The following is a 57,378-nucleotide window of genomic DNA, read 5'->3' as shown; positions in this document are numbered from 1 at the left end:
GTGGTGGTCGAGCCGCCAGCACCCGCGCTGTCGGTGGTCACGCAGGGCACTGCCGACACCCAACGCCAGGACATCGCGATCATCGGCCTGGCCGGGCGCTACCCCGGCGCACGCGATGCCCAGGCGCTGTGGCAGCACCTGGCGGCCGGCGATGACCTGATCAGCGAAGTGACCTCGCGCTGGGAGCAACCGGGCGGCGACGACCAGCTGTATGCGCGCTGGGGCGGCCTGGTGGATGATTTCGACTGCTTCGACCCGCTGTTCTTCGGCATCTCGCCGCGCGACGCCGAGCGCATGGACCCGCAGGAGCGTCTGTTTCTGCAAACCGCCTGGCATGCCGTGGAAGACGCCGGCTACACCCCGCAGAGCCTGTGCGGGCCGCGCCAGCCGGGCGTGGAGCGACGACGCGTGGGGGTGGTCGCGGGGGTGATGTACGGCGAGTACCAGTTCTATGGTGCGTCGAGCTGGCCCGCGCGGCCGGCGACCCTGACCAACTCCTCGTATGCCTCGATCGCCAACCGCGTGTCGTTCTGCCTGGACCTGGAAGGCCCCTCGTTCGCCGTCGACAGCATGTGTTCGTCGTCGCTCACCAGCCTGCACCTGGCCTGCGACCTGATTCGCAGCGGCAGTTGCGAGCTGGCCCTGGCCGGCGGGGTGAACCTGTCGCTGCACCCGTACAAGTACCGCATGCTGTGCGAGCTGAACTTCGCCTCCACCCAGGGCCAGTGCCGCAGCTTCGGTGCCGGCGGCGACGGCTATGTGCCGGGTGAAGGCGTGGGCGTGGTGCTGCTCAAGCCCCTGGCCCAGGCCCTGCGCGACGGCGACCACGTGTACGGGGTGATCCGTGGCAGCGAGCTCAACCATGGCGGGCGCACCTCGGGCTATACCGTGCCCAACGCCGAATCGCAGGCCCAGGTGATCGGCCGCGCCCTGCAGCGCTCGGGCCTGCCCGCCGCCAGGCTGGGCTATATCGAGGCCCACGGCACCGGCACCAGCCTGGGCGACCCGATCGAGATCCGTGGCCTGGGCAAGGCCCTGGCCGCCCAGGTACCCAGCGAGTGGCGCTGCCCCATCGGCTCGATCAAGGCCAATATCGGCCACCTGGAATCGGCCGCCGGCATGGCCGCGTTGACCAAGGTGCTGCTGCAGTTCAAGCACCGGCAACTGGCGCCGTCCATCCATGCCCAGCCGCTGAACCCGAACATCGATTTCAGCAACACGCCCTTCGTGGTGCAGCAGCGCCTGGCCGACTGGCCGGACCCTGCAGATGGCCTGCCACGGGTGGCCGCCATCAGTTCGTTCGGGGCCGGCGGCGCCAATGCCCATGTGCTGATCGAGGACGCCCCGCTGCAAGCGCCACCCGCGCCCACCGGCCCCCAGGCCTTTGTATTCAGCGCGCACAGCGCCGGGCAACTGCGCAGCTACCTGCAGCGCTTTGTCGACTGCCTGGAGCATGAACACGCCCTGGCACCGCAGCACCCCGAGCACTACCTGGGCCTGCGCTGCTTCACCACGCGGGATGTCGCCAGCACCCTGCTGCACGGGCGCCAGGCGTTCGAGCAAGCACGGTTGGCCGTGGTGGCCGACGACTTCGATGCGCTGCGCCGGCAGTTGAGCGAATGGTTGATGAACCCGCCGGGCGACGACGCACGGGTGCTGCTCAGTGGCCCGGCCCCTGCGCCCGAGTGTGCGGCCCTGGCCCGCACCTGGCTCGATGCGCACCTGCCCGCGACACCGCCAGCGGCGACCCAGGCGTGGCGAAAGGTGCCGCTGCCCGGCTATGAATTCTTGCGTCGTCGCTACTGGATCAGTACGCCGCCCACAGTGAGCAGCCCACCGCTGCCGGCGCCACCGCACGCTGCGCCCGCGGTGACGCCACAAGACATTCTCGACCGCCTGGCCCGCCGGGAAATCAGCCAGCAACAGGCCCGCGACCTGCTGCGTTCGATGCTCTGAATTCGCCTGTTTCCACCTTCAAGGGAGTGATGCAATGCAGCAGCCGACTATCGCCATCATCGGCGCCGGGGCCAGTGGCCTGGGCGTGGCAAAGGCCCTCGGCGAAGTGGGCCTGGCCTTCGAGATCATCGAGGCCACCGCGCGTTTCGGCGGCAACTGGCAGCCCGACGGCCCGGCCTCGAAAATGTATGAAGCGGTGCACCTGATCAGCTCCAAGCGCAACACCCAGTTCGCCGACTTCCCGATGCCCGAGCACTACCCGGACTACCCGCGGCACACCCAGGTGTTCGACTACCTGACGCAACTGGCCGAGCATTGCCAGCTGCAGCAGCACACCCGCTTCAACACCCGCGTCACCCACATGCACAAGACCGCCGACGGCTGGCTGCTGAGCTTCGACGACGGGCGCCAGGCCCGCTACGAGGCGGTGGTGGTATGCAACGGCCTGCTCGGCACGCCCAAGGTGCCGCAGTACCCCGGCACCTTCAGCGGGCAGGCCCTGCATGCCAGCGCGTACCGCAGCTCGGCACAGTTTCGCGGCAAGCGCGTGCTGGTGGTGGGTGGCGGCAACTCCGGTTGCGACATTGCCGTGGACGCCGCGCAAACCGCCAGCCTGGCGCTGCACTCGACCCGGCGCGGCTACCACTACATGCCCAAGTTCATCGATGGCCAGCCGACCCAGGAATGGCTGATGGACCAGGCGCCGAAATTTGCCGACGAGGACGAATACTGGGCGCACGTGGAGCGCAGCTTCAAGTTCGCCGGCTACGACGGGCGCGACTATGGCCTGCCCGCACCGGACCACGGCATTCGCGAATGCCACCCCATTCTCAACTCGCAGATTCTCTACTACATCGGCCATGGCGATGTGCAGGCCAAGCCCGACATCAGCCACTTCGACGGCCAGCAGGTGCACTTTTGCGACGCCAGCGTGGCCACCATCGACCTGATCGTATGGGCCACCGGCTACGGCATCGACCTGCCGTTTCTGCCGCTGCAGACCTTCGACTGGCAGCGCGATTTCGACTCGCTGTTTTTGCGCATGCTGCCGGCCGAGCACGACGACCTGGTGTTCGTCGGCTACCTCAACACGCCGTCGGGCATCGGCAACCTGGCCAACATGACCGGGCGCTTCGTGGCCGCCTACCTGCAGGCCCGTGCCCTGCGCAGCCCGGCCTGGCACACCGTGCAGCAGATCAAGCGTCAGCCGCAGCTGCTCGACCTGGGCCAGCAGCGCTTCATGCAGACCCAGCGCCACGCCCACGAAGTGGACCTGTGGAAGTTCATCCGGGCCGTGAACTTTCTGACCGCGCGGCTGCAGCCCTCGCCACCCTTGGCGCGTAGCGCCTGACCATCGACGACACGCCGGGGAACCGACCATGAACCAACCGACCCACCTGCCCCTGACGGGCGACCCGGATGCCGGCGCGCTGAGTGCGCGCCAGGCGCTGCTGCTGCTCGACAGCCTGGATGCCGGCGCCGCGCCGCCGCTGGAGCAGCGCCTGCTGGAGGACCTGCGCGATCTGCTGCTGGGCGTGCTGAAGATCGACCCGGCGGACTTTTCGCCCACGCGTGCATTGATGGACTACGGCCTGGACTCCATCGCCTCCACCGAAATCGGCACGCTGTTCACCCAGCGCTTCGGCATCAGCGTGCCACCGACGGTGTTCTTCGAATTCCAGAACCTGCAGAGCTTCTGCGGCTACCTGCTGGCCAACCATCACGGGCAGTTGCTCGAGCATTACGGCGACAGTGCGCCCTTGCCCGCCCCCGAACCGGTTGTGGCTGCGGCGCCACCGATGGCGCAGGTGGTTGCGCCCGTGGCTGCCGGCGCAGTGGCCACACCCGCTACGCAAGGCCCCTTGAGCATCGAGGCGCTGTGGCAACGCTATGAGCACCTCGCCCCCGCTGCCCCGGCGGTGGTCCAGGGCACGCGAGCGAGCAACGAGCACGAGCCCAGCCAGGCCCTGCTCGACGAACAGTTCAGCCTGTGCCAGCAGGCCACGCGGGTGCAGATCCACCGACCCGGCGCGCCGCGCCTGGAATGCGCGACCTATGGCAGCGGCACGCCGGTGCTGATGCTGGGCGGGCTGGTGATGCAGTACGACGTGATGTGGCGCCTGCAACTGCAGGCGCTGGGGCGCGGGCACCGGTTGATCATGCTGCACCTGCCCGGCTGCGGCGAGGCCGAGCTGCCGCCTGCGTTCGACATTGCGCACCTGGTGGCCGATATCGTGGTGCTGCTGGATCAGCTGGGTATCGACCAGCCGCTGCCGGTGATCGGCTATTCGTTCGGCGGCGTGCTGGCCCAGGCCTTTGCCCTGGCCCAACCGCACCGCTGCGCAGGGCTGTGCATCAGCGTCAGTTCGCCGTTCAGCGAAGGCGCGTCGAACTTCCCGGTACTGATGGGCGAGCTGCAGAAAAGCCCGCGCTTCATGACCCTCAACCGCGGCTGGAACATGGCAGCGCTGCCGGCCTACCAGCAGGTGATCGGCGACTTCGACCTGCGCCCGCAGTTGGGCAACCTGCACTGCCCGTGCAGGATCATCTGCGCCAGCGACGATGCCTATCAGCCGCCGGCCTATTCGGCGCTGATCGCCAACGCCGTGCCGCATGCCGAACTGATCGAGGTGCAGGGCTCCGGGCACCTGCTGGGCTTTACCCATCACCAACGCTACAACCAGTTGCTGCTGGAGTTCCTGCACAACCTGCCAACCCCCGAAGGCCCGGCCCGGCGCCCCGTGCCCCCGGTGTTTCAGCCGGCCACCGCGCACACCCTGCAGACACTGGAAGACTACGTGCGCCAGGGCGAACAGGGCCACTGCGCGATCCTGTCGGCGCCCGCCGCGCAGACCGCCCTGCTGCTCAATCACCTGGCCAAGCGCGGCAAGCGCGAGCCTGCCGATTACCGCAGCTACTTCATGACTTCGCTGGAGGAAGCCCTGGATGCGGCCCTGCGCCTGGCCCGCCACCATGCACGCAACCACACCCCCGACGGCCAGGGCGAACTGCTGCTGATCGACGACAGCGGCTACTGGGCGCGCTACTTCAACCCGCTGCAGCGCGCCGATGCCAGTGCGCTGGTACCCGGCATCCGGGTGGTGGCGAGCCTTGCCCAGGCGCTGGCCTACCAGCGCCAGCATGGGCCCGAGCAACTGGCGGCGGTGGCCTGCATCCAGGCCGCCGACGCCAACGCCGAGGCCTGCGATGCCTGGCTGCGCGAGCTGGCCGGCAGCGGCATTCTCAGCCTGGTGGTGGAGCCTGCCCGGCAGGCCGGGCACTGGCCGTTGCTGGCGTTGTGCGAAAGCCCCGACCTGATCGTGCTGGGCGAGGGCCTGAGCGGGCTCCAGGCGCCGCTGGGCGCCTGCCTGGTACATGAACGGGTGAAGAACCCGTGGCTGATGACGCCCAACGAAAGCTATGTGCGCCATGTGATGAGCAACTTCGGCCTGCCGTTCAAGCTGGCCTTCGAACACCTGATGGCGCAGTTCGCCGCCGGGCTGAGCGTGGATGAGCAACGCGAACTGCGCCGTATCGCCAGCAGCAGCGAAGCGACCTACCAGGCGCACCTGTGCTACGGCAACCGCGGGTACGCGAAGATCGCCCGCATGCACGGCTTCGATGGGCGCTTCCACGAGGCTCGCGGGGTGCGCTCACGGCTGATGCACGATGGCGAACCCTCGCGGGAAATCATCGACTGCTTCGTCAACGTGGGCACCTGCCCGCGCGGCCTCAACCCGCTGGATGTGATCGAGCAGGTCGCGCGCCAGCACGACACCCGGCGCGACTACTCGGGCGAGCTGCAAGGCCTGCTGCAGCACAACACTGGCCTGCCGATGGCGCTGCCGGCCTCCAGCAACGTCACCGCCGTGGAGGCCGCGCTGACCCTCGGCCTGCTGGCGGCCAGGGGCGAGCGTCACAAACTGCTGTGTTTCAGCGGCGGGCTGGGGTTCTCGATGCTCAGCGCCGCGGCCTCGCACACGCTGGGCTTCGATATCTTCCGCGCGCCGTTCGAGCCACTGCATGCGCATACCGTGTTCATCGACCCGCTGGCCGAAGAGGCCGAGGCGCAGTTGCAGGGCCACCTGCTGAGCGGCGAAATCGCCCTGGTGTGGTTCGAGACGATCCAGGTCGATGCCAATGCCTCGCGCCCGGTGCCGCCCCACCTGATCGCGATGATCGAGCGCCATCGCGACGCCGGCGGCTACCTGGTGGGCATCGACGAAACCCAGACCAACCTGATGACCGGGCGCTTTCTGCACAGCCAGGCACAGGTGCCGCAGCCGGATATCGTGGCACTGGGCAGCGCGCTGTGCGACAGCCTGCTGCCGATGGGCGTGGTGCTGTGCAGCGAGGCCGTGACCCACGCTGGCGCCCAGCGACAACCGCAGCGCGTGGCCGACCTGCAGGGGCGCGGCATCAGCCAGCTGAGCGCACACCTGGCGCTGAACTGCCTGCAGGCACTGGAGCGCGAGGGTGCGCTGGCCCATGCGCGAACGCAGGGGGAGTACTTCCACCAGCGCCTGCTGGAGCTGCAACGGGCGTTCCCGCTGATTCGCGCAGTGCGCGCCGAGGGCCTGCTGCTGACGGTGGAGCTGGAGCTGGCCGGCACCCCGGCGTTTGTCGAGCGCAGCTTCGGCTACTTGCTGTGGGGCAGCCTGCTGCGCGACCCCGAAGGCGGGGTGGCGGCAGCCGTGTGCCCGATCCACAACCACTGCCTGCGCTACCTGCCGCCGCTGAACATCGACCGCGACAGCATCGACCTGATGGTCGCCAACCTGCGCCGGGCCCTGGCCCGGGGCGTGGACGGCGTGCTGCAGGACTGCGCCGAACACAACCGGCACCTGGGCGATACGCGCACTGCGCAGTTTCTGTCGAGCCTCACCCACCCTAAAAAAAAAGGACCCAACCTGTGACTGAGCACACTCGCGTCAACTCGCCAAGCCACGCCGCACCGGGTGTAGCCGCCATTCGCCCGCTGACCGGGCCAGGCCCCAGGGTGTGCATCGTCGGCGCCGGGGTCGGCGGCCTGTCGATGGCCCGCGCGCTCAAGCGCAAGCACATTGCCTTCGACTGCTTCGACAAGCGCGACCGCATCGGCGGTATCTGGGCCTTCGACCACACGGGCGAGCACACCTCGGTGTGGCACAGCATGAACATGAACACGCCCAAGGGCCTGTACCAGTTCAGCGACTTCCCCATGCCGTCGCATTACCCGGACTTCCCCTCGCACCGCCAGGTGCATGCGTACCTGGACAGCTTCGTCGAGCACTTCGCGCTGCGCGACAGCATTCACCTGGAGTGCCCGGTGCAGCACACCGAGCGCCTGGCCGACGGCACCTGGCGGGTGACCCTGGGCTCGGGCGAAGTACGCCACTACGACGCGCTGGTGGTCGCCAACGGGCACCACAACACGCCCAACCTGCCGGACTACGCAGCCACTGCCCGGATCGACAGCATCCACTCCAAACACTATCGCTATCGCCACCCCTACCAGAACAAGACCGTGATGGTGGTGGGCGTGGGCAACAGCGGCGCGCAGATTGCCGTGGACGTGAGCCACGATGCACGCATGACCTACCTGTCGCTGCGCCGTGGGGTGTACGTGCTGCCGCACTACCTGTTCGGCATTCGCGTGGACAAGGTGATGGGCCCACTCAACGACTGGTGGGTGAAGAAGCTTCTGCCCTACCCGCTGACCGGGCTGATGTTCACCGGCCTGTACAAGCTGCTGATCGCCAAGCGCAAGCAACTGGGCATGCCCAAGCCCGACCACCTGATGATGTCGAGCCTGCCGACGCTGTCGGAGAACTTCGCCAACCGCGTGGGCGACGGCAAGCTCAAGGTGGTGCCGCAGGTGCAGCGCATCGACGGCAACACCGTGCACTTCGTGGATGGCAGCAGCCTGGAAGTGGACGCGGTGATCTACGCCACGGGCTATCACACCGACTTCCCGTTCTTGCCCCAGAGCCTGTTGCAGATCGAGGAAAACCGCATTCCGCTGTACCAGCGGATCTTTTTGCCCGAGGTGCCGAACCTTGCCTTCATCGGCGTGTTCCAGGCCGTGACCTGGGGCTTTCTGGACATGATGGAGCGCCAGGCCGAGGTGGCCGCCGACTACTTTGCCGGTGCGTACCAGCGCCCCGGTGCCGAGGCCGAGCGCGCGCATATTGCCGCCGAGCGCAAGGTGATCGAGCGCGAGTTCCTGGCCACCCCACGCAACAACTACGAGATGCACGGCCCCACCTACCTGCACTACCTGGCCAAGGAGCTGCGCCAGGGTCGCGAGCGGGCCCAGGCCGGGAATCGCCAGAGCCCGTTGCTGAGCATCGCCCACACCTATGACGCCAGCAGCGCCGCACACCACGTCCAAGAGCGGGAGCCGGTCTCATGCCCGTCGTGACGCCGGTCGCCGTGGTCGGCATGAGCGCGCGCCTGCCGGGGGCGCCAGACCTGCGCGCGTTCTGGCAGCTGTTGCGCGAAGGCCGCGATGCGGTCGGCCAGGTGCCGGCCGAGCGCTGGAACTGGCGCGACCACGACAGCGCGCTGAACCCCGGGGAAGAGACCACCTACTGCCAGCGCGGCGGCTTCATGCCCTGGGTCGACCGCTTCGACGGGCGCTTCTTCGGCATTCTGCCCCGCGAAGCGCAAGGCATGGACCCGCAGCAACGGCTGTTCTTGCAGGCGGCCTGGGCGGCGCTGGAAGATGCCGGCTACGCGCCGGGCCAGCTGGCCAAACGGCGGGTGGGGGTGTTCGTGGGCGTGGGCCATGCCGACTACCCCACGCTGATGCGCCGCGACGGCGTGCCCAGTGATGCCTGGCGCGGCACCGGCATCGCGCTGACAGCCATCGCCAACCGGGTGTCGTACTGCCTGGACCTGCACGGCCCCAGCGAGGCCATCGACACCGCCTGCTCCAGCTCGCTGGTGGCACTGCACCGTGCCCGGCAGGCACTGCAGGACGGTGAATGCGAGCTGGCGATCGTGGGCGGGGTCAACCTGCTGCTGGGGCCGGAGCTGTTCATCGCCTTCGGCAAGGCCGGCATGCTCAGCCATGCCGGACATTGCCAGACCTTCGCCGCCAGTGCCGACGGCTATGTGCGCGGCGAAGGGGTGGCCGCGCTGGTGCTTGCGCCGCTGGCGGCAGCCCAGGCCAACGGCGACTTCATCTACGGCCAGGTGTGCGCCAGCGCGCAGAACCACGGCGGCCGTGCCCACAGCTTTACCGCGCCCAACCCCAAGGCGCAGACCGAGGTGATCACCCGGGCCTGGCAGCAGAGCGGCCATTGCCCCAGCCAGGCGCGGATGATCGAGACCCACGGCACCGGCACGCCGCTGGGTGACCCGATTGAAATCAACGCGCTGAAAAACGCCCTGCCCATGACCGAGGCCGGCACGCCCATCGCACTGGGCGCGCTCAAGAGCCAGATCGGCCACCTGGAAGCCGCGGCCGGGATTGCCTCGGTGATCAAGAGCCTGCTGTGCCTGCAGCATCGCCAGGTGGTGGGCAACCTGCACCATGACGCGCTCAACCCGCAGATCGAGCTGGCGGGCAGCCCGTTCTATCTGCCCGATGCCACGCATTCCATGGGCGAACAAGATGCACCGCTGCTGGCCGGGGTGAGTGCGTTCGGGTTTGGCGGGGTGAATGCGCATGTGGTGCTCAAGGCTGCCGACAGGGGGAGCGAGAGCCCTGGCGTGCCCGATGGCCAGCCGTATCTGGTGCTGCTGTCGGCCAAGGATGAAGACGGCCTGCGCGCCCGTGCGCGGCAGTTGCTGGCGGCCTTTGGCGAGCCCTTGCCCGATGCCGGCGGCGCGCTGCGCCAGGCGCTGGACGAACGTCTGCGCGACCTGCTGGGGCTGATGCCAGGCAACGGTGTGGCCACCCGGCTTGCCGAACTGAAGATGGACGCCGAGGATTTTGTAGGTTGCCTGGAGCAGGCGCTGGACGCCCTGCAACTGGACGTACCCATCGATGCATGGCGCGGTGCGGTAAGCCTTGAAGAGGTGGTCGAGCGGCTGGTGGGCGAAGCGGCGGTGCAGCCTGAAGAGGCGGCACGGCTGGAGAGCTTGAATGCGATGCCGGGCGACCTGTCGGCCAGCCTTGCGGCCATCGCCCGCAGCCTGCAGGAGGGGCGCGATGCGATGGTGCGGCGGCTGGCGGTGGTGGTCGATAGTCGCGAGGCGTTGTTCGAACAGCTGCGGGCGTATCTGGGGTCGTCTGATTGCCCCTCGGATACCCGGTGGCACAGCGCTGATGGGCTGACCGCCAAACCGGCGCCGGAGGCAGGCAGTGGCCGGGCCGACCGTGCACTGCTCGAGCAATGGGCTGCGCATTGGGTGGCCGGCAAAGTGCCGAGCCCGGGCTGGGCCACGCTGTATGGCGACGAACCGCGGCCACACAAGTATCCCTTGCCGGCCTACCCTTGGCGGCTGGAGCGGGTGTGGTACAGCGCAGCCGTCGCAGCACCTGCGCCGGCCACGCCGGCACAGGCGTGGCTCGACTGCTGGGCGCCTGGCGCGGCGCTGCCGGGTTCATGCATGGCGCTGGCCGCCCTGGTGGGCCATGTTGCCCAGCCAAGCAGCGTGCTGCACTGGAACGATGTGTGTTTTGGCCCGCCGGTTGCCCTTGCGGCAAGCGACACGCTGCACTTTACCCGCGCCCCACGGCATTGGCAGGTGAGTGTGAACGGGCAGGTGCTGCTGCAGGTCGAGACCGCGGCTGCGGTTGCTGCCGCGCCGGTATTGCAGGCGTTGCCCGTCACGGCAGAGGGTGTGCAGGCGACACTGCCTCAGGGCCTGGACGGCTACCGGCTGTGGGCTGCGCTGTTGACCCACCTGAGCACGGCGGCGGGCACCAGCCTGCCCTATCGCATTCGCACGCTGGCGCTTGATCCCCAGGCGTTGCGAGACGCGCGGCAGCTGATTGTCGAGCGCCAGGGCATGACCTTCGATGTGGCCCTGTGCACGGCCGATGGCCGCTGCGCACTGCGCCTGGCGGGCATGCAGATGCGCGCCTTCGACCTTGTGCGCCAGCAGGTGAGCGCATGAAGGCGTGGTTGTTCCAGGGCCAGGGCAGCCAGCGCAAGGGCATGGGCGCGGCGTTGTTCGCGCGTTTTCCCGCGCTGGTGGCCGAAGCCGATGCGGTGCTGGGTTACTCGATCGAGCGTCTGTGCCTGGAAGACCCCGAGCAGCAGTTGAACCTCACCACCTTCACCCAGCCGGCCATCTATGTGGTGTCGTGGCTTGGCTACCTGGCGGCACGTGAGGATGGCGTCGTTGCCAGCGTTGCGGCCGGGCACAGCGTGGGTGAGTACGCGGCGCTGACCGCTGCCGGCGCGCTGGACTTCAGCCTGGGCCTGCGCATCGTCATCGAGCGGGCGCGGTTGATGGCCCAGGTGCAGGGCGGCGGGCTGGTGGCGGTGCTAGGCCAGGATCGGCAGCGGGTGCAGGCACTGCTGGACGAACGGCCGGATGCAGGCCTGGCCATCGCCAATATCAACAGCCCCACACAGATCATCGTAGGGGGCACGCTGGCAGCCCTTGAACAGTTGCTGGAGCACTGCACAGCGCAGGGGATTCGGGCCATTGCGCTGAAGGTGAGCGGGCCCTTTCATACCGCGCACATGGCCGCTGTGGAGCAACCGTTTCGGGACTTTCTGCATCGCATGAGCGGAGCGTTTCGCGAACCGGCATTACCGGTGATCGCCAACGTGCACGCGCGCCCGCATACCCGCGACGGGCTGGTGGAGGCACTGTCCACACACCTGACCCACCCGGTGCAATGGCAGCAGGTGGTCGAGCGGATGCTGGCCGAGGGCGTCGAGGATTTTGTCGAGATCGGCCAGCCTGCGATTCTGGGCGGGATGCTCAAGGCTATTCGTGAGCAGCCTGCCATTGAGCGGTCGAATGCCCCTACGCGCCCTGTGCTGGTGATTGCGCCTGACGCCCCCGTACTGCTGAGCGAACTGGCACGCCACGGGGCCATGGGGCTGATCGACAGTCACGGCCTGGACAAGAAACAGTTGAAGGCCCGTGTGCTGCGCCTGAGTGCCGAGCCGCAGGTGTGCGGCCGTTTCGGTATCCGCCTGCATGGCCGCGCTGATCCGGCACTGATTGATTGGCTGGCGGGCCAGACACTGGCCTGCATCGAGGTGCCGGCCCACTGGCAGCCCCTGCGTGAGCGCTGCCCCGGGGTGCGTTGGCAGGTGCGGGTCGAGTGCATCGATGAGCTGGAGGCTGACGCCGATGCACTGGTGATTGCTGCCGATACACATCTGCCCCTGCTGCTGGCAGCGCTGGCCCGGCGCAAGCCTTGCGGGCCGAAGATCGGCGCCAGCGGCCTGATCGGCAGCCCTGCCAGCGCCCAGGCGATGTTCGATATGGGGGTGGATTTCGTGGTGTGCGGCAGCGTGTTTCTGCTGGGCAGCGAGGCCGGCCTGCCCGTCGAGCGTCAGCAGCAGCTTGCCGGCATGACACAGGCCGAGCATCGCCCGTTGACGGACTGGCGCTACCCCGAGTTCGCCAGCCGCACGCCCGGCTACGTGCTCGACAGCTTGCGCAACGAACAGGCCGAGGCGCTGCAGGCCTTCTACCTCAGCGACAGCGGCGGCGATCAGGCCGCGCTGCGCGACCGCCTTGGCGACGCTGCCAACCCCGCGACCCAAGCCACCTGCGCACGCCGCGCACTGCAGGCCCACATGCTCGCCGGCCTCAACCAATGGCAACAGCCGGGCGATACCTCGCTGTGGCTGTTCAATCACTGGCGCCAGCGCTGCCGGCCCGAGCTGCCCATTCCCATGCCCACGGAGCAATTGCTCAACCTGCTCTGCCCTCCCCTCTGCCCTTCAAGGACAACGCCATGACCCTGGTCGAGACGCTGCAAACGCGCATCAGCGAATTCATCTGCTGTGAAATGGACCTGCCGCCCGAGGACATCGACCTGGATACGCCCCTGGGTGCGTTCGGGCTCGGCTCGCTGGCGGGCATGAAACTGATCGGCAGCCTGGAGCAGCAGTTTGGCTTGCGCCTGTCGCCGACCCTGGTGTTCGAGCACCCGACCATCGCCGAATTGGCCCTCGCCATCGCGGCGATTGCCGCCCGTGGGGAGGCCGCGCATGTTTGACAAGAGCTGCCTGAGCCCACAGGAACTGGCCAGTGCCACCGGCCTGCTGGCGGTGCACGATAGCCTGGCGCTGCGCGCCTGGGTGCACCCGCACAAGGTGCTGTTCACCCTGCTCGACGACCAGGGGGAAGAACAGCAGCAGGTCAGCTACCAGCAGTTGCTGGGGCGGGCCAACGCCATCGCCCGCCAGTTGCAGGCCGTGAGTGAGCCGGGTGATCGCGTGGCGCTGTTCTTCCCGCAGGGCCTGGACTTTATCGCAAGCTTTCTGGCCTGCCTGACCGCCGACCGCATCGCCGTCCCCGTCAACCTGCCGAACCGGCGCCGGGTGGAGCGTTGCCTGAGCATTCTGCATGACAGCGGCAGCTGCCTGCTGCTGGTGGCCGCAAGCGAACAGGCAATGCTACAGCAGGCATTTGCCGGCACCCCGGCGGCGTCGCTGGCGATGCTGAGCCCTACCGACGATTGCGACGCACCGCTGGCGTTCGCCCGGCCTGCGGAGCGTGACCCGCAGCGCGTCGCCTTCTTGCAGTACACCTCCGGTTCCACCTCGACGCCCAAGGGCGTGAGGGTGAGCCACGCCAACATCACTGCCAACCTGCGCATGATGCGCGACAGCTGGGCGCTGGACCACACCAGCGACTTCGTCACCTGGCAGCCGCACCACCATGACATGGGCCTGATACTCGGGCAGCTGCTGCCCATCGTGCTGGGCAACCACACGGTAATCATGGCGCCGGCGACCTTCGTGCGTCAGCCGCTGATCTGGTTGCAGGCCATTGCGCGGTACAAGGCGCGGTTGGCCGGGGGGCCGAACTTTGCCTACAACCTGGCGGTGGAGCGTTACGACGCCGAACGCCTGCAGGGCCTGGACCTGTCCCACTGGACCCACGCCCTCAACGGCGCCGACGTGGTACGCCCGGCAAGCCTTGCGCGCTTTGCGCAGCAGTATGCGGGGCATGGCTTCAGGGCCAGCGCGTTTGTGCCGTGCTATGGGCTGGCGGAGGCAACGCTGTTCGTGAGCGGCGGGCCGCAGGGGCGGCCGGTGTGCTCGGTGGTGGTGCCCGTGGATGCGGGGGCACCGCAGGAGCTGGTGGGGTGTGGCGAGCCTTCGTGGGAGGTGGAAATCGCAATCGTCGACCCGGCCAGCCGACAGCGCTGCACGCCTGGGCACATCGGCGAAATCTGGCTACGCGGGCCGAGCATTGCACAGGGCTATTGGCAGAACGCGGCGGCGACCGAGGCGGGTTTCAAAGCGCGGATCGACGATGGCAGCCCCCTGGATTACCTGCGCACCGGCGACCTGGGTTTTGTCGGCCCCGACGACCGCCAGCTGTACGTGTGTGGCCGGCTCAAGGACCTGATCATCTGCGAGGGCCGCAACCTGCACCCCGAAGACATCGAGTACACCGTGATCGAAGCCCTGGACGAGGTGCGCCCGCAGAGTTGCGCGGTGTTCAGCCACGACAACGAGCAGCAGCGCCAGACCCTGGTGGCGGCCATCGAACTGAACCGCGAGATCAAGCGCTGGCTGCAGGACAACCCGCGTCAGCTCAAGGCGGTGGTACGCAGCGCGGTGGTGGACCAGCACGGCATCACCCTCAACCGCATCGTGTTCGTGCAGCCCACCAGCATGCACAAGACCACCAGCGGCAAGATCCAGCGCGCGAAGATGCGCCAGCTGTACCTGGCGAGCGAGCTGGACCTGTTCGATGAGACCCGCTGAGCCGCTGGTGCAGTGGCTGGCAGACGCCGAAGCGCCGGTCAGCCTGGTCTGCTTTCACTGCGCGGGCGGCAGCGCGCAGAGCTTCTTTGCGTGGAAGCAGGCGGCGGCTGGGGTGTGCGAGTTGTACGCCGTGGAACTGCCGGGGCGCAGCCGACGCTTGCGCGAGCCGTTCGCCCGCTCGGTAACGGAGGTGGCCGCGGCGTTTGCCGAGCAGTGCCAGGCGTTGCCCGACAAGCCGCTGGTGCTGTTCGGGCACAGCCTGGGCGCCCTGCTCGCCTACGAGACTGCGCGGGTGTTGCTGGCGCAGGGGGTGCGCAAGCCCGTGCACCTGCTGGTGTCTTCTCGCCAGAGCCCGGACTGGCTGCCCGTGTGCGCTGGCCTGCCAGCACTCAATGACCAGGCCTTGCGCGATTACCTGGCGAACCTTGCCGGCACGCCACGGGAGGTGCTGGCGAACCAGGCGATGATGGACCTGGCGGTGCCGATACTGCAGGCCGACCTGGAGTTGATTCTGGGGTATCGCCACACGCATGTGCGCGGCCTGGACATCCCGGTGGATGCGTTTGGCGGTATGGGTGACGAGCAGGTGCGCTTCGAATCGCTGGCTTGTTGGCAGCGCGTGACCGAGGGTGGCTTCAGCTTGCGCATGATCGAGGGCGGGCACTTTGCGGTGATGCAGCAGCCGCAGGTGGTGATGGCGCGGGTGCGGGTGATCGGTGACGGCCTTGCCGCGGCCGAGGGGCAGCATCGGCGCCCTTCGCCCGCTGCTGTGCGGGGTGACTAGTCGGTGAGCATGGCGTGAGCCACGTCCTCGACCAGGGCTTTTGACATGCCGCTGAGGCAATGCGCGGCCCAGATCAGCGAGGCGTCCTGCTGGGGGCCGGCTTGCAGGGTGAGCTTGTACACGCAGCTCATCAGCGCGGCGGCTTGTTCCAGCGCGAACTGCGCATTGTGACCGGGTTGCACGCGGAACAGCCGGTCGGCGTTGGAGGCTGCTTCGCCTTCGCCGAAGGTGCCGACGCCGATGGTTTTGATCGCGTTTGTGGCGGGTGCAATCGAATCCTTGTCCATCCAAAATGCTCCTGCAGCGTTGCCAATTTCAGGAGGTGTGGGGGCTCTACAGGCGCCGCATAACCTTGTAGGAGCTGGCCTTGCCAGCGAATGCAGACACCGCCGTAGCCGAATGCACACCACAAAACCCTGTAGGAGCGGGCTTGACCCGCGAACGACCGCAACACGGTCGCATAGCACCCAAGCCCCCTACTACCCCATCAGTGAACAGCCTGAACCCGGCTCAACGCCACCTCCACCAACCCCCGCGCGTGTTCTATCTCATGCACGGCCGCTAGGCTGAGCATCTGCTGGGGGGCTTGGGAATGAAGTAGCACCGCGTGCTGCGACACGGTCTGTGCGCAGAGCAGGTATTCGGAGAGTTGGATGAGGATGTCTTCGAGGGATTGGGTGGCGTGGTGCGGTGGGTCTGGGACGATCTTGAGCATGATGAACCTCTAGAGTCGATGAGGCTGCTACAGACCTGCTGTCAAACAAGAAGGTGGCAGCGGTACGCGGGTTGACAGACCGAGGACTCTAGAACTCGGCGCACACGAGTGTGCCCCACGTACAGCCGCCATAAAGGATGCACGTGCGCCAAGAGTCAGGGACGGCCTGTCAAAGCCGGTCGTTGATGAGCAACGACGCGGAGGAGACTAGAGCGCTGACAGGGCCGGCGCAATGGCTGGCGTGCGGCGGGAGTATGATTGGGAAAGAGACTACAGGGAATAGGGAAAGGCTGAGGTTTGGATGTAACGGATTGCAAATCCGTTGTGAGAAAGGCGCTTTAGCCAGGACTTTAGTCCGCTGGTTGATAGGCCAGGATCGCCTTCGCCAGTTGCATCTCTTCCTCAGTAGTTACCGTGCTTGCGGGCCGCAGCGCTGACAAGGCAGCTTGCAGCTCCACGCCCAGAATGGCGCCGTCGCTTGCCACATAGGCCGCCGCGTCATTGCGGGCGTCTACGATTTTTTTATCCTGGTTTTTGCTGCTATTTCGGCTGCTGGCTTCCGCGTCCTCGGTCAGGGTCACGGGAAACAGCGTCACGGCCAGAGAAGACGTAACGATTACTCCAAGGAACGTGGGTTCTACGGCGCGTCCATCCCCCGCCAAGGCGGGCAGAGAGCAGGAAAAACCGAGCACTATTGCCGCTAGTAAATGACGCACCTACTCGCTCCATGCGTTAGACCGATCATCAAAATCGAAATGTGCGCGCATTCTGGCGGAGTATCGCGTGGAGGAGAAGTGCTACTCGCAAATGCCGAGCTCGGCATTTGCTGGGAAGTCCGGTATGACTTGCCCGTCGAGACCTGCCTTCAGTAAATACCCGTCTTCCGCCGGCTGGCGCATTGCCAGTCGGTGTGCTATCCCTCAGAGACCACATCGATGATCAATGAGGGCATTTATGAAGCTTTTGGCATCATTTCTTCCCGCAATATCTTTGTTGGCCGTACCCCAGGCTTTTGCGCTCGACAGCGTTTGCGATGCAATTCTTAAACACGGAATATACGACAAGGAGAACGTCTTAGACTTCCAGCACAAATACAATCTCTCGAAAGATGTAATTTGCAACTCCGAGGCCAGATCAAGCAACTATGACGGCAGCCTCAACTACAACACTATAACCGGCTCTGCAAGCTCGAATCAGTCGTACTCCAGCAGTTACTGCTCATCGGATTATGATGAAGCCTTATCTAACACCCTCTACAAGAAAATCGCCCAAAAAGCCAGCAACGTGATTGCCAGCTCTTGGTCTGAATGTATTAGACAAAACAACTCTGGCGTCAGTCATTATATACAGCCATCTCAAGACCCAAAACGTTTTATTTATCATATCCAGTATTCACCCGGGGGTGAAAAAGGCTTCACAGAAGTTCGCCAGTGGGCAATATCACCCAGTTCAGATGTCACTTGCCAGGGCGATATACCGAAAGCAGGAGACCAGATTACCGCGTCGGGATTTTCATTAATTTGCACTAGAAGGGAAGCTGACCTTGCTGTAATAGTTGTGGCCACTACTACAGAAGGCGGTAAAAATTTGAAATCTGTTGAGCTTCCTCCATACGTTTCTTCACCCGTTCCCGTACCAGAGCCCGAGCCCCCCACACCACCCACTGGGGTTGTCGATGTGACTGCCATTTGGCCTGCGACCGGTAAAAGCGCAGCTCAAAAATGCAGCACGCTTGGAGAAGGATGGTCTTCTTTCTCATTTGATGGAAAATCAGATATTGCTTATTGCAAAAAAACCGGAACATCCAACAGATACATAACAGACTTCAAAGGGTACAACACCGCCAACTCCAACCTACCTTGCTCCAATACATTTGGGAATGACTGGGAGCGGGTCATTTGGGACGGAAAGTCCAAAACGCTAATATGCAAACAAGTCAGGAGTCTAGCTATTATAAATACCGGCCAAGCAAGTTACTTGAAGGACATCGGCTCTGCATGGCCTCATGAGTGCCCACCTACTCAAGGGCGCCTCTACAAAATTAACTATTCGCAAATATCTTTTTGTGGTACATGGGCAAAGCAGTAAACTTAAGGCCGCTGGAGCATCTCCAGCGGCCTCCAGATAATATCCCGCTATCTTTTAATCAGGCACTCTTAAAAAACTGCCTATTAACGAACTCAGCATGCACAGAATGGCTATCTGGTCTTTGAACTGGTCGCCCCTTACTTTGAGCGTTTCCTGCTTTCCGGCGGGGCCAACACTGTCTGCCAACGCAGTTAACTCAAAAGGATCGTTGAAGAGCTCGGGCTCCTAATACCCAGATTCACGCGCCGGACAGTAGCTAACAGCTAAGCCCGAGGCAACCGCCTCGCAGAAGGAAATCAATCACTGAAAGCGTTGTGCTTTGTTTGTGTCCTGAAACCAGGGCACAAAAATCACACACATGAAAAAGGCCATCCCTTTCGGAAATGGCCTTATTCTCTGAATATATGGTCGGGACGGAGTGATTCGAACACTCGACCCCTTGCACCCCATGCGTGCCACTCCTGCGTACGGCATGATAATAAAGGATTTCCGGCCCTGCTTTCGCTGCAACGAAGCCTCACGAGTCCGGACGCATCCTAGCAACGTCACTTCAAAGGCCATTGGCCCTGGCTAGCCCGCCCTGGCGTTCTGCCGAGCGATCCGCTCCTTCTATATAGCTGTCGCCCTTCCGACGAATTCCATCCTTCACCGCCTGATATGCAAGGCCCGCTGTTCAACTTCGCTCAAGCGCTGCGCAGCTGCTCGCCATTCGGTCAGCGTCTTCAAACAATCGCCCAAGCACCACAATGGCAAAGCCCACTGCCTGGCGCTGCTGGGCAGCGATGGCATTGCAGGTGGCTGATGCCTGGCGCGCAGCAGGCTGTTGATTTTGAAACGAGCCATCGCTTGGTTTAGAGCAGGCGAAAATGCCCGCAACTTGGCGGGCATTAGGAGGATATCTAGAAGCCCGCACAATGCCGGGTTAATTTAGATGTTATATCTAATCAGCAGATGCCGATATCTCTTCGATTGGTTTATCAAGTAGTTCGAACTGCTTGGCAAACCCCTCAACCACAATTTCAGACCCAGCCCCAGACAAATGTCCACGATCAAAGTAGGTCATACTTTTTCCGGTATACACCAGACACTCAAGTGGTGCTTCGTGCCGACACAGTACTGAAGAAGGGTTGAAGTATTCCAGCCCGTATTTCTTTGCAAGCCTTTCGATCACAAGATTAGAATGCAGGTAATCATCAGAGCGCATAAACTGCTGAGCATGTGAGAAAGCTGTTTTCCTTGCGACAAACTTAATTGGCTCAACGGAAAAATCTGGCGTATTACCGAACACCACCACCTTGGCCCTAGCCTTTCCAAGATCACTAAAAAATTGATCCAGTTCTTGCTCATACTGCGTTTGACCGATCCGTAAGTATGAGCCAAGCCAATTAGCACCAACAATCAACACATCTCCAGAACCAAGATCTGGAAGCATCTCCTTTACAAACATATCCGAGAACTCTGTGCAGCGCCGCTCTGAATTTTCAATATAAGCAAATGGCCTGCAGCTAGTTCCGGTCCACTGCTGAATTGATAACTCACTGCCTGCATATACCTTTCTAATCCCAGCAATAAGATGTGCCGCTTCGGAATCACCATAGACAACCAGTCTTCGACCAGCGCCCTCAGCACTTACACACTGCTCTTTGATTAGATCTGCTGCGCTTTGATGATAGTCTATGAAGCACTTTCCAAGACCATAGATCCCCATTGTTTCCTTGTAACCGGAAACCACACCTACATTTGCCAATACTTGCTGCGGCAAAGATCTAAATTCCAATCCATTTTTTTGGTAAGTTGTAAAACCTACGGCCCCCATGACAACCATTGCGGACACAAGAGCATAGGCCTTGCCGTTTCCATCGCCCCCTTCACGAATAGGCCGCTCGATAAAACGATAAGTGATCCAGGCAAGCACGATAGACAACAGTACCGCAGCAACGCGCACGCTGACATCAGGGACATCACCGTTGACAATCCGCGCAAACGTTAAAATAGGCCAGTGCCATAGGTAGAGAGGAAAACTGATTAAGCCAATCCATACCATCAGCCTGTTGGACATTAGCACACGATTGAGCCAAGCCTCCGGGCCGGCAGCGATAAGCAGCACCGCTCCAATGACCGGAACAGCTGCAAATTTTCCAGGAAAGCCAACTTCCTTATCGATGAAGATGAAGCCAAGCACGAGAAATGCAATACCGGCCGCTGACTGTATGTTCGACACGGCGCTGTATCTATTTGAGATTCCCGCGTCGATTCTGATCTTCATTTCTCGCAGCGCAGAACCTTTGTAGTGAGTCACCCACGCTAACATACTGCCGCATAGCAACTCCCAGAACCTTGTGTGCGGCGAGTAGAATGTTGAAGTCGCATCGCTTGCGACCCCAACAATATTGAGGTAGAACGAGATTGCAGCTAACAGTAAGGCAATAATAAAAAAGTTGAATCTAATCTTCCACGCAACGATCAAAACCACAGGCCAGATAATATAGAACTGCTCTTCGATACCTAGACTCCAAAGGTGCAGTAGTGGCTTTGTCTCGGCAGAATTGTCAAAATACCCAGACTCCCCAAGGAGAGTAAAATTTGATACAAACCCAGCACCAGATGCAATGTGCTTTCCTAGCTGAGCGTATTCATCTGCTAAAAGCAAGTACCAACCTAGTGCATAACTTGAAATCAGAACAAACAAAAGACCCGGGAAGATTCTTTTCACCCTTCGAACATAGAAGTCCGTTATTTTAAAAGCCCTTCTATCTAGGCTTTTAAAAATAATTGTAGATATCAAAAACCCAGATATTACAAAAAATACGTCAACCCCGATAAACCCCCCCTTCATGACACTTGGGAAGGCGTGAAAAATTACAACTGAGAGAACTGCAATGGCCCGCAAGCCATCAATGTCCGGTCTATATTTTGGGTGGGACAAATTAGAAGTCATTAGTCTGTTGCTATCCGTAGTAGACGAAGACAATAGGCACTGAATTTCGCGCACATACTACGTGATACGGTCCGACAAATCGAGATTACACGGTGGGCTGGCGCCCTTGAGCCGCGATAGCACCAGTTCAGCCCACCAAGAAAGCCACTCAGGCGCCGAGTTCTGCAGAGCTTTAAGGCTCAAACCACACTGACACGGAATAATTCACGCGCGATATCTGGCTTAAGTTGGCCCCCAGTCGATGGCCGGCAATACTGCCCTCCCCTGAATGTCAGGAAGACGGTGAGCGGCAGGGGCACCATGTCAACGCTCTCTTTTTTGAAAACATGAACCTCTGGCGTATGCACCACGTTTGTTCCGGCCATCCGGCACCGTGCTGGGCCGCCGCCACAATCGAAGAAATTTCTTACCTCTGCGGTGTCGAAATAGAAGGATGCGCAGTGTCTGTAGTGGCCCCAGCCAGCTGGCGCGGGCAACAAAAAAACTTTGGCCCTAAGGCGCCGACGCTATCCTGCGCAGAGCGTGACCAGCTGATTGAAGTTGCAAACAAGGTGTCGGCAACCGATTCACGCGCCCGGTGCTGACGATCTTGAAAAGGAGGATTGGACGAAGAAAAAGGCGAAGTCACTCGAAAAGTCACTAGCCCCAAAAACAACAAAGCCACCCGAAGGTGGCTAAGTCATTGAAATATATGGTCGGGACGGAGTGATTCGAACACTCGACCCCTTGCACCCCATGCAAGTGCGCTACCGGGCTGCGCTACGCCCCGACTGGGCTTGAAGCATGTTCCCCTTGTTGCTGAGAACGATGAAGAATTTACCTTAACCTTTTGAATTATGGAAGCTTTTTTTCCAAAATTCCTGAAACGGCTTCGGTCACTTCTTCAACACCACCAGCACATCCTCCAATTCGACAATCATCTGCCGAATCATCTGTTTGTACTGGGTCGTGTCATCCTTGGCTTCATCCCCCGACAGGCGCAACCGCGCACCGCCGATGGTGAAGCCCTGGTCGTACAACAGCGCCCGGATCTGCCGGATCATCAGCACGTCCTGGCGCTGATAATACCGGCGGTTACCGCGGCGCTTCACCGGGTTAAGCTGGGGAAACTCCTGCTCCCAGTAACGGAGCACGTGCGGTTTTACCGCACAAAGCTCGCTCACTTCACCAATGGTGAAGTAGCGTTTGCCTGGAATCGGCGGAAGCTCGTCGTTATGACTTGGTTCCAGCATAGGCCTCAACTCGGGCTTTCAACTTCTGCCCTGGACGAAAGGTGACGACTCGACGCGCCGTGATCGGGATCTCTTCACCCGTTTTCGGGTTGCGGCCCGGCCGCTGGCGCTTGTCACGCAAGTCAAAGTTGCCGAAACCCGACAATTTGACCTGCTCGTTGTCTTCAAGAGCGTGCCTGATCTCTTCAAAAAACAGCTCGACCAATTCCTTGGCCTCGCGCTTGTTCAGGCCCAGCTCCTCGTACAGCCGTTCGGCCATCTCAGCTTTCGTCAGAGCACCCATACGCTATTTCCTTAACGTGGTGTTCAACCTTTGTTCAAGCGAGGTGAGAATGTTTTGCGTGGTGGCGTTCACCTCATCGTCGTTAAGAGTGCGCGATGGATGCTGCCAGGTCAAGCCGACGGCCAGGCTTTTTCTATCAGGATCAATACCTTTACCCTGATACACATCAAACAGCCTGAGGTCGGTGAGCCACTCGCCCGCGTTTTCACGGATTACATCCAGCACCGCGCTGGCCGCCACATCACGCCCTGCGATCAACGCCAGGTCACGGCGTACTTCGGGGAAGCGCGACAGTTCGTGGAACTTCGGCAGGCGCCCTTCCACTACATCCGCCAGCACCAGCTCGAACACATACACGGTGCGATCCAGGCCCAGGGTCTTGACCAGCTCGGGGTGCAAGGCGCCCAGGTAGCCGACTTCGACGCCGTCACGCTCGATGCGCGCGGTCTGGCCTGGGTGCAGCGCCGGGTGTTTGCCGGGCACGAAGGTGAAGTCGTCGAGCGAACCGGAGAAGCCCAGTACCGCTTCAACGTCGGCCTTCACATCGAAGAAGTCGATGGTGTCGCGGCCGTTGGCCCAGCCTTCCGGCAGGCGGCTGCCGCAGACCACACCAGCCAGCATCGGCTGTTGCTTGAGGTCGCCCAGCTGGCCGACGAAGCGCTGGCCGCTCTCGAACAGGCGCACGCGGTCTTGCTGGCGGTTGAGGTTGTGCTGCAGTGCCTTGACCAGGCCCGGCCACAGGCTGACGCGCATGGCCGCCATGTCGCTGGAAATCGGGTTGGCCAGCAGCAGCGGCTCTACGCCAGGGTTGAACAGCTCGAACTGCTTGGGGTCGATGAAGCTGTAGGTGATCGCTTCCTGGTAGCCACGGGCAACCAGCAGGCGACGCAGCGCAGGCAGTTCGCCACGCACTTCAGACCTGGCCTGCGGGGCCAGGCGCGCTTGCGGATAACGGACCGGCAGGCGGTTGTAGCCGTACAGACGGGCCAGCTCTTCGATCAGGTCCACTTCCAGGCTGATGTCGAAGCGATGGCTGGGCACTTCGACCTGCCACTGCCCGGCCTCACCGCTGGTTTTCAGGCCCAGGCCGTTGAGCAGTTGCTCGACTTCGGCACTGTCCATCTCCATGCCCAGCATCTGGGTGATGCGCTCGGCACGCAGGGTGACCGGGGCGATGTTGGGCAGGTGCTCTGGGCTGACGGTCTCGATGATCGGGCCGGCTTCGCCGCCTACGATATCCAGCAGCAGGCCAGTGGCGCGCTCCATGGCTTCGCGGGCCAGTTGCGAGTCGACGCCACGCTCGTAGCGGTGCGAGGCATCGGTGTGCAGGCCGTAGGAGCGGGCCTTGCCAGCCACCGAGATCGGCTCGAAGAAGGCGCTTTCAAGGAAGATATCCTTGGTGGTGGCCGCAACGCCGCTGTGCTCGCCACCCATCACGCCGGCAATGGCCAGGGCGCGATCGTGGTCGGCGATGACCAGCGTGTCGGCACGCAGGGCAACTTCCTGGCCATCGAGCAGGACGAGCTTCTCGCCCTCCTCGGCCATGCGCACTCGGATGCCACCGTTGATTTCAGCCAGGTCGAAGGCATGCAGCGGCTGGCCCAGCTCGATCATCACGTAGTTGGTGATGTCGACGGCAGCATCGATGCTGCGCACGTCACTGCGGCGCAGGCGCTCGACCATCCACAGCGGGGTCGGGCGTGACAGGTCGACGTTACGGATAACGCGGCCCAGGTAACGCGGGCACGCGGCCGGCGCCAGCACGTCTACCGGGCGCACGTCGTCGATGCCTGGCGCAATGGCCGGCACGGTAGGGCGGGTGACCGGGGCGCCGTACAGGGCACCGACTTCACGGGCGAGGCCGGCCAGGGACAGGCAGTCGCCGCGGTTCGGGGTCAGGTCGACCTCGATGCTGGCATCGTCCAGGTCCAGATACACGCGGATGTCCTGGCCAACCGGGGCGTCTGCCGCCAGTTCCAGCAGGCCGTCGTTCTCTTCGCTGATCTGCAGCTCGGCGGCCGAGCACAGCATGCCGTTGGACTCGACGCCACGCAGCTTGGCCTTCTTGATCTTGAAGTCGCCTGGCAGTTCGGCGCCGATCATGGCGAACGGGATCTTCAGGCCAGGGCGCACATTCGGCGCGCCGCACACTACCTGGAAGGTCTCGCTGCCATTGCTGACCTGGCACACGCGCAGCTTGTCGGCGTCGGGGTGCTGCTCGGTGCTCAGCACCTCGCCCACCACGATGCCGCTGAATTGACCGGCGGCCGGGGTTACGCTGTCGACCTCAAGACCGGCCATGGACAGACGTGCCACCAGCTCGTCACGGGATACCTGCGGGTTGACCCAACCGCGCAGCCACTTTTCACTGAATTTCATCCTGCTCTCCTAAAGATTCGTTACGGGTGCGCGACCTAGCGAAATTGCGCAAGGAACCGCAAGTCGTTGTCGAAGAACAGGCGCAAATCGTTGACGCCGTAACGCAGCATGGCCAGGCGCTCGGCCCCCATGCCAAATGCGAAGCCCGAGAACTCTTCAGGGTCGATACCAGACATGCGCAGCACGTTCGGGTGCACCATGCCGCAGCCCATGACTTCGAGCCAACCGGTCTGCTTGCACACACGGCAGCCCTTGCCGCTGCACATCACGCACTGGATATCGACTTCAGCCGAAGGCTCGGTGAAGGGAAAGAACGACGGACGGAAACGTACCGCCAGCTCTTTTTCGAAGAACACGCGCAGGAATTCTTCGATGGTGCCTTTGAGGTCGGCAAAATTGATGTCGCGATCGATCAGCAGGCCTTCGACCTGGTGAAACATCGGCGAGTGGGTAATGTCCGAGTCGTTGCGGTACACGCGACCCGGGCAGACAATGCGAATCGGCGGCTGAGTGGACTCCATGGTCCGCACTTGCACCGGCGAGGTGTGGGTGCGCAGCAGCATGTTGGCATTGAAGTAGAAGGTGTCATGCATTGCCCGGGCCGGGTGGTGGCCGGGAATGTTGAGCGCTTCGAAGTTGTGGTAGTCGTCTTCGACTTCCGGGCCTTCGGCGATGCCGTAGCCGATATGGGTGAAGAACTGCTCGATGCGTTCGAGGGTACGGGTGACAGGGTGCAAACCACCGGAGGTCTGGCCACGGCCAGGCAAGGTGACGTCAATGCACTCGGCAGCCAGGCGAGCGCTGAGCTCGGCTTCTTCATAGGCGGCTTTGCGGGCGTTGAGCACCTCGGTAACGCGTTCCTTGGCTTCGTTGATCAGTGCGCCGACTTTGGGCCGCTCTTCAGCCGGCAGGTTGCCCAGGGTCTTCATCACCTGAGTCAGTTCGCCTTTCTTGCCAAGGAATTGAACCCGGATCTGCTCCAGGGCATTGATGTCTTCAGCGCGCTCCACAGCCTCGAGGGCTTGGGAGACCAACGCATCCAGGTTTTCCATGTACAGACTCCAGATACAAAATAGGGGAAGAGCTTACAGGCTCTTCCCCTATCTATGACGTTTAACATCCGCCGCCGACATCGACGGCGAATGATTGTCGTGGGTACTTAAGCCAGAACGGCTTTAGCCTTTTCGACAATCGCAGCAAACGCCGCTTTTTCGTTCACTGCCAGATCAGCCAGAACTTTGCGGTCGATTTCGATCGACGCTTTTTTCAGGCCAGCGATCAGGCGGCTGTAGGACAGACCGTTGACGCGAGCACCAGCGTTGATACGAGCGATCCACAGAGCGCGGAACTGACGTTTTTTCTGGCGACGGTCGCGGTAGGCGTATTGGCCTGCCTTGATGACCGCTTGCTTGGCAACACGGAATACGCGCGAGCGAGCGCCGTAGTAACCTTTAGCCAGTTTCAGAATTTTCTTGTGACGCTTACGAGCGATGACGCCACGCTTTACACGAGCCATGAGTAATTTCCTCTATCTATAACCAAAAATTAACGAAGGCGCAGCATGCGCTCGACTTTTGCAACGTCCGACGCGTGCAGCAGGCTGCTACCGCGAAGTTGACGCTTACGCTTGGTCGACATTTTGGTCAGGATGTGGCTCTTGAAAGCGTGTTTGTGCTTGATGCCGTTAGCCGTTTTCAAGAAACGCTTGGCTGCACCGCTTTTGGTTTTCATTTTTGGCATGTTCGGATACTCCGCATTCAGTTGATAAACATAACCGCAAGGCCTGCCGTGCCCTGGTGGTTATTTCTTTTTCTTGGGGGCGATGACCATCAAAAGCTGGCGTCCTTCCATCTTAGGATGCTGTTCGACGGTCCCGTATTCGGCAAGATCAGCTTCGATCCGCTTCAACAGTTCCATACCCAGCTCCTGGTGGGCCATCTCACGACCACGGAATCTCAGAGAGATTTTGGTCTTGTCCCCATCAGTAAGGAAACGTACCAGGTTGCGTAGTTTTACCTGGTAATCCCCTTCCTCCGTCCCTGGACGAAACTTGATTTCTTTGATCTGGATGATCTTCTGGTTCTTCTTCGCCGCAGCCTGCTGCTTTTTCTTCTCGAACAGGCTTTTGCCGTAGTCGAGGACTTTGCAGACAGGCGGAACGGCGTCAGCAGAAATTTCTACCAGGTCCAGTTTCGCTTCTTCAGCGATACGAAGCGCTTCTTCAATCGAGACGATGCCCAACTGCTCGCCGTCAGCGCCAATTAACCGAACCTCACGTGCCGAGATATTCTCGTTGATCGGGGCTTTCGGTGCAGCTCGTTTATCTTGTCTCATATCACGCTTAATAGTAATTACTCCGAATCTTGGCGACCACGCCGGGAAACCGCTTGCGCGAGCAGGTCCGCAAATTGGGCGACGGGCATGGAGCCCAGGTCAGCACCTTCGCGGGTACGCACAGCGACAGTTTGCGTTTCGACTTCCCGATCCCCGATAACCAGGAGATAGGGAACCTTGAGCAAGGTATGCTCGCGGATTTTAAAGCCGATTTTCTCATTTCTCAAGTCGGACTTGGCACGGAAGCCGCTTTCGGCCAGAGTTTTTTCCACTTTCTGGGCGAAATCCGCTTGTTTGTCGGTGATATTCATGATCACCGCCTGCGTAGGCGCCAGCCAGGCTGGGAATGCACCTTCGTAGTGCTCGATGAGAATTCCGACGAAACGCTCGAACGAACCGAGGATGGCACGGTGCAGCATCACCGGATGCTTGCGGCCGTTGTCTTCGGAGACGTATTCGGCGCCCAGACGGATCGGCAGGTTGAAGTCGAGCTGCAGGGTACCACACTGCCACACACGGCCAAGGCAATCCTTCAGCGAGAATTCGATTTTCGGGCCGTAGAACGCCCCTTCACCCGGCTGCAGGTCGTACGGCAGGCCGGCGCTGTCGAGCGCGGCGGCCAGTGCGCCTTCGGCACGGTCCCACAGGTCGTCGGAGCCCACGCGCTTTTCAGGGCGCGTCGAGAGCTTGAGCTCGATGTCCTTGAAGCCAAAGTCCTTGTACACGTCCAGGGTCAGCTTGATGAACGCGGCGGACTCGGACTGCATCTGTTCTTCGGTGCAGAAGATGTGCGCATCGTCCTGCACGAAGCCGCGCACACGCATGATGCCGTGCAGGGCGCCCGAAGGCTCGTTGCGATGGCAAGCGCCGAACTCGGCCAGACGCAGCGGCAGCTCGCGGTAGCTCTTCAGGCCCTGGTTGAACACCTGTACGTGGCACGGGCAGTTCATCGGCTTGATGGCGTAGTCGCGGTTCTCGGACTGGGTGGTGAACATGTTGTCACCGTAGTTGGCCCAGTGCCCGGACTTCTCCCACAGCGTGCGGTCGACCACTTGCGGGGTCTTGATTTCCAGGTAGCCGTTGTCGCGTTGCACCTTGCGCATGTACTGCTCGAGCACCTGGTACAGGGTCCAGCCATTGGGGTGCCAGAACACCATGCCCGGCGCTTCTTCCTGGAGGTGGAACAGGTTCAGGCGCTTGCCGATCTTGCGGTGGTCGCGTTTCTCGGCCTCTTCGATGCGCTGGATGTAGGCGGCCAGCTGCTTCTTGTCAGCCCAGGCCGTGCCGTAAACACGTTGCAGTTGCTCGTTCTTGGCGTCGCCGCGCCAGTAGGCACCGGACAGCTTGGTCAGCTTGAACGACTTGAGAAAGCGCGTATTGGGCACGTGCGGGCCGCGGCACATGTCGACGTATTCTTCATGGAAGTACAGGCCCATGGCCTGTTCGTTCGGCATGTCTTCGACCAGGCGCAGCTTGTAGTCTTCGCCACGGGCCTTGAACAGCTCGATCACCTCGGCGCGCGGGGTGACCTTCTTGATGACGTCGTAGTCCTTCTCGATCAGCTGCTGCATGCGCTGCTCGATCGCCGCCAGGTCTTCCGGGGTGAAGGGACGCTCATACGCGATGTCGTAGTAGAAGCCCTCGTCGATGACCGGGCCGATCACCATCTTGGCGGTCGGGTACAGCTGCTTGACGGCATGACCGACCAGGTGAGCGCAGGAGTGACGGATGATCTCCAGCCCCTCTTCGTCCTTGGGCGTGATGATTTGCAGGCTGGCGTCCTGCTCGATCAGGTCGCACGCGTCGACCAGCTTGCCGTCGACCTTGCCGGCCACGGTGGCCTTGGCCAGGCCTGCACCAATGGATGCGGCGACCTCGGCTACGGTTACGGCCTTGTCGAACGAACGTTGACTGCCATCGGGAAGAGTAATAGTGGGCATGGCGCCTCCTCTCCTAGTGGTGACCCCTACCAAAGGTCACGTGGGTTGGGATGAGCCAGTACGCGATTCGACCCTGTCTTTGCAATGCAAAGCCTGCCTCACAGTGGCAGAAGCCCAAGGGCCTGCCAGGGTACGAACCAGAGTGACTGGATACATATATATAGAAAGATTTGAGCGGCAAGACGAATCGGCCAAATCCTGAGCCAGGCATGCTAGCACAAAGCTTTCGGCGCGTAGGGCCATGGGCCGGGGATATGCAGAAATATTCTGAAATTAGACCGATGCGGTGAACTTGAGCGGTTTTTTTCCGCTCAGAGATTAGGAAGCGACCTACTCTAGATACACCCGACCTAATAAAGGAGTGACCGGTATGCGACTTCATTCTCTTCTGGCCTTGGCGGCCACTGGTGCCCTGCTGCTGCCGCTTGGCGCCAACGCAGGCACTGTTCCACCAGGCTACCTGACGTCCTGCGTGGCCACCGCCTCTGCCCAGCCGGGCATGACGAAACAATCCGCCGAAAAGCACTGCAGCTGCAGCGTGAATGTGATCGAAAAAAACTTTTCGGACGCAGAGATCAAAGAGCTCAACAGCAATGACGGCGTAGACCAGAAGCTCATAGACAAGGCAACCCAGCTGGTTACGAAGGCCTGCAAGCCCCAGAAATAAGGGCGCAGGCCATACAAAACTCAGTTAATTTGCGCCAGATCAGCATTCGGCACACGTAAAAGTCACCACAAGCGCAAAATTAGACTATGATGCCTCTGTGCACCTTGTTGGCCTCGGCGACACCGCACTACTGAAAAACATCATGTTTCCTGGAGATACACCCATGTCCAATCGCCAAACCGGCACCGTCAAATGGTTCAACGATGAAAAAGGCTTCGGCTTCATCACTCCACAAGGTGGCGGCGACGACCTGTTCGTACACTTCAAGGCCATCGAGTCTGACGGCTTCAAGAGCCTGAAAGAAGGCCAGACCGTCTCCTTCGTTGCCGAAAAAGGCCAGAAGGGCATGCAGGCTGCACAAGTTCGTCCAGAGTAAGTTCTGACGAATTAAAAAAACCCGTCCTTGGACGGGTTTTTTTGTGCCTGCCGTTTATGCAACGGCAGGCCCGGGGCGGAATCAGCCGCAGTTGACCCGGGTGACCACGCCCTTGTCGTCGGCGTTGAGGTTCAAGCGCTCGGAACGGTACTCCAGGGTGATCATGTCGGTCGGCTTGAGTACGCGGGCGATCTGCGCCCCGCTCGCCTTGCGCGCCTGCTCCAGCAGCTCGGGGGTTGCCGGCTTGCCGACGGTGAATGCGGCGTTGCTGGCATCGCAGCGACCATCGAGGTTCGGTGCTGCCGCTACCTCTGGCGCCTTGGACGATGAGCCATCGGTACTGCAACCTGCCAGAACCACGGCTGCCAACAGGCTCGCCAATGTTGCACGCGTGCGGAACATGAATCCTCCTTTCAAATACTGGAATGCTGTCTGATACGACAGTTTTAAGCACTTTTGGTTGCAAAAACGTCCCAGTCTGCCTGAGACGTGCTCGTCAGGGAAACCTCAATCGTGACCGGATTTTGCCTGAGCGCAGCGGTTCAGTAGATATCGATGTAGTCGCTGGCGGGCTTGGGCCAGTTGCTGGCCAGCACGTTGTACACCTGCATGACCCAGCGTTCGTCGTCGGCGGCAACAGGGCCCACGCAGCCCGAGCCGGCGGCCCAGGTCTCGAGGCGAAACAGCAGGCCATCGAGCTCGCGCCCGCCGGTAATCTGCGACAGGTAGGCAATGCCGCCGCGGGTGACGCGCAACTGGTTGTGGATTCGGTCGTTGCCTTCGGCCAGCAGCTGGCGCACCTGCTGGGGGGTGAGCTGCTCGGGGGTGTTCAAGTCGATCTGCACGGGGTGTCCTCGGGCGTGCGCGGTGGCTGTGGGGTGCAGGGTACATCAGGCGGACTCTGTTCGCCCTCTTCGCTGGCAAGCCAGCTCCACGGCTACCGCGCCGACCCAAGTGCCAACGACGAATCGGTACAGACGTCACGAATAGGCGAACCCAACCACCAATTAGTTTGCCTAGCCCCGCTGCTTATGCATAAGTAGCAGTGCTGGCCCTGTTGCAACATGTTTAACTTGTACCTGTTGGCGGAGCGCAATCATGCCCCCGCTGTAGACGCCAGGGCCCGGCATCTGCACCAAACAGCACGCGTATTTTCGATCGAGACCCCCATGAATAGCCCCACCCTGGACACCAACATCAAGGTCACATGGCCTGACGGCCATCGTTCCTACAGCCCCGGCACCACCGAAGAGCTGTTCATCATCGCCGCCGACCTGCTGCTTCAAGACCTCGGCCACGAAGCTGCCCGCACCTTCGTCGACCAGGTGTTCGAACGCCACTGGCCCGCGACCGAACACCAGCCCACACCCATTACTGCAATCGAGCAAGACGCTCGCTGAGCAAATCGAAAAAGCCCTGAGCATCGCCGCTCTCGATCCACATCACATTGGCCGGTAGCTCGAGCGTGCCGTACCAGTCCGCAATGGTCTGACCAAAGGTCGGGCCTTCGCGGCTATCCACGCTCACGTGAATCTGCCGGCCACTGAACAGCTCGGGCTTGAGCAAGTAGGCAATCACGCTGGCATCGTGCACCGGCCCACCCGGCAGGCCGTAGTGCGCCATGTCCCCCTTGACGTAAGCATCCAGAATATCGCCCACCAGCTTGCTGGCGTGGTTGTTCAACCCGCGAATCTGCTTCAGGCGCGCCTCGCTGGTGAGTACCTTGTGGGTCACGTCCAGCGGCAGGTAGGTGAGCCTGACCCCGCTGCGCAACACGACCTCTGCCGCCTGTGGGTCGGCGTACAGGTTGAACTCGGCCACCGGGGTGATATTGCCGCCATTGAAGTGGGCACCGCCCATCACCACCACTTCCTTGATGCCCTTGACGATCTGCGGGGCCTGAATCAGCGCCAGTGCCAGGTTGGTCTGCGGGCCTAGCATGGCAAGGGTGATGCTGTTGGGTTCAGCGCCACCGAGGGTGTCGATCAGGTACTGCACTGCGCTGCCCTGGGCCAGGCCCTTTTTCGGCTCGTGCACCGCCACGCCAGGCAAGCCCTCCTCGCCATGGATGTTCTCGGCATAGATCGGCGTGCGCACCAGCGGCGTGGGCGCGCCGGCGTACACCGGCACCTCTTCGCGCCCCGCCCACTCCCGGGCCAGCCGTGCGTTGCGCGAGGTCTTGTCGAGTCGCACATTACCGGCCACGGTGGTAATGGCGCGCACCTTCAGTTCCTCTGGCGACGCCAGGGCGAACAACAACGCCACCACGTCATCCGCGCCGGGGTCGGTATCGATGATCAGGTCGCGGGGCGCGGCCAGCACGGCAGCACTCGACAGGGCAGACATAAGCACTACACCTCGCAGCAAACGTTTGGCGTTATGGACACGTTCAGGCATCGGGCACTCCTTGTGCTCAGGGGACAACAGTCAAAAGGTCACGCCCGCCACCAGCGCGATGTTGGTATAGGGCTGGCATTCGCCGGTGCGCACGATGGCCCTGGCCTGCGCACCGAGCTGCTTGAACGCCGCATGGCTCATCAAATGGCGCGCGCCCAGCTCGCCGCGGGCATGCAGCAGGTCGATGCCTGCCAGGGCCGGCGGCCTGTGTTGCAGGGTCTCGTCGGCCAGCACGTGGCTTTCGACCTGCATTTCGGCCAGCACCGTGTGCAAGGTACTGATGAAATCCGGTATGCCGGGCGTCAGTGCAAGGTCGATCAGCTCGACACCGGCAGGCACGGGCAGGCCGGCGTCGCCGATCAGCACCACATCGCCATGCCCCAGCGACGCGATCAGGCGCGACAGGGCGATATTGAGCAACGGGGTCTTCTTCATGGCGTGCTCCCCTGCAGTTCGCTCAGATACGGAATGGAGGGCTGGGCACCGGCGCGGGTGACCGAAATGGCGGCGGCCTGCTGGCCAAAGGCAATGGCCTCGCGCTCCGACCTGCCAGCGGCCAACGCAGCGGCAAAGCCACCGACGAAGGTATCCCCGGCCGCCGTGGTGTCCAGTGGCTGCACCCGCGTCGCCGGAAAATGCGCAAAACCCTGGCCATCGGCGAATAGAGCGCCTTGCGCGCCCAGGGTGACGATCACCTTGCCCACCCCCAGCGCCAGCAGTCGGCTGGCGGCTGCCTGCGCCTCCTGCAGCGAAGCCACCGGCAGCCCGGTCAGGGCGCTGGCCTCGCTCTCGTTGGGGATCAGGTAGTCGATGTTGACAAACCAGTCAGCCGACAGCGGCCCGGTGGCCGGTGCCGGGTTGAGGATCACGGTCTTGCCCAGCGCCCGGCCACGGGCCAGGGTATGTGCCACGGTGGCCTGCGGTACTTCGAGCTGGCAGATGATCACATCGGCAGCCTGCAGCAGGCGGTCCAGGCGCTGTACCGATGCCGGCAGCAAGTGCCCGTTGCCACCGGCCACGATGACGATGGCGTTCTGGCTGCTGGCATCCACCACGATCAGTGCCACACCACTGGAAACACCCGCCGCCGTGTCCACGCCCTGGCAATCGATGCCCTCGTCGAGCAGCGCCTGACGCAACTGCGCACCGTAGGCGTCCTCCCCCACACAGCCGATCATCGCCACCGCTGCCCCCAACCGCGCAGCTGCTACCGCCTGGTTGGCGCCCTTGCCGCCCGGCACGGTGCCGAACCACTCGCCGGCCAGGGTTTCCCCCGCCTGCGGCAGGCGCTCGGCGCGGGTCACCAGGTCCATGTTCAGGCTGCCTACCACCACTACATTCGCTTGCATGGCATGTCGGTCCTAGCGGTAATCATTGAAGAGGTCAGGACGCGGCCCGGTGGACTCGCGCAGCACGATGCTCGGTGCGACGATGCGCTGCTCTACCCCACTGCGCTGCGGCTCACCGATACGCCGCAGCAACAGTTCGGACGCCATCTCGCCCAGCTCGCGGATCGACTGCCCTACCGTGGTCAGCGCAGGGTAGACGTACTGGCTCATCTGGATATCGTCGAAACCGATCACCGACAGTTCGCTCGGCACGCAGATGTTGCGCTCGGCCGCGGCACGCAGCACGCCCATGCCGATCATGTCGTTGGCCGCGAAGATCGCGGTCGGGCGGTCGTGGCCCAGCAGTTGCGCTGCGGCGCCATAGCCGCCCAGGCTGGTGAAGTCGCTGTCCACCACGCGGCCCTCGCGCAGGGGCACCCCGGCCTGGGCCAGTGCCCGGTGAAAGCCGGCCAGGCGCATCTTGGCCACGCTGGTGTGTGCCGGACCGTTGATGCAGGCGATGTCCTCGTGCCCCAGCTCCAGCAGGTGCCGGGTGGCCAAGTAGGCCCCCTGCTCGTGGTCGATGCGCACCAGGTCGGCGTCGACGCCCGCCAGCGCGCGGTCGACGATCACCATGGGCGTGCGCACGCTGGCCAGGCTGTCGAGCAGGTCGGCCTCCTCGCCCACCGAGGCCACGATCAGACCGTCGATGCGTTTCTCCAGTAGCACGCGCAGGTAGCTGCGCTGCTTGCGCGGGTCGTCATCGGAGTTGCACAGGATCACGCAGTAGCCATTGCGCTCGCAGCCATCCTCGATGCCCCGCGCCAGTTCGGCGAAATACGGGTTGACGCTGTTGGGCACCAGCAGGCCGATGGTGGCCGTGCAGCGCGCCTTGAGCGAGCGCGCCACCGCACTGGGCACGTAGTCCAGCTCGGCAATCGCCGCCTCTACCTTGCGCCGCACCGGTTCGCTCACCGGGCGGGTCTTGTTCAGCACGTGGGAAACGGTGGTATAGGAAATACCCGCCAGCGCCGCTACATCTTTGATGGTTGCCATTGTTCAGGTCCGCCGGCGCGCGCGCCGGCTGCGGTAAGTGTCGAGAACCACGGCGATCACGATGACCGCCCCGGTGATGATGCGTTTGGTCGGCTCGCTGGCGCCGATCTGCGCCAGCCCTGCGGCCAGCACCGAAATGATCAGCACACCGAAGAAGGTGCTGATGACCGAACCGCGACCGCCCATCAGGCTGGTGCCGCCGATCACCACGGCGGCAATCACCTGCAGCTCCAACCCGGAGCCGGCGTTGGGGTCGGCGGCCTCCAGCCGCGAGATCTGGAACAGCGCCGCCAGGCCGGCCAGCAGGCCCATCAGCGAGAACACCAGAATCTTGTACGGGCGCGGATCGATGCCGGCCAGGCGCACGGCCTCTTCGTTGGTGCCGATGCCGATCAGGTAACGGCCGAACACGGTGCGGGTCAGCACCAGTTGCGCCACCACGATCACCAGCAAGGCGATGATGAAGGCCGGCGAAATGCCGAAGGCCACCGGCTCCGACAGCCAGGCAAAGGCATCACCGATGTACGCGGTGCGCGAGTCGGTGAGCTGGTAGGCCACGCCACGCGCCATTTCCAGCACACCCAGCGAGACGATGAACGAAGGGATGCGCCAGGCCACGGTGATCGAGCCGGTAAGGGTCCCGGCCAGTGCCGCGCACCCCATGCCGAGCAGTGCCGCCGGCAGCACGCTCCAGCCCCAGCCCAGAATCGCCACACTGACCGCCGACGCGGCCAGGGCCAGTACCGAGCCCACCGACAGGTCGATGCCGCCGATGATCAGCACGAAGGTCATGCCCACCGCCAGCACCATCAGGTCGGGGATCTGGTTGGCCAGGGTGCTGAAGGTGCCGTACGACAGAAAGTGGCTGCTCAGCAACGAGAACAGCACCACCATCGCCAGCAGCGCACCGGCCAGGCCCAGGTAGGTCCCCAGGCCGAGGTAGGTACCGCTGCGCCGGGCCGGTGAGCCAGGCGGTGTGTCTATCGGGGAGGTGTTCATGCGGGGTTCCTGGGCACTGCGTCTTGCAGCAGCGCGTCACGTTTCTGATAGCCGGCAAAGGCAGCGGCCAGTAGCTGGTCCTGGCTCCAGTGCTCACGCTCGAAGGTTTCAATCAGGCGCCCTGCCGAAAGCACGCCGATGCGATCGCAGATCAGCATCAGTTCGCGCAGGTCGCTGGACACCACCACCAGCGCCTTGCCCTGGCGGGTCAGCTCGGCGAGCAGCCCATAGATGTCGAACTTGGCGCCCACATCGATACCGCGCGTGGGCTCGTCGAACAGCAGCACGGCGCAGTCGCGCTCCAGCCAGCGGCCGATCACCACCTTCTGCTGGTTGCCACCCGACAGCTCCCCCACCGTTTGTGCGGGCCCGGCGCTGCGGATGCGCATGGCCTGGATCTGGCGCTCGGCCAGGGCACGCTCGGCAGCACCATCCACCAGGCCCGCGCGTGAGATCGCCGGCATGTTGCCCAACGCCAGGTTGGCGCTGACCGACTGCGACAACAGCAGGCCTTCGCCCTTGCGGTCTTCGGTAATCAGGGCCACGCCGTGGCGCACTGCAGCCATGGGCGAGTCGATGTGCACCGGGCGCAGCGGGCTGCCCAGCTCGATGCTGCCACTGTCGGCCGTGTCGGCACCGAAGATCAGGCGCAGCAGCTCGGTACGCCCGGCACCGATAAGCCCGGAGATGCCGAAGATTTCGCCGCTGCGCACCTCGAACGAGACGTCCTGCACCTTGTCGCCCCGGCCCAGGCCGCTGACACGCAGTACCGGCTCGCCGATCGTGCGGCGCCCCAGGTCGATATGCTCGCCCAGCTCGCGCCCCACCATCAGGTTGACCAGTTGCTCGCTGCTGTAGCGCTGCATCGGTTCCACGCACACCAGCTTGCCGTCGCGCAGCACGGCAATGCGCTGGGCGATGCGCTTGAGCTCTTCGAGGCGGTGGGAAATGTAGATGATCGACACACCCCGTTGCTGCAGGCGCTCGATCTGGCGGAACAGCAGCTCCACCTCGCGTGCGGTGAGCATCGCGGTGGGCTCGTCGAGAATCAGCACATGGCAGTCGCCGATCAGGTTGCGGGCGATCTCCACCATCTGCTGATGGCCGATGCCCAGCTCGCCGACCAGCGTATCGGGGTCGATCGCTTCGAGCCCCACCTGCGCCATTGCCGCGGTCGCCAGTTGGCGCAGGCGCGTGCGATTGACCCAGCCGGCGCGGCTGGGCAGGTTGTGCAGAAACAGGTTCTCGGCCACGCTCAGGGTCGGCAGCAGGTTGAGCTCCTGCATCACCATGCGCACGCCCTGGCGCTCGGCCGCGGTGCGGCTGGCGGGCTGATACACCTGGCCCTGGTAGAACATCTGCCCGGTGGTGGGGGTTTCGAGCCCGCCGATGATCTTCGACAGGGTGCTCTTGCCCGCACCGTTCTCGCCAGTCAGGGCCAGCACTTCGCCGCGCAGCAGGGACAGTTCGATATCGCCCAGCACGGGCTGGGCGTAGGTCTTGCCGATTGCACTGACCGACAACACGACATCCGCAGTCGCCGACATAAGGTGTTCTCCTGGCGCCCGCACCATGGCAGGCACCGTCAGCGGGCTAGGGCTGCTTGACCAGCTCAACCGGGGTCTGGATGACGTTGTCGGCATCCACGTCCGGCTTCTCGCCGCGCAGCATCTTCAGGGCCGCCTCGATACCGAACACCGCCTGCTTGGCGGCGTATTGATCGGCCGTGGCCAGCACCCGACCGTCGCGCAGCATCGGCTGGATCGCCTTGATGTTGTCGTAGCCCACCACCTGCACCGCGCCGACCTTGCCTGCCGCGCGCACCGCCGACACCGCGCCGAGCGCCATGCTGTCGTTGCCGGCCAGCAGCGCCTTGAGGTCGGGGTATTCGTTGAGCATGGCCGAGGCCACGGCATTGCCCTTGTCGATCTCCCAGTTGCCCGATTGCACCGAGACGATCTTGATCTTGGCTGCCTCCATGGCGTCCTTGAAACCGGCGGTACGCTGCTGGGCGTTGGTGGTGGTCGGCACGCCCTCGATGATGCCGACCTGATCGCCCACGCTCAGGCGGGTGGCCAGGTACTCGCCCACCAGGCGCGCGCCCTTGCGGTTGTCGGGGCCCACGAAGGGCACGCTGAGGTTCTTGCTCTTGAGTACATCCGGGTCGAGGCGGTTGTCGATGTTGACCACGGTGATCCCCGCGTCCATGGCCTTCTTGACCACTGGCACCAGGGCCTTGGAATCGGCCGGAGCAATCACCAGCGCGTTGACCCCGGAGACGATCATCTGCTCGACGATGCGGATCTGGTTGCTGGTATCGGACTCGTCCTTGATGCCGTTGGACACCAGGTCGAACTCGCCTGCGTGGTCTCTCTGGTAGGCCTTGGCGCCGTCTTCCATGGTGAGGAAGAACTCGTTGGCCAGCGACTTCATCACCAGGGCCACCTTGGGCTTGGCGGTGTCAGCATGGGCGTGGCTGAAGGGTACGGCGGTGGCGAGGGTGGCCAGCATGGCAACGGCCAGCAGGCGTCCAGCGAAGGGCAGCGTCATGGGTTCACTCCGAATCTTATGATTTTTGTCGGGTCGCAAACGTTTGCGGTTAACAACTATGGAAACGCTACCGGGTTTTGTCAAATCTGCCGACCGCCCTTCATGGCCCCAATAGTGCCGGGAATTATCCTTAAAATCTTCGGAAAACCGAACATCCGGCACCGCAATAATTCGGGTTTCCGAAAACAGTGCCGGGCAGCACGGGGTATAAACCTAAATAAATTTCTTATAAATCAATGAATTGGGGTAAACACTCAGTTAATTGGGCAACTGGTACGCTTTCTGCTGAACTTGTGTGGGCAACACAGCAATTTCACTCATAAGGAACAATAACGATGAAAGCTGCGCTTCACTCCTTCGCTCCGGCCGCCCTGGCCCTGTTCATGTTCTTCCCTGCTGGCGCCTACGCCAAGGAAGCCGAAACCCAACAGAAACTCGCCAACGTGGTTATCCTCGCCACCGGCGGCACCATTGCCGGTGCTGGTGCCAGCGCCGCCAACAGCGCTACCTATCAAGCCGCCAAGGTGGGCGTCGACAAGCTGATTGCCGGTGTTCCGGAGCTGGCCAACCTGGCCAACGTACGCGGCGAGCAGGTGATGCAGATCGCCTCCGAAAGCATCACCAACGAAAACCTGCTGCAACTGGGCAAGCGCGTTGCCGAGCTGGCCGACAGCAAGGACGTGGACGGCATCGTGATCACCCACGGTACCGACACCCTGGAAGAGACCGCCTACTTCCTCAACCTGGTGGAAAAGACCGACAAGCCGATCGTGGTCGTGGGCTCCATGCGCCCCGGTACCGCAATGTCGGCTGACGGCATGCTCAACCTGTACAACGCCGTGGCCGTGGCCAGCGACAAGCAATCGCGCGGCAAGGGCGTGCTGGTGACCATGAACGACGAGATCCAGTCCGGTCGCGACGTGAGCAAGTCGATCAACATCAAGACCGAAGCGTTCAAGAGCGCCTGGGGCCCGATGGGCATGGTCGTGGAAGGCAAGTCGTACTGGTTCCGCCTGCCGGCCAAGCGCCACACGATGGATTCGGAATTCGACATCAAGACCATCAGCAGCCTGCCTGCCGTGGACATCGCCTACAGCTACGGCAACGTCAGCGACACCGCCTACAAGGCCCTGGCGCAAAATGGCGCCAAGGCCATCATCCATGCCGGTACCGGCAACGGTTCGGTGTCCTCGCGCGTAGTGCCGGCCCTGCAGGAACTGCGCAAGAACGGCGTGCAGATCATCCGTTCGTCCCACGTCAACCAGGGCGGGTTCGTGCTGCGCAACGCCGAGCAGCCTGACGACAAGAACGACTGGGTAGTGGCGCACGACCTGAACCCGCAAAAAGCGCGCATCCTGGCCATGGTCGCCCTGACCAAGACCCAGGACAGCAAAGAGCTGCAGCGCATCTTCTGGGAATACTGAGTGCAGTAGCCCGGCAGGCCGCCCTTCCTACAGCAGGGCGGCCTAACCTCTTGTAACCTCGCCATTTTTATTTTGCCCACGGTGCAGCAAAGCCTGCGCCGTGTGGTCACATGGGTTCTTTGAGCGACACGCAGTTGCGAAAAGCCTTACAGTAAAATACTGTATGCGCATACAGCAAAAACAAGGAACCTGTACCTGTGGCCACCTCCTCTGCCGCCAAGCCCGTCAGCAGCTACGAGCAACTGGGCATCCGCATTCAGAAAATCATCAACTCGCCAACCGCGCAGAAGTCCCGCGCGGCGCTGATCTTTCGCCTGGAGCACGAGTCGCCTGCCGACTGGGAGACCCTGCTCGAGGAAATCGCCGAAAACGACAACGTCACCCTGGCCTACCGGGATGACGGCGGCGTGCAGATATTCTGGGTTGTGCCCAAGGAAGACTGAAGCCGTCGCCAGGCGCTGCCCGCCCACCCTGCTCCGACTTGTCGCCCTTCTGGGCGATGGTGTTATCCGTAGAATCTGGAAGTAATGATGTTCAAGAATCTTGCAGCTGCAGTGATGCTGCTGATGTTGTTGTGTGGCCAGGTGTTTGCTGAAACGCGTATCGGCACCTGGAACCTGGAACACCTGAGCGACCGCCCCAACAAGGACTTCAAGGCCATTGCCAAGGTCGCCAAAAATGTGGATTTTCTGGCTGTGCAGGAGCTGATGAGCGAAGCGGCCCTGGACAAGCTGGCCAGGGAACTCAGCCGCCAGAGCGGCGAGCCCTGGAGCCACATGGCCTCCGATGCGGTAGGCAGGTCTTCGTACAAGGAAATGTATGGTTTCGTGTGGAAGGACAGCAAGGTCGCCTATGAAGACGGTGCGGTGTCCTACCTGGACCGCAAGAAGATCTTCGAGCGCGAGCCCTACTCCGCGCGCTTCAAGTCACTCACCGACAATGCCTATTTCGTGGTGGCCACGGTGCATATCGTGTACGGGAAAAAGCCGTCTGACCGGGTCGCGGAAATCGATGCGCTGTCGAGCTACTGGACCTGGCTGAAGGAAGTCTACCCCGGCAACAATCACATCCTGCTGATGGGCGACTTCAACATGCCGCCCACTTCGCCTGCCTGGAAGTCGCTCAATGCCGCCGCCAGACCACTGGTGGTCGCAGGCGCCAGCACGCTGTCCACAACCGACGGCAAATTCGCCAACCTTTACGACAATATCTTCGTCAGCCATTCCTCGCCGCTGAAGGTCAACAGCGTGGGCGTGTACGACTACCCGAAACACCTGGGCATGACTCACCAGCAAGGCCGGGCGAACATCTCCGATCACGCGCCGATATTCCTGCGTGCAGAGCTGGGGCAAGGCAAGGGCACGGCCACGACCGCCGCGTCACCGGCAAGGCCCGCTGCACCCGCCAAAACCAAGGCTGCAACCGTGGCCGACGCCACCGGGCAAGTGCGCGGCAACCGGGCCAAGAAGCGCTACCACCGCCCGGACTGCCCGTCGTACAACAGCATTGCCGAAAAGAATCGGGTCGAGTTCAGCAGCGAATCTGCCGCCCAGGCAGAGGGCTACAGCATCGCCGGCAACTGCCAGAAGGCCAGCTGAGGGGATAACGGTGCAGCCTTGACGCCAAGGCTGCACCTGAAGATCACTTGACCAGCTGGAACTGACTGGCGCCCTGCAACTCCAGACGCGGCACGCCTTTGTACTGCTCGATACGCCCTATCACGCACACCGTGCGCCCCTCCAGCGGCTGCGCCAGCAACGAGGCGAACGCCGGGCGATGCTCGCCCCATACCACCAGCCCCAACCGTCGCTTGCTGGGGAAGCTGGCACCCAGGTCGATCCAGGTCGGCTGGCCCCTGGACGACGGTTTGTAGGTCACCTTCATGATCGGGCCCAGCACCGCAGCGCTCTGCCCGATATGGTCGGCGGCCTGACGCCAGTCCAGCGGGTTGTCGCAGGTGGCGCCCTGCAAGGTGGCGGGTGACGCCGGCGCCGCCACTGCCTGGCTGACCACGGCCGAGCCTGCAACCGACTCGGTGCCCTTGAACGCAAACACCACGATCAGAACCCCGATCAGCGCAGTGAATGACATGATCGTGTACTTCATGACCGAAACCTCCTTGTTGAGCCCTTTGATCCGGCTGCCCTGCGCCACCTGCTGCACGCTGGCGCTCTGGCGCGTGCTCGACAGCAGGTCGTGGGCTTTTTTTCGCTCGGCATCGAGCAGTACGCTGATATCCCGAGCACAACGCTGCGGGTGATCCCTGACGTCGCGGTTGGCAAAGCGCAGCACCCGCCAGCCCTGGGAAGTGAGTGCAGACTGTCGCCGCTGCCAGTCGATGAACTCGGGGTGCGACATGCCGGTGCCCGTACCGCTTTTGTCATAGCCATCGATTTCGATGGCGATGCGCACGTCTCCCTCTTCATTGATGACAAGGTCGCAGTAGCGTTGCTTGCCATCATTGTCCTTGAAGGGGTATTGCGCACTCAGCGACTCGTAACGGATGCCCGCCACGAGGCTGAGCACGTTGCTGGCGAACAATCGTTCGTAGTCACTGCCGAACCGCGCCGCATTGGCCTTCAACCACTCGTCCTGGGTCATGTCCTGTCGTCTGCGCTGGAAAGTCGGGCCGGTGCAAAAGCACCCACTCTCGACCGATGCAGTCAAAAAGCCATAACGCAGCCGAGCCGCCGATTCTGGCCGACTCTGTAGGAAAAGTCGATTTTCAGGTGGGATCAGGCGGCGGTCATTCGGGCAACTTCGCCGGCAAGGCCGGCCCGTGCAGGGGGTGACCGGTGGCGCTCAACATGGCTTCGCCCACTGCTGGTTTGCCCGACGCCTTCAACCCCTGGGCGGCGCCCTGGATATCCCGCGCCTCCTTGTTCTGGCCCAGCTTGAACTTGCCGACCAGACGGGTGATCTCGATCTCGAGCCCGACGATGGCCTTGAGCATGTCGCGGATGTAGTCCTTCGGCGCGTCGGACATCTTCCACGGCACGGGCTGGGATGCTTCGTGGGTGCGCGTGAGCAGGGCCACCAGGCCACGCACGTAGTGCTCGTCATCGTGCAAGGTCACGCGGCCATGGGCGTGCACCACCTGATAGTTCCAGGTGGGCACCTGTTTGTGGGTCTCGTGCTTGCTGGGGTACCAGTTGGGCGAGATGTAGGCATCGGCGCCGCGAAAGATCACCAGTACTTCATCGCCATCCTTGAGTTCGCGCCACAGCGGGTTGGCCCGCGATACGTGAGCATGCAGCACCCCCTGCGTGCCCTCCTGCGGCTTGAAGTGGAACGGCAGATGGTTGGCATCCAGCCCACCCTCGCCGTGGCTGACCAATACACCCAGCGGGTTCTGCATGATCAGTTGATGCAGCACCTCGGGGCGCGACTCGTTGAAAGACTGCGGTACGTACATGGTTTGCATCCATCCGGCACAGGGCGATGGCAAATTGTGTGGCGCAACTGGCCCATGGTATAGATCCACTATCGAACAAAATGACTGGACCAGAAAACATGGCGCGCAAAGCCAACGTGGTGGATATTCCTTCGCTGGGCACGCTGGACCGCAGCAGCGGCCAACTGGGGCGCCAACTGGCCCAGGCGCTGCGTGCGGCGATCCGGCGCGGCGACCTCAAGCCCGGCGAGGCGCTGCCCTCGACCCGCATGCTGGCCAGATCGCTGATGATCGCGCGGGGCACGGCCATCGAGGCGTTCGAGCAACTGACGGCCGAGGGGTTTCTGGAGTCCCGCGGCCGTGCCGGCACGCGGGTCGCGCACAGCCTTGAAGAGCCACCTGCCGCGCACACGACAGGTGTGGCGCGGCCCGCCGCCAGCTCGGCACGCATCGAACGCTTTGCACAACTTGCCCGCCGCTTCGGCGAGGTACCCCAGGTACCGTTCGCCGTCTCGGTACCGCTGGGCAAGGCCGCGCCGGATGATATCTGGCGGCGCCTTGGCAACCGGGTGCGCGCCCGCGGCCCGGGCGCCCCTGCCGGCTATGGCGACCCGCTGGGGGAAATCGAGCTGCGCGAGGCGGTGGTGGACTATGTGCGCAAATCCCGCTCGGTACGCTGCGAGGCCAGCCAGGTGATCATCACCTCCGGCACCCAGCAGGGCCTGTATCTGGCCTGCCAGGTGCTGCTGGACATCGGCGACTTCGCCTGGGTCGAAGACCCGGCCTACCGCGGTATCACCGCCATTCTCGAAAGCGCCGGGCACAGCGGGCAGATGGTGCGCGTACCGGTGGACGCCGAGGGCATGGACGTGGAACACGCCGTCGCTACCTGCCCCCACGCCCGCGCCGCCTTCGTCACCTCTTCGCACCAGTACCCGCTGGGCATGCCGATGAGCATGACCCGGCGCGAGGCACTGCTGAGCTGGGCCAGAACCCACAATGCATGGGTGATCGAGGACGACTACGACGGCGAGTTGCGCTATGCAGGGCACCCGTTCCCCTCGTTGCAGGGGCTGGACCCTGAACGGGTGATCTACCTGGGCACCTTCAGCAAGATCCTGTTCCCGTCACTGCGCCTGGGCTATGCGATCGTGCCGCCGGACCTGGTGGACGCCTTCTGCGGTGCCCGCGTGCTGATGGACCGTCATCCGGCCAACGCCGACCAGCAGGTACTGGCGGCCTTCATCAACGAAGGCCATCTGGACCGGCACATCCGCCGCATCCGCGGTGTGTACGCAACCATCCACCGCCAGGTGAACGAAGCGGTGGCGCGCTGGCTGGAGCCTGAGCTGGCCTGGCTGCAACCGACCGACCAGGGCATGCACCTGGTGCTGTGGCTGGCAGCCGGTATCGACGACAGGCAGGTAGCGGACCAGGCCGCAGAGGCCGGGGTGGTGGTGCGCGCGGTATCCCCCATGTATGCGGGGCCGCACGGCAGGCCCGGGCTGGTGCTCGGCCTGGGCGGGTTCAGTGGCGAAGCCATCGATGCGGCGATGCAGCGCCTGGCACGGGTGATCGAAAGCGCCAGCGTTCAGGCCAGCGCCTGCAGGTAGGCGCTGGCCTGCTGATAGCGCTGCAGGCGCGCGATGTCTTCGGGGCCGGGCATGGCGATGCGCGAAAGGTCGCTGTTGTCGGCAAGGTCGGCAAGCTTTACCACCCGTGCCAGCGGGTCGCTGCCCAGCCGCGCGACGAAGGCCTCGTAGCTTTCGTCATCGCGCCGGCTCAGCGCCTGCACCGCCGCCAGTATCTTCAGGGCGAAGCCTTCGCGGGCCAGGTCCGACAAGCTCATGCTGGTATCTTCAAGCACGTCGTGCAGCACCGCGACGATGCGCTGTTCGGTGGTCTGCACCCTCAGCATCACCCGCAACGGGTGCAGGATATACGCAGTGCCGCCCTTGTCCTGCTGCCCTTCATGGGCCCTGGCGGCAACCGCAATGGCTCGCTCCAGTGTGGACATAAGCCCCCTCCTCTAACCCTCGCGCCGTCGCAGGCGCGCCATGCTGCAGGCATCGGTGAACACACCGTCACGTAAAGCATAGTCGCGCAAATGCCCTTCCACCTCGAAGCCGTGGCGCCGGTACAGCGCCAGTGCCGGCTGGTTATCGGCGTAAACAGTGAGTTCGACGCGCTGTAGGCCCATCCAGTTGTCCGCCACCTCGAGCACCGCCGACAACAGCCGTGTGCCCACCCCCTGCCCTTGCCAGGCCGGGGCGACGCCCATGCCGATGCCGCCGCAATGACCGCGACGTACACGTATGAACTGCTCGAGCGTACAGCTGCCGATCACCTCGCCTTGATGTAAGGCCACCAGAAACACCATTCGTTCGTTGTCGGTGGCGATGCGTTTGCGCCACAGGTCGGCGCTCTGATACGGCATCTGCAGCACCTGCCGCGCCACCTGCGGGTGGTTGTACAGGGCCGTGAGCCCCTCGACGTGCTGTTCGGTACAACGTTGAAGGGTAATGGCGAAGGGCGAATCACTCATGACGGCTCATCCTTGAAGACAAGCCGTGAGTGTAAGAGGTGCCGCCGCGTGCTGGCTAGCGCTCGGCGCCGTGCTGGATGACCACCGAATCGGTACCCAGGCGCGCCATCACATCGTTCTTGCTGGCCAGGGCCTCCTCTTTGGTCGGGTAAGGGCCCAGCAGTACCACCGGCTTGCCGTCGCGGTACACCACCGAGGATGGGATCTGTTTTTCGATCAGGCGTGCGGTCATGTCGCTGAGGGCGCCCATGTTCGGGCCCTGGATGATCTCGACGTCCCAGCCTTCGGGCGCGGGCTGGTCGGCCAGGGCATCGGCGCGGCGCTGCAGGTCGGCACCACCGCAGATTTCGCGGATGCGCAGGTCGCCGCCGGTTTCGTCGATGATGATCTGGTAGTCGTCGCCCTGCTTGATGGCCACGTAGCTGCGGTAAGGCTGGAACACACCGGCCGCGTCCTTGCCACGGAACTGGCCGCAGATATCGCCCTGCTTGTTGAATCGCACGTTGGCGAACTTGGCCGTCTTCGGGTTATCCAGATGCTCGGCAACCTGCTTGTGTACCCGTTCGGCATCGTTGTCACAGCCGGCCAGGGCCAGCACTGCCATTACCACCGCCACTTTGCGCACGCGTCTATCTCCAGGTTTCAAGCGGCGGATTTTAGCATCTGTGCAAGGCCGGGGGTTACAATCGCCCGGCCTTGAACTTCCATAGGGCATTCCATGCGCCAGGTACTGCTGATTATCGACGTACAACCCTCGTTCAACCCGCCGCAATGGCTGGTAGACGGCATAGCATCACTGATCGGCCGCATGCCGTCGGTGGCGAGCGTGGAGCGCCATGATGAATCGGTGACCCCGTTTCAACGTCAGCTGGGCTGGCAACCGGCGGCGCACGACCAGAGCCTGGTGGCGGCAGATCGTATCTTCATCAAGCATGGCTACGCCCCTACGGCCGAGATGCTGGATTACCTCAGGCAATTGAACCCCGAGCGCGTGCTGGTGTGCGGCATACAGACCGACACCTGCGTGCTGGCGGCGGGGTTCGCGCTGTTTGATGCGGGGCTGCAGCCGACCCTGATCAGCGACCTCACGGTAGGGTCGTCGCTGGATCGGTCGGGGCAGTTGGGGGTGAGCCTGTGGCGGCATCATTTCGGGCACGTGGTGAGTACGCAACAGTTGCGGTGAAGGCTTCGCCGGCAAGGCCGGCGAAGCGGCCAGCACAAGCCATCCCTCATTCGCGGATGCAATCCACCGTATACACGCCCCCCACCTCATGCTGCAGCCCGTGCACATCGGCCACAAACCCGGGGAACCCACGGTCGAACGCCCGTGCAAAGCCCAGGTAGTCGATGATCGAGCGTGTCGACTCGGTAAAGCGCTCCCCGGGCATGATCAACGGAATCCCCGGCGGGTACGGCACCAGCATCACCGCCGCCACCCGCCCGATCAGGCGCTCGATCGGCACCGCCTCGACCTCGCCGCGCACCAGCTTGTCATACGCATCCCCCGGCTTCATCACCACCTCGGGCAAACGCGTGTACAAGCGCTTGAGCTGCTTGGCCGTGGCGTTGGCGCGGTAGCATTCGTGCAACTGCTCGCACAGGTCGCGCAGGCCCATGCCCTGGTAGCGCAACGGGTCCAGCTGCGCCACGCACGGCAGGCTCTGCAGCAGCGCGGTATTGGCGTCGTAGTTGCGCTTGAACTCCAGCAGTTCGGTGAGCAAGGTGCTCCACTTGCCCTTGGTGATCCCCATCGAGAACAACACCAGAAACGAATACAGGCCGGTCTTCTCCACCACCAGCCCGCGCTCCCACAGGAACTTGCTGACCACTGCCGCAGGAATACCATGCTCGCCCAGGCTGCCGCCCGCATCCAGCCCCGGCATCACCAGCGTGACCTTGATCGGGTCGAGCAGCACGTAGTCTTCGCTCACATCGCCAAAGCCGTGCCATTCGGCCTGGGGTTGCAGCAGCCAGTCCTCGGTCGCCACGCGGTGAATGCCACCCACCTGCGGCGGTTGCCAGATACTGAACCACCAGTCGTCATCGGCCAGGTGCTCGCGCAGGTTGGCCAGCGCACGCCGAAAGCTCAGCGCCTCGTCGAACATTTCCTGCAGCAGCGAGCGCCCAGCCGGGCCTTCCATCATCGCCGACGACACGTCCAGCGAGGCCAGGATGCTGTACTGCGGCGAGGTGGAGATATGCATCATGAACGCCTCGTTGAATCGATCACGGTCGAGCTGGCGTGCACCGCCGTCCTGCACGTGGATCATCGAGGCCTGGCTGAACGCGGCCAGCAGCTTGTGGGTGGAATGGGTGCTGAACACCAACGGGCTGTCGGCACTGCGCGAAGTACCCATGGCGTAACGCCCGGCAAAGAATTCGTGAAACGCCGCGTAGGCGTACCAGGCCTCGTCGAAATGCAGCACCTCGACACTGTTGCCCAACACCTGCTTGATCATCTCGGCGTTGTAGCACAGCCCGTCATAGGTGGAGTTGGTCACCACCGCCATCTTCACCCGCGGCTCGCGCCCTGCGGCCAGCGGGTTGGCCTCGATCTTGGCCTGGATCGCCTCGCGGCTGAACTCGCTCAGCGGGATGGGGCCGATGATGCCCAGCTCGTTGCGCTCCGGACACAGGTACAGGGGGATTGCGCCGGTCATGATGATTGCGTGCAACACCGACTTGTGACAGTTGCGATCCACCAGCACCAGGTCGTCACGCCCGACCATCGAGTGCCAGACGATCTTGTTGGCGGTGGAGGTGCCGTTGATCACGAAGAAGGTGTGGTCGGCGCCGAAGTTGCGCGCCGCACGCGCTTCGGCCGCCGCCAGGGGGCCGGTATGGTCGAGCAGCGACCCCAGCTCCGGCACCGACACCGACAGGTCCGAACGCAGGGTGTTCTCGCCGAAGAACTGGTGAAACGCCTGGCCCACCGGGCTCTTGCGATACGCCACGCCACCGCCATGGCCCGGCGTGTGCCAGGAGTAGTTCGATTGCGCGGTGTGCTGCACCAGGGCCTTGAAGAACGGCGGCAGCAGGCCGTCCAGGTAGTTGTGCGCCGCCCGCGCCACTTGCCGGGCCAGAAACGGCACGGTGTCTTCGAACAGGTAAAGGATGCCGCGCAACTGGTTCAGTTCGCTCATGGCGTCGGCCGGGGCGTTCTCCAGGGTCACCTGCTCGCCCAGTGCGAAGATCGGCAAGTGCGGTGCGCGCACACGCGCCAGGCGAATCAGCTCGACCATGTTCTGCAGCAGGTGGGTGTTTTCCCCCGCGCCTTCGGCCGCAATCAGCATGCAGGCCAGGCCGTGGTGGGTGGCCGCTACCAGGCGGCCCTCGGCGTAGTCCACCGCCGGCAGAATGGTAAAGCCGTCCTGGGCCAGTTCCTGGGCAATGCCGCGCACGCGATCACCGGCCACACTGTCGGCCTTGATATCGCGGTGCACGATGAGTATCGGAAACTTGAGGTCCTTGTACATGGGCGCCGGCACCTTCTGAGCGACAGGCCGTGAGGCCGTTCATTTCAGGGTAGAAGGTCGGCGCCAGGTACGCGGCGGGATTTGCTTCAGCGGGCCTCGAGCAGTTGCTGCCACAAGGCCGGGCCACCGGTGGATTTTGCCACTGCTTCAAGGCGCGCCATGTGCGCTTGCAGCTCTGCCTCGGTGGCCGGGATGATACGCCCCGGCTGACGCCCCACCAGCCGACGGATCTCGCTGCCCTGGCTGGACTGGCCTTCGCCCTCGCTGTCGCTGCCGGCCAGTGACAGGCTGGTCTGGCCGCCGGTCATGGCCAGGAACACGTCCGCCAGCAACTCGGAGTCGAGCAACGCGCCGTGCAGTTCGCGGCCGGAGTTGTCTACGCCATAGCGTTTGCACAAGGCATCGAGGCTGTTGCGCTGGCCCGGGTGACGCTCGCGGGCCATCAGCAGGGTGTCGAGCACCTCGCAGTGCTGTGCGATATCGGCGCGATCGTGCTGGCCGAGCATGGCGAATTCGTTGTTGATGAAACCAACGTCGAACGCCGCGTTGTGGATGATCAGCCGCGCGCCCTTGATGTACTCGAAGAACTCGTCGGCGATTTCGGCGAAACGCGGCTTGCCCACCAGGAATTCGTCGGTGATGCCGTGCACCCCGATCGCGCCTTCGTCGCTTTCGCGGTCGGGCTGCAGGTACACGTGGAAATTGCGTCCGGTCATGCGCCGGCCGACCAGCTCGATACAGCCGATCTCGATGATGCGGTGACCATCGGCCACCGGCATACCGGTGGTTTCGGTGTCGAGCACTACCGACCTGTTGTTCTGCATCTCCACGTCGGTCATCTCCTGCCGCGTACTGCCTGAATATTGAAAGCGGCGAATTTTACCTCACCCGGGGCAGGATGTGGCGAATTCGCTAAAGGGAGGGTTCAGCGTTGCTTGCGCAGATCGTCGACGCCGCGGTTGGCCAGCTGGTCGGCACGCTCGTTGCCGGCGTGACCGACGTGCCCTCGCACCCACTGCCATTTCACGTTGTGGCGGTTGACCTGTTCGTCGAGCTGCTGCCACAGGTCGGCGTTCTTGACCGGCTCCTTGGCGGCGGTCTTCCAGCCACGCTTCTTCCAGTTGACCATCCACTCGGTGATGCCTTTCATCACGTACTGCGAGTCGGTCACCAGCAGCACATCACACTGGCGCTTGAGCGCCTCGAGGCCCTTGATGGCGGCCATCAGTTCCATGCGGTTGTTGGTGGTTTCGCGCTCGCCGCCCCACAGCTCCTTTTCGACGCCCTTGCAGACCAGCAGCGCGCCCCAGCCGCCCAGGCCAGGATTGCCCTTGCAGGCACCATCGGTGTAGATCTCGACGCTTTCGACGCTTTCGCTCATGTACAGCCTTTATTCATCATTGAAGGTGCGGCCCTCGGGGTGAGGCGTGCGCCGGTTGACCTTGGCCATCGGCAACGGCAGCAGCTTGCCCATCGGCTCGCGGCGCACCTGGCGCAGCGGGCGCAGGCCCACCACCATCTTGCGCGCCACCAGCACGTACACACCACCACCGGATATCTGCCAGCGCCCGGCAGCACGCTCCCAGCCAGACAACCGTGCCTGCCAGGCCGGCGAGGCAAGCGGCGGACGATAGCACCCGAAGCGGCGTTTCTCCAGCGCGAAGCCCAGCAGGTTGAGCCAGTCGCCCACCCGCGACGGCGAGATGCAGCGCGCCTTGCGCAACGCATCATGGGCAAACACCCGGCGCAGGCCCCAGGTACTCCAGGGGTTGATCCCGACGATCAGCAGGTGCCCGCCAGGGCGCACGCTGCTGGCCGCCTCGCGCAGCAGGCCGTGGGGCGAGAGGCTGAAGTCCAGCCCGTGCTGCAGCACCACCACGTCGGCGGCGTGCTCGCTCAGGGGCCAGGCCTGTTCTTCGCACACGATCTCGACGCCCGGCAGCGGCGCCCCCAGGCGCACGTTGCGTTGAACCTGCGGGGCATTGGGCGGTGCCTCGGCGCAAGGGCCGTAATGCACCAGGTAGCCACCGAAGAAGCGCCCCAGCTCCTCTTCGAGCAGGCGCTGTTCCCCGGCGAGCAGCTGCTGGCCCAGCGGGCCGGCGAACCACTCGCGCGCCTGGCTGATCAGCTCGAGCCACTGCGGGTCGGCCTGGGCAAAGGCTTGATCGGTCATTGCTGTCTCCCTTGGAAGGTTCTCGACAACGCACATAGCTACTAAGATGCACCCATGTCCACCGTTTGGCGAATCGCACGATGATACAGATACAGGCCCTGCCCGCTTTCAGTGATAACTACATCTGGTTGTTACAAGATGCCGTGAACCAGCGCTGTGCGGTGGTCGACCCGGGCGATGCCGCCCCCGTGCTGGCCTGGCTGCAGGCGCATGCCGACTGGCAACTGACCGACATTCTGATCACCCATCACCACCACGACCATGTGGGCGGCGTTGAGCAGCTCAAGGCGCACACCGGCGCCCGCGTCAGCGGCCCGGCCAACGAACGCATACCCGCCCGCGACCAGGCCCTGAACGACAATGACCGCCTCGAGGTACTGGGGCTTGATTTCCAGGTGTTCGCCGTACCCGGCCACACCCTGGGGCACATCGCCTATTACTGTGCCCAGCCGCAGTTGCCGATGCTGTTCTGTGGCGACACGCTGTTCGCCGCCGGCTGCGGGCGCCTGTTCGAGGGCACGCCGGAGCAGATGCACCACTCGCTGGAGCGCCTGGCAGCGCTGCCGTCGGCCACCCAGGTGTATTGCGCCCACGAATACACCCTGAGCAACCTGCGCTTTGCCTGTGCGGTCGAGCCGCAGAACCCGCACGTTATCCAACGCTTCGAAGACGTTACCGCACTGCGCGCGCAAGATCGCATCACTTTGCCCTCCACCATCGCGCTGGAGAAGCTGACCAACCCGTTTTTGCGAGTAGCAGAAACATCCGTTAAACAAAAAATAGACGAACGGGTGGGCCGCATAAACCCTACGCCCAGTGCTGTTTTTGCAGGGTTGCGGGCCTGGAAAGACACGTTCTAAACAGGCGCTGTGAAGGTCGGAAAATTCTCAAAGGTTGACCGATGGGGGGTGCCTTTCTAGAATCGCCCGACATTTTTGCCCGGAACTTTCCCCCAGCCAATGTCGTCCCCTAGCCGCAGAACCTTCAATTCCGTTGCCCTGACGCGCCTGGCCCAAGCCAGTGCGCTGGCCCTGGCCGCCACCCTCGTGGGCTGCCAGAGCACGCGCCAGGTCGATGAATCCGATAGCGTTCGCGCGCACAACTTCCAGGCGCGGATCAAGCAGAAACCGATCTTCGTGCATGACAAGAAGCCGGTCGAGCCAGCCGTGGCCCAGGACGTCTGGGAACGCATGCGCCAGGGCTTCCAGTTGCAGGACGGCATTGCGGTGAACCCGCGCATCGAGCAGCAGCGCCTGTGGTTCGCCAGCAACCCTTCGTTCCTGGAAGGCGCCGGCGACCGCGGCAGCCTGTACATCCACTACATCGTCGAGCGTCTTGAAGAGCGCGACATGCCGCTGGAGCTGGCCCTGCTGCCGGCAATCGAAAGTGCCTACAACCCGATGGCCTATTCCCGCGCCCACGCGGTGGGCCTGTGGCAGTTCATCCCGTCCACCGGGCGCTACTTCAACCTGCGCCAGACGCGCTTCTACGATGGCCGTCGCGACATCACCGCCTCGACCAACGCGGCGCTGGACTACCTGACCCGCCTGCACGACATGTTCAACGGCGACTGGCTGCTGGCGCTGGCGGCCTACAACGCCGGTGAAGGCACGGTCAGCCGCGCCATCGAGCGCAACGAGAAGCTCGGCCTGCCAACCGACTACTGGAACCTGCCGCTGCCCAAGGAAACCCGTGACTACGTGCCAAAGCTGCTGGCCCTGTCGCAGGTGGTGCTGACCCCGCAGGCGTACGGCGTGAACCTCAACCCGATTGCCAACGAACCCTACTTCGAAGCCGTGGCGATCAAGGACCGGCTCGACCTGTCGCGGGTCGCCGCACTGGCCGAGATCGACGAAGACGAACTGTTCCAGCTCAACCCGGCCTTCAAGAAACGCATGACCGTGGACGGCCCGCAGCAATTGCTGGTACCCACCGCCAAGGCGCAACTGCTGACCACCAGCCTGTCGAACATGAAGCCCGAAGAGCTGCTCAGCCTGCAGCCGAAAAAGGCGGTATTCGAGGCAGCCCTGGCCGAAGCCTCGACGCCGGTGCGCAACAGCCGCTACCGGGTCAAGCGTGGCGACAACCTGGGCAGCATCGCCCGGGCCAACAAGGTCAGCGTCAAGGACCTGCAGCGCTGGAACAAGCTGCGCGGCAACAACCTCAAGGTCGGCCAGACCCTGGTGATGCAAGGTGCGCAGCCTGCCAGCGCGGCCGGCAACCAGAAGAAGCCTACCCAGTACAAGGTGCGCAAAGGCGATTCGCTGTACATGGTGGCCAAGCGTTTCAACGTTGAAATGCAGCACCTCAAGCGTTGGAATCCGCGCAGCGGCCATGCCCTCAAGCCCGGCCAGACCCTCACCGTCTACCTGCCGCACTGAGACCCGGGCCAGGCCTGCCTGGCCGCGGCCCCGGCGATCTCCGGGGCTGCTCTTTTTCCTGCCGATACAAGCTGTTACTGTAGCCGGAATAAAGCCCAAGCCCGGATCGGATCGCCGACTTGATACGTCCCCTCCTGTTGCTGTCATTCAGCCTGGCCTTGAGCTTTCCCGCGGGCGCGACCATCAGCGAAAGTCACGGTTACGCCCAGTTCGGCACGCTCAAGTACCCAGCCAAATTCACCCATTTCGATTGGGTAAACCCGCAAGCGCCCAAAGGCGGCACCTTGCGCGCCATGGCATTCGGCACGTTCGATACCCTCAACCCCTATACCTTCAAGGGCTCAAGCCCGGTCACCACGCCCAACTTCCTGCAGTACGGGGTGAACGAGCTGAACGAGACCCTGATGGTGGGCACCGGCCAGCGCGACCCCTCGGGCGATGAAGCCACCTCCAGCTACGGGCTGATCGCCCGTTCGGTGGAGTACAGCGAAGACCGCAGCTGGGTGGTGTTCAACCTGCGTCCCGAGGCACGCTTTCACGATGGCCGGCCGATCACCGCCGCCGACGTGGCGTTCTCCTACCGCACCCTGCTCAAGGAAGGCCACCCGCTCTACCGCACCAACCTGCAGGAAGTGCAGCGGGTCGACATCCTCAACCCCAAGCGCATCCGCTTCGTGTTCAAGCGTGTCGGCAACCCGCTGCTGATCTTGCGCCTGGGCGAAATGCCGGTGCTGCCCCAGCATTACTGGAAAGGCCGCGACTTCAAGGCCACTACCTTTGAACCGCCACTGGGCAGCGGCCCGTACCGCATCACCCAGGTACAGCCAGGTCGAAGCCTGGTGTTCGAGCGGGTCAAGGACTACTGGGGCAAGGACCTGGCAGTCAACCGCGGCAAGTACAACTTCGACCGCGTCGAGTTCGAGTTCTACCGCGACAGCGATGTGGCCTTCGAGGCATTCAAGGCGGGTGAATTCGATGTCTACATCGAGCACCAGGCCAAGAACTGGGCCACCGGCTACAACTTCCCCGCTGTGCGTCGTGGCCAGGTGATCCAGGCGCAGATCGCCCACCAGATCCCGACCCAGACTCAGGGGTTGTTCATGAACAGCCGGCGCGCCGCCTTCAGCGACGACCGCTTGCGCCAGGCGCTGGGCCTGATGCTGGACTTCGAATGGACCAACCGCACCCTGTTCAGCAGCGCCTACAAGCGCGCCAGCAGCTACTACCCCAACAGCGAGTTCAGCGCCACCGGCCTGCCGGTGGGCAAGGAGTGGCTGCTGCTGGCGCCGTACCGCGACCAACTGCCTGCCGCCCTGTTCACCCAGCCCTACAGCGTGGGCAAGACCAACGGGCGCGGTATCGACCGCGATACCCTGCGCCAGGCCCTCAACCTGCTCGGCCAGGCAGGCTGGAAGCTCAGCGGCCAGCGCCTGCTCAACAGCAACGGGCAGCCGCTGAAGCTGGAAATTCTGCTGGTGAACCCGAACCTGGAGCGGATCCTGCAACCTTATGTCGAAAATCTTGCCAGCATCGGTATCGACGCGCGCTTGCGCACGGTAGACCGGGCCCAGTACAAACAACGGCTGGACCAATTTGATTTCGACATGATTCTGATGACCCTGAACCAGACCCTGAGCCCGGGCCTTGAGCAGTGGCTGTATTTTCATTCCAGCCAGGCCGCCACCAAAGGCAGCAAGAATTACGCGGGCGTGAAGAGCCCGGTGGTCGACCACCTGCTAGAGTCCCTGCTCAATGCACAGAGCCGCGACGACCAGGTGGCTGCGGCGCGCGCCCTCGATCGAGTGCTGCTATGGCAGCACTACATGGTTCCCAACTGGTATCTCGACTATCACCGCCTGGCCTACCGCAACCGGTTTGCCTTTGTCGCCACGCCGCCCTACACCCTGGGGCTGAACAGCTGGTGGCTCAAGCCCACGGAGAACGCCCAATGATGCCATTGCCGTGCCTGCGCCTGATCGCAGGCGGCCTGCTGCTGGCCAGCCTGAGCCTTCAGGCCCTGGCCGCCCCGCAACATGCAGTGACCCTCTACGACGAAGCGCCCAAGTACCCGGCCAACTTCAAGCATTTCGACTATGTGAACCCCGACGCGCCCAAGGGCGGCACCTTTCGCGTCAACGGCTCCGGCAGCTTCGACAGCCTCAACCCCTTCATCAACAAGGGCGTGCCTGCCGACAACATCGATCTGGTATACGACACCCTGGCGCGCAACAGCCTTGATGAGCCATTCACCGAATACGGGCTGCTGGCCAGGCAGATCGAAAAAGCCCCCGACAACAGCTGGGTGCGCTTCTACCTGCGCCCCGAGGCGCGCTTTCAGGATGGCCATCCGGTTCGTGCCGAAGACGTCGTGTTCACCTTCAACACCCTGGTCACCAGCGGCGCACCGCTTTACCGCGCCTACTATGCCGACGTCGACGAAGTGATCGCCGAAGACCCGCTGCGTGTGCTGTTCAAGTTCAAGCACAAGGGCAACCGTGAACTGCCGCTGATCCTCGGCCAGTTGCCGGTGCTGCCCAAGCACTGGTGGGCCAACCGCGACTTCACCAAAGGCAACCTGGAGATCCCCCTGGGCAGCGGGCCGTACAAGGTCGCCGAGGTCAAGGCCGGGCGCTCGGTCCGCTACGTGCGCGACCCCGACTACTGGGGCAAGGACCTGCCGATCAACCGCGGCTTCTACAACTTCGACACCATTCGCGTCGACTACTATCGCGACAACACTGTGGCGCTCGAGGCGCTCAAGGCCGGCCAGTTCGACTACTGGCTGGAGGTCAGCGCCAAGAACTGGGCCACCGCCTACAACATCCCGGCAGTTCGCCAGAACCGCCTGATCCGCGAAGAGATCGCCAACGGCAACCCGACCGGCATGCAGGGCTTCGTGTTCAACCTGCGCCGCCCGATCTTCCAGGACGTGCGCGTGCGTGAGGCACTGAGCCTGCTGCTGGACTTCGAGTGGACCAACAAGCAGCTGTTCAATGGCGCCTACACCCGCACCACCAGCTACTTCGAAAATTCCGACATGGCGGCCAGCGGCCTGCCGGATGCGGCCGAACTGAAACTGCTGGAACCGCTGCGCGGGCAGATCCCCGACAAGGTG

Annotated in this window: 52 protein-coding genes and 1 tRNA gene (2 of these 53 only partly in view); 22 read left to right on the top strand and 31 right to left on the bottom strand. The window is 63.1% G+C overall.

What is annotated here, in order from left to right; genetic code table 11:
• The 9 genes in view from V9K84_RS04900 to V9K84_RS04860 are tightly spaced (at most 34 nt apart) and all read left to right on the top strand, a layout consistent with a single transcriptional unit that may run on beyond the window.
• Positions 1–1,956, top strand: partial view of an SDR family NAD(P)-dependent oxidoreductase gene (locus V9K84_RS04900; protein ID WP_088515203.1) — the final stretch only. Its footprint begins 4,626 nt before the window's first position; only the last 1,956 of its 6,582 coding nucleotides appear in the window; the start codon falls outside the window, past its left edge; it ends in the stop codon at positions 1,954–1,956.
• Positions 1,957–1,990: 34 nt separating this feature from the next.
• Entirely contained in the window at positions 1,991–3,307 is a 1,317-nt protein-coding gene (locus V9K84_RS04895) for an NAD(P)-binding domain-containing protein (RefSeq protein WP_088515204.1), read from the top strand.
• 28 nt (positions 3,308–3,335) lie between these two features.
• Positions 3,336–6,872: an alpha/beta fold hydrolase gene (locus V9K84_RS04890; RefSeq protein ID WP_338794211.1), complete on the top strand. Its 3,537-nt coding sequence runs from the start codon at positions 3,336–3,338 to the stop codon at positions 6,870–6,872.
• On the top strand, positions 6,869–8,359 hold the full coding sequence (locus V9K84_RS04885) for an NAD(P)-binding domain-containing protein (protein WP_143516654.1): 1,491 nt from the start codon (positions 6,869–6,871) through the stop codon (positions 8,357–8,359). Before V9K84_RS04890 ends, V9K84_RS04885 begins: the two co-directional genes overlap by 4 nt.
• Positions 8,347–11,007, top strand: coding sequence for a beta-ketoacyl synthase N-terminal-like domain-containing protein (locus V9K84_RS04880; protein WP_088515207.1), 2,661 nt, complete (start codon positions 8,347–8,349; stop codon positions 11,005–11,007). Before V9K84_RS04885 ends, V9K84_RS04880 begins: the two co-directional genes overlap by 13 nt.
• Positions 11,004–12,821, top strand: coding sequence for an ACP S-malonyltransferase (gene fabD / locus V9K84_RS04875; RefSeq protein WP_088515208.1), 1,818 nt, complete (start codon positions 11,004–11,006; stop codon positions 12,819–12,821). Before V9K84_RS04880 ends, fabD begins: the two co-directional genes overlap by 4 nt.
• The gene (locus V9K84_RS04870; protein WP_043860793.1) at positions 12,818–13,081 is read left to right on the top strand and encodes an acyl carrier protein; all 264 of its coding nucleotides are present in this window, start codon (positions 12,818–12,820) and stop codon (positions 13,079–13,081) included. Before fabD ends, V9K84_RS04870 begins: the two co-directional genes overlap by 4 nt.
• Entirely contained in the window at positions 13,074–14,804 is a 1,731-nt protein-coding gene (locus V9K84_RS04865) for a fatty acyl-AMP ligase (protein WP_088515210.1), read from the top strand. The genes V9K84_RS04870 and V9K84_RS04865 overlap by 8 nt, the downstream gene beginning before the upstream one ends.
• Positions 14,791–15,588 (top strand): alpha/beta fold hydrolase, encoded by a 798-nt coding sequence (locus V9K84_RS04860; protein WP_088515211.1) that lies wholly within the window; start codon positions 14,791–14,793, stop codon positions 15,586–15,588. Before V9K84_RS04865 ends, V9K84_RS04860 begins: the two co-directional genes overlap by 14 nt.
• Here V9K84_RS04860 and V9K84_RS04855 read toward each other — a convergent pair.
• From V9K84_RS04855 to V9K84_RS04845, 3 genes are all read right to left on the bottom strand, one after another.
• Positions 15,585–15,875, bottom strand: coding sequence for a DUF3077 domain-containing protein (locus tag V9K84_RS04855; RefSeq protein WP_088515212.1), 291 nt, complete (start codon positions 15,873–15,875; stop codon positions 15,585–15,587). The two genes, V9K84_RS04860 and V9K84_RS04855, sit on opposite strands and share 4 nt — an antisense overlap.
• Before the next feature lie 200 nt (positions 15,876–16,075).
• Positions 16,076–16,303, bottom strand: a complete 228-nt coding sequence (locus tag V9K84_RS04850) for a hypothetical protein (RefSeq protein WP_054915177.1) — start codon at positions 16,301–16,303, stop codon at positions 16,076–16,078.
• Between the two features lie 350 nt (positions 16,304–16,653).
• Positions 16,654–17,019, bottom strand: a complete 366-nt coding sequence (locus V9K84_RS04845) for a DUF2388 domain-containing protein (RefSeq protein ID WP_088515213.1) — start codon at positions 17,017–17,019, stop codon at positions 16,654–16,656.
• A 238-nt stretch (positions 17,020–17,257) separates the two neighbouring features.
• Between V9K84_RS04845 and V9K84_RS04840 the strand changes: the two genes are divergently transcribed.
• Positions 17,258–18,391, top strand: a complete 1,134-nt coding sequence (locus V9K84_RS04840) for a hypothetical protein (RefSeq protein ID WP_143516655.1) — start codon at positions 17,258–17,260, stop codon at positions 18,389–18,391.
• Between the two features lie 940 nt (positions 18,392–19,331).
• Here the strand turns inward: V9K84_RS04840 and V9K84_RS04835 are convergent.
• From V9K84_RS04835 to thrS, 10 genes are all read right to left on the bottom strand, one after another.
• Complete coding sequence (locus tag V9K84_RS04835) at positions 19,332–21,317, bottom strand: acyltransferase family protein (RefSeq protein ID WP_054915179.1); 1,986 nt, start codon at positions 21,315–21,317, stop codon at positions 19,332–19,334.
• A 704-nt stretch (positions 21,318–22,021) separates the two neighbouring features.
• Positions 22,022–22,098, bottom strand: a tRNA-Pro gene (locus tag V9K84_RS04830).
• Between the two features lie 106 nt (positions 22,099–22,204).
• A complete protein-coding gene (locus V9K84_RS04825) occupies positions 22,205–22,561 on the bottom strand; it encodes a MerR family transcriptional regulator (protein ID WP_043860798.1) in 357 nt (118 codons plus the stop codon).
• Complete coding sequence (ihfA, locus tag V9K84_RS04820) at positions 22,542–22,844, bottom strand: integration host factor subunit alpha (protein WP_002553164.1); 303 nt, start codon at positions 22,842–22,844, stop codon at positions 22,542–22,544. The genes V9K84_RS04825 and ihfA overlap by 20 nt, the downstream gene beginning before the upstream one ends.
• A gap of 3 nt (positions 22,845–22,847) precedes the next feature.
• Positions 22,848–25,223 carry a phenylalanine--tRNA ligase subunit beta gene (gene pheT, locus V9K84_RS04815; protein ID WP_058541295.1) on the bottom strand — a complete coding sequence of 792 codons (2,376 nt, stop codon included), beginning with the start codon at positions 25,221–25,223 and terminating at the stop codon, positions 22,848–22,850.
• A 35-nt stretch (positions 25,224–25,258) separates the two neighbouring features.
• On the bottom strand, positions 25,259–26,275 hold the full coding sequence (pheS, locus tag V9K84_RS04810; protein WP_054915262.1) for a phenylalanine--tRNA ligase subunit alpha: 1,017 nt from the start codon (positions 26,273–26,275) through the stop codon (positions 25,259–25,261).
• A gap of 107 nt (positions 26,276–26,382) precedes the next feature.
• Complete coding sequence (gene rplT / locus V9K84_RS04805; RefSeq protein WP_043860801.1) at positions 26,383–26,739, bottom strand: 50S ribosomal protein L20; 357 nt, start codon at positions 26,737–26,739, stop codon at positions 26,383–26,385.
• A 29-nt stretch (positions 26,740–26,768) separates the two neighbouring features.
• Positions 26,769–26,963, bottom strand: a complete 195-nt coding sequence (rpmI, locus tag V9K84_RS04800) for a 50S ribosomal protein L35 (RefSeq protein WP_027620572.1) — start codon at positions 26,961–26,963, stop codon at positions 26,769–26,771.
• A 60-nt stretch (positions 26,964–27,023) separates the two neighbouring features.
• Positions 27,024–27,575: a translation initiation factor IF-3 gene (infC, locus tag V9K84_RS04795; protein ID WP_173925091.1), complete on the bottom strand. Its 552-nt coding sequence runs from the start codon at positions 27,573–27,575 to the stop codon at positions 27,024–27,026.
• A complete protein-coding gene (thrS, locus tag V9K84_RS04790) occupies positions 27,575–29,497 on the bottom strand; it encodes a threonine--tRNA ligase (RefSeq protein WP_043860803.1) in 1,923 nt (640 codons plus the stop codon). Before thrS ends, infC begins: the two co-directional genes overlap by 1 nt.
• Positions 29,498–29,867: 370 nt before the next feature.
• Here thrS and V9K84_RS04785 point away from each other — a divergent pair, with 370 nt between their 5' ends.
• Complete coding sequence (locus tag V9K84_RS04785; RefSeq protein ID WP_088515215.1) at positions 29,868–30,164, top strand: hypothetical protein; 297 nt, start codon at positions 29,868–29,870, stop codon at positions 30,162–30,164.
• Between the two features lie 163 nt (positions 30,165–30,327).
• Positions 30,328–30,540 carry a cold-shock protein gene (locus tag V9K84_RS04780; RefSeq protein WP_003179963.1) on the top strand — a complete coding sequence of 71 codons (213 nt, stop codon included), beginning with the start codon at positions 30,328–30,330 and terminating at the stop codon, positions 30,538–30,540.
• An 81-nt stretch (positions 30,541–30,621) separates the two neighbouring features.
• Here V9K84_RS04780 and V9K84_RS04775 read toward each other — a convergent pair whose 3' ends face one another.
• Positions 30,622–30,942, bottom strand: a complete 321-nt coding sequence (locus tag V9K84_RS04775) for an I78 family peptidase inhibitor (RefSeq protein WP_043860805.1) — start codon at positions 30,940–30,942, stop codon at positions 30,622–30,624.
• A 140-nt stretch (positions 30,943–31,082) separates the two neighbouring features.
• Entirely contained in the window at positions 31,083–31,385 is a 303-nt protein-coding gene (locus tag V9K84_RS04770; RefSeq protein WP_054915264.1) for a hypothetical protein, read from the bottom strand.
• 324 nt (positions 31,386–31,709) lie between these two features.
• On the opposite strand from V9K84_RS04770, the gene V9K84_RS04765 reads away from it, so the two are divergent.
• Complete coding sequence (locus tag V9K84_RS04765) at positions 31,710–31,940, top strand: hypothetical protein (RefSeq protein WP_043860807.1); 231 nt, start codon at positions 31,710–31,712, stop codon at positions 31,938–31,940.
• Here V9K84_RS04765 and V9K84_RS04760 read toward each other — a convergent pair.
• Genes V9K84_RS04760 through V9K84_RS04730 form a run of 7 tightly spaced genes read right to left on the bottom strand, consistent with a single transcriptional unit; the run spans position 31,912 to position 38,870 of the window.
• The gene (locus tag V9K84_RS04760) at positions 31,912–32,937 is read right to left on the bottom strand and encodes a nucleoside hydrolase (RefSeq protein WP_088515216.1); all 1,026 of its coding nucleotides are present in this window, start codon (positions 32,935–32,937) and stop codon (positions 31,912–31,914) included. The two genes, V9K84_RS04765 and V9K84_RS04760, sit on opposite strands and share 29 nt — an antisense overlap.
• 30 nt (positions 32,938–32,967) lie before the next feature.
• Complete coding sequence (gene rbsD / locus V9K84_RS04755; RefSeq protein ID WP_058541297.1) at positions 32,968–33,372, bottom strand: D-ribose pyranase; 405 nt, start codon at positions 33,370–33,372, stop codon at positions 32,968–32,970.
• Entirely contained in the window at positions 33,369–34,286 is a 918-nt protein-coding gene (gene rbsK / locus V9K84_RS04750; protein WP_088515217.1) for a ribokinase, read from the bottom strand. Before rbsK ends, rbsD begins: the two co-directional genes overlap by 4 nt.
• Before the next feature lie 12 nt (positions 34,287–34,298).
• On the bottom strand, positions 34,299–35,321 hold the full coding sequence (locus V9K84_RS04745; protein WP_088515218.1) for a LacI family DNA-binding transcriptional regulator: 1,023 nt from the start codon (positions 35,319–35,321) through the stop codon (positions 34,299–34,301).
• A 3-nt stretch (positions 35,322–35,324) separates the two neighbouring features.
• Positions 35,325–36,320, bottom strand: a complete 996-nt coding sequence (locus V9K84_RS04740) for an ABC transporter permease (protein ID WP_088515219.1) — start codon at positions 36,318–36,320, stop codon at positions 35,325–35,327.
• Complete coding sequence (locus tag V9K84_RS04735) at positions 36,317–37,867, bottom strand: sugar ABC transporter ATP-binding protein (RefSeq protein WP_088515220.1); 1,551 nt, start codon at positions 37,865–37,867, stop codon at positions 36,317–36,319. The genes V9K84_RS04740 and V9K84_RS04735 overlap by 4 nt, the downstream gene beginning before the upstream one ends.
• Before the next feature lie 46 nt (positions 37,868–37,913).
• Positions 37,914–38,870 carry a sugar ABC transporter substrate-binding protein gene (locus V9K84_RS04730; protein WP_043860814.1) on the bottom strand — a complete coding sequence of 319 codons (957 nt, stop codon included), beginning with the start codon at positions 38,868–38,870 and terminating at the stop codon, positions 37,914–37,916.
• A 335-nt stretch (positions 38,871–39,205) separates the two neighbouring features.
• Here V9K84_RS04730 and V9K84_RS04725 point away from each other — a divergent pair, with 335 nt between their 5' ends.
• From V9K84_RS04725 to V9K84_RS04715, 3 genes are all read left to right on the top strand, one after another.
• Positions 39,206–40,294: an asparaginase gene (locus tag V9K84_RS04725; protein ID WP_043860815.1), complete on the top strand. Its 1,089-nt coding sequence runs from the start codon at positions 39,206–39,208 to the stop codon at positions 40,292–40,294.
• A gap of 197 nt (positions 40,295–40,491) precedes the next feature.
• Positions 40,492–40,737, top strand: a complete 246-nt coding sequence (locus V9K84_RS04720) for a DUF1654 domain-containing protein (protein WP_043860816.1) — start codon at positions 40,492–40,494, stop codon at positions 40,735–40,737.
• 87 nt (positions 40,738–40,824) lie between these two features.
• Positions 40,825–41,892 (top strand): endonuclease/exonuclease/phosphatase family protein, encoded by a 1,068-nt coding sequence (locus V9K84_RS04715; protein ID WP_088515221.1) that lies wholly within the window; start codon positions 40,825–40,827, stop codon positions 41,890–41,892.
• Between the two features lie 43 nt (positions 41,893–41,935).
• Here the strand turns inward: V9K84_RS04715 and V9K84_RS04710 are convergent, their stop codons facing one another.
• Positions 41,936–42,895, bottom strand: a complete 960-nt coding sequence (locus V9K84_RS04710) for a DUF559 domain-containing protein (protein WP_088515222.1) — start codon at positions 42,893–42,895, stop codon at positions 41,936–41,938.
• Between the two features lie 145 nt (positions 42,896–43,040).
• Positions 43,041–43,709 carry an FMN-binding negative transcriptional regulator gene (locus V9K84_RS04705; RefSeq protein ID WP_088515223.1) on the bottom strand — a complete coding sequence of 223 codons (669 nt, stop codon included), beginning with the start codon at positions 43,707–43,709 and terminating at the stop codon, positions 43,041–43,043.
• Positions 43,710–43,807: 98 nt separating this feature from the next.
• Here V9K84_RS04705 and V9K84_RS04700 point away from each other — a divergent pair, with 98 nt between their 5' ends.
• Complete coding sequence (locus V9K84_RS04700) at positions 43,808–45,301, top strand: PLP-dependent aminotransferase family protein (RefSeq protein ID WP_043860820.1); 1,494 nt, start codon at positions 43,808–43,810, stop codon at positions 45,299–45,301.
• On the opposite strand, the gene V9K84_RS04695 is transcribed toward V9K84_RS04700, so the two are convergent.
• The 3 genes from V9K84_RS04695 to V9K84_RS04685 are packed head-to-tail and all read right to left on the bottom strand — an operon-like array spanning position 45,280 to position 46,858.
• Entirely contained in the window at positions 45,280–45,705 is a 426-nt protein-coding gene (locus V9K84_RS04695; RefSeq protein ID WP_043860821.1) for an HD domain-containing protein, read from the bottom strand. The genes V9K84_RS04700 and V9K84_RS04695 overlap by 22 nt on opposite strands.
• A gap of 12 nt (positions 45,706–45,717) precedes the next feature.
• Complete coding sequence (locus V9K84_RS04690) at positions 45,718–46,233, bottom strand: GNAT family N-acetyltransferase (protein ID WP_043860822.1); 516 nt, start codon at positions 46,231–46,233, stop codon at positions 45,718–45,720.
• 55 nt (positions 46,234–46,288) lie between these two features.
• Positions 46,289–46,858, bottom strand: coding sequence for an SPOR domain-containing protein (locus V9K84_RS04685; RefSeq protein WP_054915273.1), 570 nt, complete (start codon positions 46,856–46,858; stop codon positions 46,289–46,291).
• Positions 46,859–46,951: 93 nt separating this feature from the next.
• On the opposite strand from V9K84_RS04685, the gene V9K84_RS04680 reads away from it, so the two are divergent.
• Complete coding sequence (locus V9K84_RS04680) at positions 46,952–47,416, top strand: cysteine hydrolase family protein (protein WP_043859730.1); 465 nt, start codon at positions 46,952–46,954, stop codon at positions 47,414–47,416.
• A 46-nt stretch (positions 47,417–47,462) separates the two neighbouring features.
• On the opposite strand, the gene V9K84_RS04675 is transcribed toward V9K84_RS04680, so the two are convergent.
• The 4 genes from V9K84_RS04675 to V9K84_RS04660 all read right to left on the bottom strand — a co-directional run bounded on the left by V9K84_RS04675 (position 47,463) and on the right by V9K84_RS04660 (position 51,882).
• Entirely contained in the window at positions 47,463–49,709 is a 2,247-nt protein-coding gene (locus V9K84_RS04675) for an Orn/Lys/Arg decarboxylase N-terminal domain-containing protein (RefSeq protein ID WP_088515224.1), read from the bottom strand.
• 86 nt (positions 49,710–49,795) lie between these two features.
• A complete protein-coding gene (gene dnaQ / locus V9K84_RS04670; protein WP_229589435.1) occupies positions 49,796–50,548 on the bottom strand; it encodes a DNA polymerase III subunit epsilon in 753 nt (250 codons plus the stop codon).
• Positions 50,549–50,634: 86 nt separating this feature from the next.
• Positions 50,635–51,090 (bottom strand): ribonuclease HI, encoded by a 456-nt coding sequence (gene rnhA / locus V9K84_RS04665; protein WP_043859728.1) that lies wholly within the window; start codon positions 51,088–51,090, stop codon positions 50,635–50,637.
• 9 nt (positions 51,091–51,099) lie between these two features.
• A complete protein-coding gene (locus tag V9K84_RS04660; protein ID WP_043859727.1) occupies positions 51,100–51,882 on the bottom strand; it encodes a methyltransferase domain-containing protein in 783 nt (260 codons plus the stop codon).
• Between the two features lie 80 nt (positions 51,883–51,962).
• Between V9K84_RS04660 and gloB the strand changes: the two genes are divergently transcribed.
• The 4 genes from gloB to V9K84_RS04640 form a co-directional block, all read left to right on the top strand.
• On the top strand, positions 51,963–52,742 hold the full coding sequence (gene gloB / locus V9K84_RS04655) for a hydroxyacylglutathione hydrolase (RefSeq protein ID WP_088515225.1): 780 nt from the start codon (positions 51,963–51,965) through the stop codon (positions 52,740–52,742).
• A 99-nt stretch (positions 52,743–52,841) separates the two neighbouring features.
• Positions 52,842–54,263, top strand: coding sequence for a LysM peptidoglycan-binding domain-containing protein (locus V9K84_RS04650; protein WP_043859725.1), 1,422 nt, complete (start codon positions 52,842–52,844; stop codon positions 54,261–54,263).
• 119 nt (positions 54,264–54,382) lie between these two features.
• Positions 54,383–56,215, top strand: coding sequence for an extracellular solute-binding protein (locus V9K84_RS04645; RefSeq protein WP_218195175.1), 1,833 nt, complete (start codon positions 54,383–54,385; stop codon positions 56,213–56,215).
• Positions 56,212–57,378, top strand: partial view of an extracellular solute-binding protein gene (locus V9K84_RS04640; RefSeq protein ID WP_088515226.1) — the 5' portion only. 696 nt of this gene lie beyond the right edge of the window; the window shows 1,167 of its 1,863 coding nt (coding positions 1–1,167); it begins with the start codon at positions 56,212–56,214; its stop codon lies beyond the right edge, outside the window. Before V9K84_RS04645 ends, V9K84_RS04640 begins: the two co-directional genes overlap by 4 nt.

It is taken from the genome of Pseudomonas sp. AE27, from assembly GCF_037113495.1.
Lineage (GTDB): Bacteria > Pseudomonadota > Gammaproteobacteria > Pseudomonadales > Pseudomonadaceae > Aquipseudomonas > Aquipseudomonas palmensis.
Note: the sequence above shows the minus strand (reverse complement) of the source record. Positions and strands in the feature narration are given on the sequence as shown.

Coding starts and splice junctions, on each gene's coding strand:
- V9K84_RS04895 (WP_088515204.1), top strand. CDS start 1,991: ATGCAGCAGCCGACTATCGCCATCATCGGCGCCGGGGCCAGTGGCCTG.
- V9K84_RS04890 (WP_338794211.1), top strand. CDS start 3,336: ATGAACCAACCGACCCACCTGCCCCTGACGGGCGACCCGGATGCCGGC.
- V9K84_RS04880 (WP_088515207.1), top strand. CDS start 8,347: ATGCCCGTCGTGACGCCGGTCGCCGTGGTCGGCATGAGCGCGCGCCTG.
- fabD (WP_088515208.1), top strand. CDS start 11,004: ATGAAGGCGTGGTTGTTCCAGGGCCAGGGCAGCCAGCGCAAGGGCATG.
- V9K84_RS04870 (WP_043860793.1), top strand. CDS start 12,818: ATGACCCTGGTCGAGACGCTGCAAACGCGCATCAGCGAATTCATCTGC.
- V9K84_RS04865 (WP_088515210.1), top strand. CDS start 13,074: ATGTTTGACAAGAGCTGCCTGAGCCCACAGGAACTGGCCAGTGCCACC.
- V9K84_RS04860 (WP_088515211.1), top strand. CDS start 14,791: ATGAGACCCGCTGAGCCGCTGGTGCAGTGGCTGGCAGACGCCGAAGCG.
- V9K84_RS04855 (WP_088515212.1), bottom strand. CDS start 15,875: ATGGACAAGGATTCGATTGCACCCGCCACAAACGCGATCAAAACCATC.
- V9K84_RS04850 (WP_054915177.1), bottom strand. CDS start 16,303: ATGCTCAAGATCGTCCCAGACCCACCGCACCACGCCACCCAATCCCTC.
- V9K84_RS04840 (WP_143516655.1), top strand. CDS start 17,258: ATGAAGCTTTTGGCATCATTTCTTCCCGCAATATCTTTGTTGGCCGTA.
- V9K84_RS04825 (WP_043860798.1), bottom strand. CDS start 22,561: ATGCTGGAACCAAGTCATAACGACGAGCTTCCGCCGATTCCAGGCAAA.
- ihfA (WP_002553164.1), bottom strand. CDS start 22,844: ATGGGTGCTCTGACGAAAGCTGAGATGGCCGAACGGCTGTACGAGGAG.
- pheT (WP_058541295.1), bottom strand. CDS start 25,223: ATGAAATTCAGTGAAAAGTGGCTGCGCGGTTGGGTCAACCCGCAGGTA.
- pheS (WP_054915262.1), bottom strand. CDS start 26,275: ATGGAAAACCTGGATGCGTTGGTCTCCCAAGCCCTCGAGGCTGTGGAG.
- rplT (WP_043860801.1), bottom strand. CDS start 26,739: ATGGCTCGTGTAAAGCGTGGCGTCATCGCTCGTAAGCGTCACAAGAAA.
- rpmI (WP_027620572.1), bottom strand. CDS start 26,963: ATGCCAAAAATGAAAACCAAAAGCGGTGCAGCCAAGCGTTTCTTGAAA.
- thrS (WP_043860803.1), bottom strand. CDS start 29,497: ATGCCCACTATTACTCTTCCCGATGGCAGTCAACGTTCGTTCGACAAG.
- V9K84_RS04785 (WP_088515215.1), top strand. CDS start 29,868: ATGCGACTTCATTCTCTTCTGGCCTTGGCGGCCACTGGTGCCCTGCTG.
- V9K84_RS04780 (WP_003179963.1), top strand. CDS start 30,328: ATGTCCAATCGCCAAACCGGCACCGTCAAATGGTTCAACGATGAAAAA.
- V9K84_RS04775 (WP_043860805.1), bottom strand. CDS start 30,942: ATGTTCCGCACGCGTGCAACATTGGCGAGCCTGTTGGCAGCCGTGGTT.
- V9K84_RS04765 (WP_043860807.1), top strand. CDS start 31,710: ATGAATAGCCCCACCCTGGACACCAACATCAAGGTCACATGGCCTGAC.
- V9K84_RS04760 (WP_088515216.1), bottom strand. CDS start 32,937: ATGCCTGAACGTGTCCATAACGCCAAACGTTTGCTGCGAGGTGTAGTG.
- rbsD (WP_058541297.1), bottom strand. CDS start 33,372: ATGAAGAAGACCCCGTTGCTCAATATCGCCCTGTCGCGCCTGATCGCG.
- rbsK (WP_088515217.1), bottom strand. CDS start 34,286: ATGCAAGCGAATGTAGTGGTGGTAGGCAGCCTGAACATGGACCTGGTG.
- V9K84_RS04745 (WP_088515218.1), bottom strand. CDS start 35,321: ATGGCAACCATCAAAGATGTAGCGGCGCTGGCGGGTATTTCCTATACC.
- V9K84_RS04740 (WP_088515219.1), bottom strand. CDS start 36,320: ATGAACACCTCCCCGATAGACACACCGCCTGGCTCACCGGCCCGGCGC.
- V9K84_RS04735 (WP_088515220.1), bottom strand. CDS start 37,867: ATGTCGGCGACTGCGGATGTCGTGTTGTCGGTCAGTGCAATCGGCAAG.
- V9K84_RS04730 (WP_043860814.1), bottom strand. CDS start 38,870: ATGACGCTGCCCTTCGCTGGACGCCTGCTGGCCGTTGCCATGCTGGCC.
- V9K84_RS04725 (WP_043860815.1), top strand. CDS start 39,206: ATGAAAGCTGCGCTTCACTCCTTCGCTCCGGCCGCCCTGGCCCTGTTC.
- V9K84_RS04715 (WP_088515221.1), top strand. CDS start 40,825: ATGTTCAAGAATCTTGCAGCTGCAGTGATGCTGCTGATGTTGTTGTGT.
- V9K84_RS04710 (WP_088515222.1), bottom strand. CDS start 42,895: ATGACCCAGGACGAGTGGTTGAAGGCCAATGCGGCGCGGTTCGGCAGT.
- V9K84_RS04705 (WP_088515223.1), bottom strand. CDS start 43,709: ATGTACGTACCGCAGTCTTTCAACGAGTCGCGCCCCGAGGTGCTGCAT.
- V9K84_RS04700 (WP_043860820.1), top strand. CDS start 43,808: ATGGCGCGCAAAGCCAACGTGGTGGATATTCCTTCGCTGGGCACGCTG.
- V9K84_RS04695 (WP_043860821.1), bottom strand. CDS start 45,705: ATGTCCACACTGGAGCGAGCCATTGCGGTTGCCGCCAGGGCCCATGAA.
- V9K84_RS04690 (WP_043860822.1), bottom strand. CDS start 46,233: ATGAGTGATTCGCCCTTCGCCATTACCCTTCAACGTTGTACCGAACAG.
- V9K84_RS04680 (WP_043859730.1), top strand. CDS start 46,952: ATGCGCCAGGTACTGCTGATTATCGACGTACAACCCTCGTTCAACCCG.
- V9K84_RS04675 (WP_088515224.1), bottom strand. CDS start 49,709: ATGTACAAGGACCTCAAGTTTCCGATACTCATCGTGCACCGCGATATC.
- dnaQ (WP_229589435.1), bottom strand. CDS start 50,548: ATGACCGACGTGGAGATGCAGAACAACAGGTCGGTAGTGCTCGACACC.
- rnhA (WP_043859728.1), bottom strand. CDS start 51,090: ATGAGCGAAAGCGTCGAAAGCGTCGAGATCTACACCGATGGTGCCTGC.
- V9K84_RS04660 (WP_043859727.1), bottom strand. CDS start 51,882: ATGACCGATCAAGCCTTTGCCCAGGCCGACCCGCAGTGGCTCGAGCTG.
- gloB (WP_088515225.1), top strand. CDS start 51,963: ATGATACAGATACAGGCCCTGCCCGCTTTCAGTGATAACTACATCTGG.
- V9K84_RS04650 (WP_043859725.1), top strand. CDS start 52,842: ATGTCGTCCCCTAGCCGCAGAACCTTCAATTCCGTTGCCCTGACGCGC.